Origin of the sequence: Bifidobacterium dolichotidis (assembly GCF_003951975.1) — a bacterium.
GTDB classification, from domain to species: Bacteria; Actinomycetota; Actinomycetes; order Actinomycetales; family Bifidobacteriaceae; genus Bifidobacterium; species Bifidobacterium dolichotidis.
On sequence record NZ_QXGM01000003.1, the window covers coordinates 57,672 to 109,646 of the forward strand.

A 51,975-nucleotide genomic window follows, 5' to 3' on the forward strand; every position below is an offset into this window, starting at 1 on the left:
ACCGAGCGTGATGTTCTCGCCAAACGATCAGCGACTCGTTTCTGGCGACCCAGCTGCTCGCCGTCGTTTCCTCGATCAGGCGGCGTCCCAGCTCATGCCTGGCTACTCGCGTGTACTGCAAGATTTCCAGCATGTAGGCCGTCAGCGTGCGGCCCTCTTGAAGTCACTGGGAAGTACTGAATTTATTGATAATTCGGCCCGTGACGCCGCTCTTGCAGGGCTTGAAGTATGGACTGGTCAGTTCATTCAGATCGGTTTGCAGCTCACGCAAGCCCGCCGCAAGCTCATTGAACGTCTGCATGATCCGTTTACGACGATTTATACGCAGCTCGCTGGCTCGAGTGAGCACGTTGAGCTTGTTTACGAGCCAAGTTTCGACGAGATTTTTGTTGAGAGCGACCCAGCTGCCGCTATTAGCCGCCATTTCCAGCGTTTGTACGCAGGGGAGACGGCCCGTGGCGTTAATTTAATCGGTCCGCAGCGCGACGACTTTGTGGTGCAGCTCAACGGTATGGATGCGCGTGAGTTCGCTTCCAACGGCGAGATGTGGACGATTTCTCTGGCACTGAAGATGGCATTAGTGAGCCTCTTGACTGAGTCCCACGGCTATAGCCCAATTGTGATTCTTGATGATGTGTTCGCACAGCTTGACGAGTCGCGTAGGAGCCAAATTCTGGCGTTCGCAGCGCAGCAGGAACAAGTCATTATGACTGTGGCAGCAGCGTCTGATGTGCCAGAAATTGGAGATCTTCCAGTCACGATTATTGATGTAGAAGCGCTTGCTCATAAGCAACTGGAAGCACAGCAGATGCTTGAGCAGCAGCTTGCGCAAGTCAAAACAGCAGTACAGCTATCGTCAAAGAACAGTACTGAGCAAGCTTCTGCAAAAGCACAAGATGCGACAGCACAAACTGCATCTGTGACAGTGCAAGAGACATCTGTAACAACGCAAGACGCATCTGCAACCGTGCACGATGCCGTTGAAGGTACTCAGGTTCCTCTTGGACCGCATAAAGGGGAGTAGCTATGGCCCAAGCTCCTGTTCATGTGACATTGCATTTAGATGAGCGCAAACTGCCAGCGCAGGTTTTTGAGCATTTGAGTCATCGTGCTGGCATTTTGGCTGATCGTCAGGCTCGTAATAAGCAGTCTGTTGAAGACTTTGGCAAGCCAGGTCGTGACCCTTCCTCATTCACTGGTGTGCTTGGTGCTATTGCTGAAGTAAATGGCTGGATTCCTTATATGAAGCAGGCCCAATTACGCATGGATTGGGCTTCTGTTGTTGGCGAACAGAATGCGCAGCATACGTGGGTTCAGGGCTACGCGGACGGCGTCCTTTATATAGGCGTCGAGTCACCTGTTTGGGCCACAACTATGCAGTTTTTGCTGCCGCAGCTGCGTCAAATCGTGCCTCAGAAGCTCGAAGGGCTTGAAATTCGCGATATTCGTATTTCTGGTAACCAGCAGCAAACACGACGCGGAAAAGCACATCCAAGGCGGTATCCAGGACGCCGCTATAACGCGCATGATCGTAAGCGTGCGTAGGGCTTAGGACGTCCCTAGAGACTAGTAGACTACCTGTCTTAGTAGAGCAACGCTATGAAGGCCTTTTACTCGTGTTCTAGAGGCTATGCCTCTTCAAAAAAGCTTTCTTAGCGAAGAAATCACAGAAAGGAATCTCTGTGGCAGATCTTGCATCCGATTCGCTCGGTGAATCGAACGAGACAGCCGATGCTGCGTCCCTGACGAGCGAAGTTTCCGCTGCTGAAACGACTGATGAGTCTATGCAGACAGCACAACTTGATGACACACTTGCTCCAGACCATTACGACGCCTCTGATTTGCGCGTGCTTGAGGGCCTGGAAGCAGTGCGTATTCGTCCTGGTATGTACATCGGTTCGACTGGCCCACGTGGTTTGCACCACTTGGTCTATGAGATCGTCGACAACTCTGTTGATGAGGCTCTGGCCGGTTACGCATCGCATATTGAAGTGACGATTCTTCCTGACAACGGCATTCGCGTTGTTGATGATGGTCGTGGTATTCCAGTCGACGAAGTGCCTGGCGAAGGTATTTCTGGCGTGGAAACCGTTATGACGAAGCTGCACGCAGGCGGTAAGTTCGGTGGCGGCGGTTACGCCGTTTCCGGTGGTCTGCACGGCGTCGGTATTTCGGTTGTGAACGCACTGTCTACGCGCGTTGACGTTGAAGTGCGTCGTCAGGGCTATGTGTGGACGCAGACCTACATTAACCAGCGTCCAACGGCTCCTCTGAAGCGTGGCCGTGCTATGGAGCCAGGTGAGTCCACGGGTACGTCCGTAACGTTCTGGCCAGACGGCAAGATCTTCGAGACGACTGTGTATGACTTCGAGACGCTGCGTAGCCGCTTCCAGCAGATGGCCTTCTTGAACAAGGGTCTGAAGATCTCGCTGACCGACGAACGTGAAGAAGACCGTGCAGGCGACGAAGTTGCAGGTGAGCAGGATTCCGATAAGCCGGAACACCGCACTGTGACCTACCAGTACATGAACGGCATTAAGGACTACGTCGAGTTCCTCGTCAAGTCTCGTAAGGCAACGCCTGTTGAGCCAGACGTTATTGATTTCGAGGCAGAAGATCTGAACCTCGGTATCTCCGCTGAAATTGCAATGCAGTGGACGACGTCGTACTCCGAGTCCGTGCACACGTTCGCTAACACGATTTCGACGACTGAAGGCGGTACGCACGAAGAAGGCTTCCGTACTGCTCTGACTTCGCTGATTAACAAGTACGCTCGCGAGAAGAACATCCTGAAGGATAAGGATGACAACCTCTCCGGTGATGACGTGCGTGAAGGCCTGACCGCAGTTATTTCGGTTAAGCTGACGAACCCTCAGTTCGAAGGCCAGACGAAGACGAAGCTCGGTAACTCCGAGGCTCGTGCCTTCGTGATCCGCGTGATGAACGACAAGCTCAACGATTGGGCTGACTCGCATCCTTCTGACATGAAGAACATCATTCAGAAGGCAATGGAAGCTTCGCGCGCTCGTTTGGCTGCAAAGAAGGCTCGTGAAAACACTCGTCGTAAGTCGATTTTCGAGTCCGCAGGCATGCCAGACAAGCTTAAGGATTGCCAGTCGAACGATCCAGCCGAGTGCGAGCTGTTCATCGTCGAGGGTGATTCTGCAGGTGGCTCCGCAATTCAGGGTCGTAACCCAATTACGCAGGCAATCCTGCCACTGCGAGGCAAGATTCTGAACACTGAGCGTGCAAGCCTTGACCGCATGATGAAGTCCGACACTATTGAGTCGCTGATCACTGCTGTTGGTGGCGGCTATGGTGAGAGCTTCGATCTCGACAAGGTGCGCTACCACAAGGTCATCATTATGGCTGATGCTGATGTGGATGGTGCTCACATTGCAACGCTGAACTTGACGCTGTTCTTCCGTTACATGCGTCCAATGATTACTGCTGGTTACGTGTACGTGGCAATGCCACCTCTGTACCGACTCAAGTGGACCAAGGGTCCTCACGACTTCGTGTATACCGATGCTGAGCGTGATCGCGTGCTCGCAGAAGGTAAGGCTAACGGCCGCCAGCTGCCAAAGGGCGAAGGCATCCAGCGTTACAAGGGTCTGGGTGAGATGAGCTATCAGGAACTGTGGGAGACCACTATGGATCCTGAGCACCGCATCCTCAAGCAGGTGCGTATTGAAGACGCTATGCAGGCTGATGAGACGTTCTCCATGCTTATGGGCGATGAAGTTGAGCCTCGTCGTCTGTTCATCCAGCGCAACGCACATAACGCTAAGTGGATTGACGCCTGATTGCATGTTGTTCTACGCATCGCGGTGATGACCTGCGGTACAACCGCGATGCGTGGTGTGCAGTAATTCATAAAACTTTTGAAATTCCGTCCCAATAACGGGACGGAGAATGAATGAAGGAAAACAAGTGGCAGACGAACCTCAGAACAATAACGGGCTCGATGATCAGAACCTGCCCGACGGCTCGATGGAGCCGCTGAGCCCTCAGGAAGCCGACAACACTGATTACGGTCTGATGACGGGCGAGCGTATTCAGCCTGTGGACCTGCAGGTGGAGATGCGTGAATCGTATCTGTCGTATGCACTGTCGGTCATCGTTGAGCGTGCATTGCCAGATGTGCGCGATGGTATGAAGCCAGTGCACCGTCGTGTGGTCTACGCAATGTACGACGGCGGCTACCGCCCAGATCGCGGTTACAACAAGTGCTCGCGCGTTGTTGGTGACGTTATGGGTAAGTACCACCCACACGGCGACTCGGCAATTTATGACACGCTCGTGCGTATGGCACAGTCGTGGTCGATGCGTTACCTGCTCGTGGATGGTCAGGGTAACTTCGGTTCCCCAGGTGATGATCCTGCAGCAGCAATGCGTTACACCGAATGCCGTATGGCTCCAATGGCCATGGAAATGGTGCGCGACATCGACAAGGACACGGTCGACTTCGTGCCTAACTACGACGGCAAGACGCAGGAGCCAACCGTGCTGCCTGCTCGCTTCCCGAACCTGCTCGTTAACGGTTCTTCGGGTATTGCAGTCGGTATGGCTACGAACATTCCTCCTCACAACCTGCGTGAGGTGGCTGACGGCGTGCACTGGGCTCTGGATCACCCAGATGCTAGCTGCGAGGAGCTGCTTGAGGCTCTGATCGAGCGCATTAAGGGACCTGATTTCCCAACTGGCGCAACGATTCTGGGCCACAAGGGTATTGAACAGGCTTACCGCACGGGCCGTGGTCTGATCACGATGCGTGCAGTTGTTAACACCGAAGAAATCAATGGCCGTATGTGCCTCGTCGTTACTGAGCTGCCTTACCAGGTCAACCCAGATCGCCTCGTTGTTTCGATTCGTGAGGCTGTGCGCGACGGCAAGATTCAGGGCATTGCTGATATGCGCGATGAGACGTCGGGCCGTACGGGCCAGCGCCTCGTGCTCGTGCTCAAGCGCGATGCTGTGCCGAAGGTTGTGCTCAACAACCTGTACAAGCACTCGCAGCTGCAGCAGACGTTCGGCGCTAACATGCTCGCCCTCGTTGACGGTGTTCCACGTACGCTGAGCCTCGATGCCTTTATCCGTCATTGGGTTGCACACCAGATTGACGTGGTGGCACGTCGTACGGCTTACCTGAAGCGTGAAGCTGAAGAGCGCGATCACATTCTGCAGGGCTACTTGAAGGCCCTCGACATGATCGACGAAGTTGTGGCTTTGATCCGTAGCTCCCGCGATGCTGATGCAGCACGTACGGGCTTGATGGATCTGCTCGGCGTAGACGAAGTGCAGGCAGACGCCATTCTGGCTATGCAGCTGCGTCGTCTGGCTGCTCTTGAACGCCAGAAGATTCTGGATGAGCACAACGAACTGATGCGTCGTATTGCCGATTACGAAGACATCCTGGCTCGCCCAGAACGCCAGCGTAAGATCGTCGGCGACGAAATGGACGAGATTGTGGCTCGTTACGGCGATGAGCGTCGTACGCGCATCCTGCCTTACTCGGGTGAGATGAACGTCGAAGACCTGATCGCTGAAGAGAACGTTGTTGTGACTGTGACGCACGCCGGTTACATTAAGCGCACGAAGGCTGACGAATACCGTGCTCAGCACCGCGGCGGCAAGGGCATTAAGGGCGCTAAGCTGCGCGAAGATGATGTCGTTGATCACTTCTTCCTGACGAGCACGCACAACTGGCTGCTGTTCTTCACTGATAAGGGTCGCGTCTACCGTCTGAAGGCTTATGAGCTGCCTGAGGGTTCGCGTGATTCGAAGGGCCAGCACGTTGCTAACCTGCTGCAGTTCGCACCAGATGAGCATATTCAGGCTGTGCTGTCGATTCCTAACTACGAAGTGGCTGATTATCTGGTGCTCGCTACGAAGTCGGGCAAGGTTAAGAAGACTCGTCTGAGCGAATACGATTCGCCACGTCAGGGCGGCCTGATTGCAGTGCGCCTGATGACCGACGAAGACGGCGAAACTGATGAGCTGATCGGTGCAAACCTGTGCAACGAGTCCGACGACATTGTGCTCGTCTCTCGCCAGGGCATGAGCCTGAAGTTCAAGGCTGATAACGATCAGCTGCGTCCTATGGGCCGCCAGACCGCAGGTGTGCAGGGCATGAAGTTCCGCGATGGCGATTCGCTGCTGTCGATGGACGTTGTGCCAGACGAGTCCGATAAGGACCTGCTCGTCGTGACGAACGAAGGCTTCGCAAAGCGTACGGCTATTAGCGAGTACCGTCTGCAGGGTCGTAACGGCTACGGTGTGAAGGCACTGCAGCTCGTTGAAGGCCGTGGCGAGCTCGTTGGCGCTGTGGTTGTTGATGAAGCTGACCAGGTGCTGGCCATTATGAAGTCCGGTAAGGTTATTCGTTCGAACGTCAACGAAGTCAACCGTACGGGTCGTACGACGCAGGGCGTCACGCTTGCTAAGCCAGATAAGGGCGATGAGATTATTTCTATCGCTCGTAACGCTGAGCAAGAAGAAGACGAAGACGAGAACACCGAAAACGGTACTGAGAACTCGGAAAACGGTGCAGCAGAGAACACTGCAGCAACCGCAGAAGAGACCGTAACCGTTGAGAACGGTGAAGGTGCTTCGTCCGAAAAGCCAGCTGAAGAGGCCTGATTACCACCAGTCACGTGAGCAGTAATTGTTTCACGTGACTGTGTATTTACGAATCACGTGAAACGCATGGGAAACCGTGTGTTTCACGTGTTTTCCTTATGTACTCCAATTCAGTACTCATATTTTTCCAAGCAAATTCAAGTACATTGCACTAATCCTGTGATCCATCTCACGGGCACCAAGGAGCAAAAGTGTTACTCGATTCGATTAATTCGCCTGCCGATCTGAAGAAGATCCCAGAAGAACAGCTCGATGCACTGGCAGAAGAGATTCGCCAGGTGCTCATTACGAAGCTCGCAGCCCACGGCGGCCACGTTGGTCCAAATCTGGGCACGGTTGAGCTTGAAATCGCTTTGCACTATGTGTTTGATTCGCCAACCGACCGCATTGTGTTTGATGTGAGCCACCAGAGCTACACGCACAAGATTCTGACGGGCCGTCGCGAAGCCTTCACCGATCCTTCGAAGTACAACGAGGATTCGGGCTTCACGAACCCAGACGAAAGCGTGCACGACTGGTTCAACATTGGCCACACGTCTACGTCGCTGTCGCTGGGCGCTGGTCTGGCTCGCGCTCGTGACATTGCAGGCGATCACTACAACGTTATTAACGTTATTGGTGATGGCTCGATGTCTGGCGGCGAAGCATATGAAGGCTTCGACGTTATTGGCGAAATGGGTACGAACTTCATCACGATTTTCAACGACAATGGCATGTCCATTGCAGAAAACCACGGTGGTATTTACAAGAATTTTGCTGCTCTTCGCGAGGGCAATGGCAAGGCTGATACGAACCTGTTCACGGCTATGGGCTTTGACTACCGCTTTGTGCGCGAAGGCAACAACGTGCACGAGCTCATTAAGGCCCTGCGCGAGCTCAAGGACATCGATCACCCAGTCGTGCTGCACATTGTGACCGAGAAGGGACTTGGCTACGCACCAGCCATGCTGCACAAGGAACACTGGCACTGGCAGAAGCCATTCGATGAGTCGACTGGTCTAACCATTCATCACCACGAGCTGCTGCCAGGTGAGAAGTTTGAAAGCTGGAGCTCAGTTACGGGCGATTGGCTTATGAACAAGATCAAGACGGATCCTCGTTTTGTGGCGCTGACGTCGGCAACGCCAGATGTGCTGCACTTCGATGAGCAGCGTCGCAAGGAAGCCGGCCTGCACTATGTAGACGTTGGCATTGCTGAAGAAACGGCAGTGGCTATGGCTTCTGGCCTCGCTAAGAACGGCGCTATTCCTGTCTACGCTTTCGAAGGCACGTTCGTTCAGCGCGCTTACGACCAGATCATTCAGGATCTGTGCATTAACAGCAACCCAGCTGTGCTGCTTGACTTCGAATCTGGTGCTTATGGCATGAACGATGTGACGCACCTGAGCTTCCACGACATCGTGATGATGGGCAACATTCCAAATCTCGTGTACTTGGCTCCAACCACGAAGCAAGAGTATTTGGCAATGCTTGAGTGGGCTACGACGCAGCGTGAACGTCCAGTGGCTATTCGCGTTCCTGCCACGCGCATTGTTGAAGGCGAAGAAGATACGACCGATTACAACGAGCTCAACAAGTTCGACATGGTCCGTAAGGGCAAGGACGTTGCCATTATTGGCGTTGGTGACTTCTACAAGCTTGGTGAGCAGGTTGCTGATCAGTTGCATGAGCAGTTCGGTCTCGACGCTACGTTGATCAACCCGAAGTTCATCTCTGATATTGATGAATCAATGCTTGAGCAACTTACCAACGATCATCGTCTTGTGGTTACACTTGAAGACGGCCAGTTGCAGGGTGGCTTTGGTGAGCACGTTGCACGCTTCCTCGGTCCAACCGATGTGCGTGTGCGCAGCTATGGTCTCGAGCGTCGTTTCGTAGACCGTTACAACCCAGCAGAACTGCTTGAAGCTAACCGCCTGACTGTGCCACAGATCACTGAGGATATTCAGGCGCTGCTTTCGCTGTGATATGCGCAAGTCAGCTAGCCGAGTGAACTTGTAGTACTAGGGGAGCGGCGCTGCTAGGCTCGTTCCCAGCAGTATGTTCCAAGGAGCCAGTATGAGCGACAATCTGAGCAATCCAATGCCAGGATCGGCTAATGCGCACGGTCCTCGCGTGGCACGTTCGGCAACGAACCAGCCTTTGATTGCGGACCACGACCGTCCAAACGAGAACAAGCCTGTGCGCCCTGTGCAGCGCTGGAAGAAGCCGCGCGCACGTCGTATGAACCTGTCGTTGACGCGCGTCGACGCTTGGTCTGTGGCCAAAGTAACGTTCCTGCTGGCTTTGGCTGGCGCTCTGATCAAGATCGTTGCAGTGCTGGTGCTCTGGACGATTCTGAAGATCGCAGGTGTGTTCGATCAGCTGACGACGATGGTTTCGTCCGCAGGCCTCGATGCTGGCGGCATTAACCTCGCTAACGTGCTGTCACTGCCTACCGTGCTTGGTGGCGTGACGCTGTTCTCGATCGTTGAGATGGTGCTGATCACCATTGTGGTGTCGATTTTCGCACTGCTGTACAACGTGGTGTGCGCTCTCGTTGGTGGCGTGCATATTACGCTCGGCGACGACTGATTCGTCCAACAAAGACTTCAAGAGCTCGGCTTCGTGCCGGGCTCTTTTTGTTTGGATTATTACTATTTCTGCTAATACGAATTAGGTTTCTTGTGCTACACCATGCTGAACCGTGCTGTAGAGCATGCTGTGTAACACGATTTGAGCTGTTCTGCCATAGCGATGATTCTTCCCATGACGATAGGCTGGTGCTGTGATCGCATATCTGGGGATGTTCAGCAGCTCATTCATTTTGGCCATTGTGTTATGGCCTGTTATGTCGTTGATTTTGACGCTGCCAATTTTGGCCATCAGTTATCATCGCAACCATACGTTGAGCTGGAGCGCCTCAATAACGGCTTATCTTTCAGTGTTATATCCCTTAGGTTTATTGGCATTCACGCTGTATCCAATGCCAGATGATCCAGTGCAATTCTGTGCAACGCATCACTTCGGTCCGCAGCTTGATCTGTGGCTGTTTATTCCGCAGATTCTGCATGGCGGCTTGTCTGATATTTTGCAGCTGCTGCTCAATGTGATCTTCTTTATGCCACTGGGCTTCATGCTGCAACGTTGGGCTAAATGGCCTTGGTGGATCTCGTTTATTTTTGCATTCGGATGCTCACTGTTTATTGAAACCTCGCAGCTCACGGGCTTCTGGGGCGTATACCCATGTGCCTATAGGCATTTTGACGTTGACGATATGCTGACGAATACCACGGGCGCCATTGTGGGCTATGGTATTGGCGCTATTTATACGCATTTTGTGCCACAGCATGCCAAGCGCGTAGTGGGCACAGTCAAGCTGCCAGGTATTGTGCATCGCGTCGTTAGCTTTGCCCTTGATTTGTTCTTGACATTGCTGATGTATTTCACGCTGTCTGTGGGCTGGATGTGGCTATTCGTACATACAGTGATGCCGCTTGAAGATGGCACGTTTATATTCCTGCATATGCATGTGGGCATTGACCTGATGCAGGCTGGCGTATGGGTGTGCGGCATTGTGCCATTTGTGCTGTTCGAGCTGCTGATTCCATTGGCAAATAAGGGCCAAACCTTAGGCGGCATGTATACGCATATGACGATTGAAACGCGAGTTCGCCATGGCTGGCAGCGTGCGCTGTTCTATGCCGTGCGCACGCTGGTTTTGGGCGTTATGTTCATGATGATTATCTCGTTTAACTCGCTGGTGTGGTGGTTCTTCGCCATCCTGCTCGTGTTCTGGATAATCGCTCACCGCATGCCTTGGGATCTGTTGCCAGCCACGCAGCCGAAACGGCCAGATATGACTGTGATCAGTGCATAGCGAGCACAGTCATAAATATTGCAATTAAGTGGCATACGTAACCACCCACGGTGCCGAGATGGAAGATCTCGTGATAGCCGAACCAACCTGGGAATGGGTTCGGCTTACGCAGTGCGAAGCAGACGGCGCCGGCAATATAGCAGCCGCCACCACAGATCAACAGAATCGTTGGAACTGGGCCGATAAATGGGCACGTCCAGAACATCCAGATGATCGTGAACGGTGCCAAGCCGAGCACGCAGTAAATAATCGTGAATAGCCAATCCAAGCCGTCTGGCCAAATCAGATGCGCAACCATACCCACAATGGCCATAAACCAGACCACACCAAGGTAAACCCAGCGCACCGCAACGTTTTGCAGAGCGAATAGGAACGGCGTATTCGTACCCGCAATAATTAAGAAAATATTCGTGTAATCGAGTCGCACCAAAATGTTGTCGACTTTCGGCACGAAATAGCCGTGGCCCAGATGCAGTGTGGCGCTGACGCCGAACAGCAGCATGGCTGTTGCGCCGTAAATGCTGACGGCAACCTTCATATCGCCATTAGGTGCCAAGCAAATCAGCACAATGGATGCAGCAACGCACAGTGGGAACGTCACGGCATGAATCCAACCGCGCAGCTTTGGCTTTTCATTGAGCATGCGCAGCATCGTGCGACGCAGCTTAATATCTTGCGTGCGCTTGTGTTGCACGCGCAGCTGGGATGCCGTCAACGTGTGCGGGCGACGATCCTGCTGAGAAATAGGACGCTTATGAAACTCTGACATGCCAATAAGCATAGAACTGCAGACTGGTGCGAAACTCAACGCATTCCCCGCCGCGAAAAAACAAACGCCCGGCCGCACAACCTGTGCAAACCGGGCGTTTATTAACGCTTATTGAGCAAGCTCAATATCTAAAGATTGAATACCTCAGATAATGCCCTGAGCAACCATAGCGTCAGCCACCTTGATGAAGCCAGCGATGTTAGCGCCCTGCATGAGGTCGCCTTCATGGCCGTACTTCTTAGCTGCTGCGAGCGAGTTAGCCACGATCGACTCCATAATGCCCTTGAGACGAGCATCAACTTCGTCGAACGTCCAGCCGAGGCGGATCGAGTTCTGGCTCATTTCGAGACCGGAAACAGCCACACCACCTGCGTTTGCAGCCTTTGCTGGGCCGTACAGCACGTTGTTCGACTTGTAGACCTCAATAGCTTCTGGCGTCGAAGGCATGTTCGAGCCTTCGCAGACCACGGTGCAGCCATTGTCGATCAGCATCTGAGCTTCGTTACCGTTGATCTCGTTCTGCGTAGCGCAAGGCAGAGCAATATCGCACTTGACGCTCCAGACGCCGCGGCAACCCTCGTGGTACGTAGCGCTTGGCACGCGCTCTGCGTACTCAGAAACACGACCACGCTTGTTGAGCTTGATGTCCTTGAGAACCTCGAGATCAATGCCGTTAGGATCAACGACGTAACCGTTCGAATCGGAAGCCGTGATGACCTTAGCACCGAGCTGCGTAGCCTTCTCAATGGCGAAAATAGCCACGTTACCCGAGCCGGACACAACAACAGTCTTGCCCTTGAACGAATCGTGACGCAGCACGCGCAGTGCTTCCTGCGTGTAGTAGCACAGGCCGTAACCCGTTGCCTCAGTACGCGTCAGCGAGCCACCGAACTCAAGGCCCTTGCCCGTGAGTACTCCGGAGAACTCGTTGCGCAGGCGCTTGTACTGGCCAAACAGGTAGCCGATTTCGCGTGCACCAACGTTAATATCGCCAGCAGGAACATCGGTGAACTGACCGATGTGACGCTGCAGCTCAGTCATGAACGACTGGCAGAAGCGCATGACTTCAGCATCCGAACGACCCTTAGGGTTGAAGTCAGAACCGCCCTTACCGCCGCCCATTGGCAGACCCGTCAGCGAGTTCTTGAAAATCTGTTCGAAGCCGAGGAACTTAATAACAGCCTCGGTAACGGTTGGGTGGAATCGCAGACCGCCCTTGTATGGGCCGATTGCCGAGTTGAACTGCACGCGGTAGCCGCGGTTGACCTGAACGTGGCCTTCATCATCAACCCATGGAACGCGGAACTTCACTACGCGTTCTGGCTCAACGAGACGCTCGAGCACGCCTGATGCCTCGTACTGTGGGTGATCCTTGAACACAGGTTCAATAGTTTCGAAGACTTCGCGCACGGCCTGCAGGAACTCTTCCTGGTCGCCGTCACGCTGTTCAACCTGAGCGTATACGCGCTTCACATACTCATCGGTGAGCATCTGCTTCCTTTCCGTGTTGAGTTGACACAAACACCGCTATTGTAAGGGGGTCTTCAGTCGGGCTGAAAGAACCTTCCTCTATTCGAACAACGGCTATGTCTGTTTTATTTCTGTTCAGCTTTGCCTGAACACTTCTGATTTACTGTTGCGAAACCGCGGCTTCCACTGATTTTGCAAGCATTTCTTGACGTGCCGCAGCCATGCGACGATGGCATGCTAAGAAGATAATCCATGCCAATGGCAGTGTCAGCAAGAACATTGGATATAGCCAACGCGTTGGCAGTGAACCAAACAGTACACCACCAAGCATTGGGCCTAAGCACATACTCAAATCAATGGCTGCATAATACGTCGTATTGGCCATGCCAGAGCGGCTTTTGCCAGCAATAACAACGGCTTCAGCCTGAGTAACCGAGCTCATAATGCCATAGGAGAAGGCCGTCATAATAGCGGCAACAATGAGCAGAATGTCGTTCTGCATAAACGTCAAAGCAAGCAGCATAGCGGCTGTGCCAAAGGTGCCAATAACTAAGAAGAAGCGGAACGACTTGGTATCGAACCAGTTGCGCATCACAATACGCAGAATGAATACCGCGAATGCATAGACCAAGAAGAACAAGCTTGGACTTGCATTCAAATGCAAAGCATTGCAGTAATTCACGAGGAATGACTGGTTAGCGAAGTAGCCCAAACCAAACAGCATAAAAATGCCGGCAATAGGAAGCACACGCACTTCAAACAGATGATTGAAGAGCTCCCTAAAGCTCTTATGTGAGGTAGTGGTTGCTGGCTGAGTAGTGCTGGTGTTGCTTGTGCGGGAATCAGAAGAAGCATCTGCTGGCGCAGCAATCTCAGCGTCCAGAACAGGATCCGGCACCTCTTGAGTGGCTAATACTGGCTCGGCACTGCGCTGTTTTTTGAGCGCGAGCGGAAGACCAGAATCTTTGACGAGCAGAACAGCAACAACCGTACCCAAGCACAACACAGCAGCCACGGCAAACGAAATGCGGTATCCGAAATATCGCGAGACCAGAATGCCTGTACCCGGGCCAACAGCTTGACTAATAGCGTTAACAGTGCCATACAAACCCATGCCGGCACCCATACGCGAAAGCGGCAGCAGCATACTGAGCCACGTAGCCATACAGACGGAAATACAAGCAAAACCAATGCCGTTCACAATGCGGGCGAGCAACAGGCTGACGTCGTTTGGCGCGAGAGCATACCAGGCGTCGGAAATCAGGAACAGCGCTGCGCCAGAGCAAGCCAGAATGCGCTTACTCGTGCGGTCGGCAAGATTGCCTGCAATTGGTCGGCAGAATAAGGCGACTGCACTCATAATGGCGGAAATCAGACCCATCATGACGCCGGAAGCGCCCATTGAGCCTGCGAAACTTGCAATAATCGGGTTGCCCACCATGGCAGCCGACATATAACAGAAGGTGGCCGTCAAAATGAGTAGAACGTCACGCGTGAGTAGACGTTCTTGCTTGGCAGTAGGGGTTTTGTGCTGTTGTTTCATCGTCTCAAAGTATAGGCAGAGCGCGAGTAATGGCCGTTCTCGATACGCATGAAGCACAGCGCAGTGTGGAAATGAAAACGAGACTCTATACGTCAAAAAGATGACGAAAAATCGCTTGTACGCTACCGATGGAGACACGGGTTTTGAGCGAGTTCGGTATCCTTATATGTATTGCGGACACGAACGTCTCAAGCGGTGAACCTGAGCGGATGTGAACGTGCAATGGCGTTGTTCCCACACGGTGCTCAACGGTGACATGTGCTGATGACGCAACGGCTTTGCAGACAATGCAAAGCAAGGGATTGAGGAGAACATTATGTTAGACGGGTTCAAGAAGTTTATTTCTCGCGGCAACATGGTTGATATGGCCGTCGGTATTGTTATGGGCGGTGCTGTCACTGCAATCGTGACCTCGATTGTTGATGGCGTTATTAACCCACTCGTGGCAGCTATTTTCGGCCAGCCAAACATGGATAACGTTGCTGCAATCAACCTTGGTCACGGCAATATTCTGTCGTTCGGCAAGGTGCTCACTGCAGTGATCAACTTCCTGCTGATCGCTATTGCAGTGTACTTCTGCATTCTGGTTCCAATTAACAAGCTGCGCGATCTGACTGAGAAGGCTATGGCCAAGGTCAAGGGTGGCGAAGAAGTGGCTGAAGAAGAGCCACAGCTGAGCCCAGAAGAGCAGACTGTTGTGCTGCTGCAGCAGATTCGCGATTCGCTCGCTAAGGAAGATGCAGCTGCGCCAACTGATCAGACGAAATGATTGAACAGTAGCTACTGAATACTGAGTATGGTTCGGTAGTTACTTGATATCGCGCTGTGTTATACAGCGTAAAGCCCCGCCACGTGCGGGGCTTTTTTATATGCCTTTGGAGTTTGTATGCCTTCGTGTTTGTATGCGCTGGCGTTCTGATATGCGTTGTAGCGGCCATGATCACATCGCAAGAAGAATATGACCAAATCATGTGGGAGTAGCCGTTTCTTTGTTAGAGTGGCAACAGTGATATACCCCCGTCATGTGACGGGATGGGTGAAATAACGGCTTTGCAGCTCTTTGCAAAAGCTGGTCAGAACAAAGTAGTTCTGCGAAGAAAACCCTAGCAATGATGATGGGGCAATTGTCACTTAAGAACAGAGAAAGAGAGATGGATCATGACTTCTGAGAACAATGGCATGCCTCCAGTGAATGAGCCTGATACGCCAACGGGCGTTCCACCAGCAGGAACTCCACCAGTAGAAACTCCTCCAATGGGTGATGCACCAACGGAGAAAGTGCCAACGGGTCCTGCACCAACAGGCCCAATGCCAACGGGACCAACATCAAGCGGACCAGCCTCAAATGGGCCAGCTCCTATGGGATCGTATCCAGGTGGTACAAGCGGACCAGGCGCTGCTCCTATGGGACCACCGCCAACGGTATATGGCGGACCAGGTGCCGTACCACCAAATACGCCTAATCCAGCGCCTCCTCAGCAGAAGTCTGCTCTTGCTCTGGCCGGTTTGATTATTGGCGCTGTGGCGCTCGCCCTCTGCTGGATTCCAGTAGTGAATGTTTTTGCCATTATTCTGGCGTTGGTCGGCTTAGCTCTAGCAATTGTTGGCATTGTGGTAACGGTTAAGGGCAAGCGCGCAGGCAAGGTATTAGCTATTGTTGGTGCCTCACTTTCGGCTGCAGCACTGATTGCCTCGATTGTTGTGGATGTACTTGTTGTGAGTACAGCAAGCAAGGTCGTTACCGATCTTGAAAGCGCAGATACGTCTGATGTCATCGATGGTCTGAAGCAACTTGATGATGAGGTGAAAGGTGATGACAAATCATCTGGTCACAAGTTCAACGGTGAGGGACAGCTTGCCAAAGCATACGTCAATATAACGAAAGCGGAAACAGGTTATAAGGATTATGACGATAAGCCAGTAATCATTGTGACCTACGAGTGGAAGAACACGTCTGATGACGACATGGTGTTCTCTACTGCAGTTACAGCAAAAGCATTCCAGAATGGAACAGAGCTGAGTACTGCAGTTCTTGGAGACAAGAAGCCAGAAGGTTATGATGCCATGGCTTCCCTTAAAGAGCTGAAGCCAGGTGCTACAAGCACGGTTATGGAAGCTTATGAGCTCGATGACACCACATCAGATGTTGTTGTGGAATGTGAGAGCTGGCTCTCTTGGAACAACCATGACACGGTAGAGCAGGTGTTCTCGATTAAGTAATACAACAATGCATTCTTAAATCCTTTGTACATACACAAAAGCCCAGTTTCTTCGATATGAAGAGCTGGGCTTTTGCTTGTATGAAGACAAATATTGAGGTGGCTGAAGCACCGAATAAACGTCGCAATTTTTCTCAATTGGTTCCAATTACAGGGCAGTGAGCACAATATCAATTGAGAAAGAAGGATATTTATGACTTTTCCTAACGGAAGTATGCCTCTAGGTGACGGTCCAGATTCAGAGAAGAGCGCTCCAGTCCAGACTCCAATGCCACAAACGTCACAGCAGAACTCAACTCCTCAGCAGGCTGCAGCTCCGCAGCAGGAATCTGCTACGCAATCCGTTAAGAAATCGAAGTCAGCGCTCGCTATTGTTGGACTCATACTTGGTGCGGTTGGACTGGCTCTGAGCTGGATTCCAGTAATTAATCTGATCGGTGTCGCCTAAGCTTTAGCTGGTCTCACGCTGTCCATCATCGGACTCGTCGTAGTAGTAAGAGGCACTAAGACTGGTAAAGCGCTAGCAATTGTAGGCGCATCCCTTTCTGTCGCAGCATTAGTAATTGCCATTGTTGCAGAAGCTACAGCAGTTATCGCAAGTAATGAGAAGCTCGGTAATGGTCCTAGCTTCCAGTTGGAAAACACATTGCACATTAACGACGATGGTGCACACTTAGGCGAATTCGAACTCGGAAAAGCCTATGTGTATTTCGAAGAAGTGACCGTCGACCCAAGTAGTCTTCTTGATCCAGAGCATCCTCAGCCGAATGATGAAGTGTATTTCAATATGATCTGGCAAAACAATGCGACGACAAAAGCATCGTTTGACGACATGGTAGAAACAAGAGTTCTGCAGGATGGTCAACAACTTACGTTAATTGACGATGTTCATTCCGGGCCTGCAGATTACGAAGTAGAGCCAGGTAAGGTTGGCGGAATTGTGGAGCTGTATCCATTAGTGAATAACGAGTCTGATGTGACATTGCAATTTATTAGTAAGCAACCTAGCTCAATGGGCCGTATGGTCGAGCAGGTTATTTCTATTAAGCACTGACGCTTAAGTAATACATCAGCAGAAAGTATCACGCTAGATTACGTAACAGCCTGTATTAGGCAAGGAAGTAACGCAGTTATATGACGTCCGCCAATCAAACTTCAGTACAACAACCAGTACAACAGTCAAAGCGAGCAAAAGTACTCGCAATTATTGGATGCATTGCCAGTATCCTGTGCCTCGCAATATGTTGGATTCGCATTCCAGTAATTAATGGTATTGCCATTATTGTGGCGCTTATTAGTTTGATAGTGTCATTCCTCGCTATTGCCTCAATGGCACGAGTAGCACAAGGGATTCATGTATTTGCGATTGTAGGAGCTGCATTCTCCGCTGTAGCATTGCTAATTTCTTTATCAGTTGATGCAGTGGCGGTACTGAATAACAGGAGTATCTACGAGAAACAACAGCAGCTTGCTAACACCTATAAGGATGAAGCACAGCTCAAATATGCGTATATCAAGCTTGATGGAATTACCATTACCAAGCAAGATGGCCAGAAGCCCACACTTCATGTAGAGGTGACGTGGAAGAACACTTCAGAGGGCGATGGAAGCATAGATAAGGTCACAAAAATCAATGCTTTCCAGAATGGAAAAGTACTGTATGGCGGTACATACCAGCATTACGGAACCTTTAAAGAAGTAAAAACAGGTCAATGGCGTACTGATGATGTGACCTATGTGCTTGACGACACATCCTCGGACGTCACCGTTATCTGTGCGGACACTCCTGAACCAATACCTCACCAGCACAGGCTCATGCGTAAATTCTCCGTACAAACTGGCAAACCATTAGATTGATCCTTCATTCCATTGCTCATGCCCAGCTTCTTAGCAAGAGGAGCTGGGCTGTGCTTTATAAAAATAAGAAGTTCGTTTTTGCAATATTATTGCGACATTTATGAATTCTTGGCTATTTACAGGGGGTCTTGCACAATAAAATGTGAGAAAGAAGGATGTATATGACTTTTCCTGATGGTGGTATGCCTCCAAGTAATAGGCAGCATCTCGAAAATACTGTTCCGCAGCAGAACCAAGTGCCTCAGCAGAATCCAATGATGGGTTATGCTCAACCGAACGTGCAGTTCAATCCTCAGGCAGCAGGTTCTTATTCGGTAATGAATCAGCAGACAATGTATGCTGCCCAGCCAGCAAAGAAACCAAAATCAGCGCTCGCGATTACTGGCCTTATTCTTGCTTCAATTGGACTGGCATTGAGCTGGATCCCCGTCGTCAATATTCTTGGTGCTGTTTTTGCAATAGCCGGACTGGCTTTGACCCTTATTGGTTTGATTGTAACTATTCGTGGTACAAAAACAGGTAAAGCCTGTGCAGTCGTAGGAGCATCGCTTTCTGTGGCTGCCCTAGTAGTGTCACTTGTTGCTAGCGATACAGCAGTTATTTTGAGTAATAAAGATCTGGGATATGGTTCGGTATTTCAATTTGATCGCAATTCACCCGTCAAGCTCGATAAAGATCTGAAAGCTGTATATCAGGGAGAACATCAAATTACCAGTAGCAAGTATAAAGTCAACAATATTGCAATCAGTATTGAAAATGTTGACCCGATCTCTAGGGATAAAGAAGAGGAACTGGGCGGCCCATCATTTTTGATGCGCATCGAGTGGAAGAATATTTCAGATAAACCGCAAAAAGTATTGAACGTACTGAACTTTCTCATGCATAACATGAAGGTTCTTCAAAAAGGTAAAGAAGCTACAATGCAGACAGCCGAGGTCCGATCTGGACCGGTTGAGGTTGCACCAGATAAGGGTGATTCCTTCTTGTTGTACTACAAGCTTCCTGAGGGTAACAAAGATGATTCTGATGTTACAGTCCAGATTATTAGTCCTAAGTCTGAGACAGATAGTTCAACAATTCAACAAGTGTTTTCTATTCATATATGAGATCCAGCAGAGTGTTCCAAAGCTTGCATCGAAACATGTGTAAGGAAGCTGAATAATACGACTCAGAGAGTGTGAACGAAAAAATGACAGTTTCTCATCAACCACAGGTAAGAAAAAAGCAGCCTCTTCAATTAGTACTATCTATTGTTTGCCTTGTTATTGGAGTAATGAGCCTAGCTGTTAGCTGGATCAAAGTTCCAATGATTAACCTTATGGCAGGCACTTTAGCGCTTGTTGGATTAGTTCTATCCATTATTTCTCTCGTGAAAATGGCTCGCGATACACGAGGAATTCACATTTTTACAATTGCAGGAGCTGTCTTTTCAGTAATTGCATTACTCGTCACAATTGTTGTGAGCTCTACAACTGCTGCAGCTAATCAGAAGCTGGTTAAGGCGCCATATTTCCAAACTCCATACAGTTCGGGAAAAATGTATAAGAGTGAGGGACAGCTTGATAATGCATATCTGAAAATTGAAGATATTTCGGTGACTCCTGGAGATAAATACTTTAGTCCGACAATAAGTGTCAGGGTTAAATGGAAGAACACTTCAGATGATGAAAAAACCTTTTTCGATGCAATAAGCATCAAGGTATTGCAAAATGGTAAAAGACTTACGGATCGTGATTTTCACGATGCATATGTTGCAGCGCCAAATAGTTGGAGAACTGAAGAGCTTATTTTTAATCTTGATAACGGATCGTCAGATATCACAGTTATTGGTGCAGATAATGTTCCTTCACCCAATCAGGATAAAGTCGTCCAGAAGTTTTCTGTTCGAGCAGGAAAAGCGCTAGAACAATAAGACATTTGCGTGGGGCCTAGCTTCTTGGTAAAAGCAGCTAGGCCTTTTCATTAAAATAACCGGTCTCTTCTACAATAATGTCTTATCTTTTATAGTTTGTGGCTTATTTACAGGGGTTTGAGCAAAATAAAAGGTGAGAAAGAAGGGCAAGTATGACTTTTCCTGACAATAATATGCCACCGAGTAATAGGCCAAATATGAATAACGAAGTTCCTACACAAAATGTGATGCAGGGGTATTCGCAGATAAATGCTCAGGCTACAGGGGTTTATGCTTTAGGAACTCAGCCGACTATGCCGATTCCTGTTCCTGTAAAGAAGCCAAAATCAAAGCTTGCTCTTATTGGTCTTATTATTAGCTCTCTTGGTCTAGCTGTTAGTTGGATCCCTGTTATTAATTTGCTTGGTGTGGTCTTGGCTTTGGCTGGCCTCGCTCTCTGCATCGTTGGTCTTGTCTCGACGAGGCGCGGAAAAACAGCTGGTAAATCGCTTGCTATTGTGGGAGCTTCGATTGCTGCAGCTGCTTTGGTAATTGCACCAGTTATAGGATCAATCGCCGTTATTGAGAGCAATAAGGACTTAGATAATGGCGCCGTGTATCAATTTGATAGTGGGCTGACTAGCAGTACTCCTGGTACGAAATATCAAGGTTCTGGTCGACTTGCTACGACTTATGTAAATATTGAATCTATTAAGACTGCTCCTACGGAGTATGGTCCTCGGGCTCTTGTTCGAATTGCTTGGCAGAATGCTGCAAGTAAGGCGCAGAATTTATCGGATGTTGTAGATATCCGAGTATCCCAAAATGGGAAAAATCTTCAGCTAATCAAGAATAAATCTGAGCAACAGGCGAATGATGAGCTCGCTCCAACGCAGAATGATGTGCAAGATTACTTATTCGAACTTGAAGATATCCATTCGGATGTAACTGTTGAATGCGATGCTATTGATCCTGCCTTTAGCCACGACACCGTCACACAGACCTTCTCACTAGATGAGGATGGACCTAAGAAGCATGTTGAAGATGAGATTGACCGAATGTTCCGTAAGGTTGCTCTGGAATCACTGCTGAAGAATCTTCCATCTCTTCTGTTCTAGTAAAAGCCAGATTAGGCACTTCCAGTTAATACCTCTTTATGCAGAGTGAAAAAGAGTGAATTATGACATCTTCAAACGGTGATTTTCCTTCAACGAATGATATGAACAATATGAATCAGGCTCCTGTGGCAGGAGCTCCTAGTGGTATGCCTCAACAGGTTTCAACAGCAGCATCGCCTAATGCTGCCAAGCCAACACAGAACGGCTTCGCTCCTACTACAAACGTATATCAGCAGCCTATGTATGCGTCTAATGGCTATGCGCCCGTAGCTCCTGAATCTCCAATGAATACGATGCCGTCGAACCCTGCAGTTGCAGCCATACAAAAGCAGAAGAAGCTTCAACTTTTCCAGAAGCTGTTTGCAATTATTGGTCTCGTTGTGGGTGCTCTGGGCCTCTGCCTGAGCTGGGTTCAAGTTCCAGGAATCAACATAGCTGCAGAAATTGCCGCTGTTGTCGGTCTCGCCTTAACGGTGGTGAGCCTGATTGCTTTTGCCAATATCGCAGGTGCTAATAAAGTGCTTGCAATTATTGGCGCATCAGTGTCAGCTGTTGCCTTATTGGTCTCAATGGCGGTTAGTGCTGCTGCTGTGATTTCTATGCAGCAGATTGTAGATCAAACGTCTATGTCTCTCAGGGAAACTGAAACAACGTACAAAAATGAGGGACAGCTTAATGACGCTTATGTGAAGATTGAAGGTACGAATCTTATTAAGATCCAGACGGATCGCCCAGTTTATGCCGTACATCTTCGTGTCGAGAACACTTCGGATAAAACGGCCGACGTAAGCGATATGGTCAATGTCAAGTTAATCCAGAACGGTAAGCAGTTAACGGGAGAACCTCTCGAGCCAACGACAGTGGAGCCGGGAGATCAGAACACTGCTGACTACCTCTTCTCGCTTGATGATCAGACTTCTAATGTGACCGTGGAGTGCACAAGTTATCAGCCATACCCAGAGCAGGTCAAAGTTATGCAGACGTTTGCTGTTTCATCAGGCCAGCCAATCGACGAATAATCCCCGCATAAACACAAGGCTCAGCTCCTCACCAAAAGGAAGCTGAGCCTTTGTTGTTCTACGTAGCTTTGTGTGTATTGGCTTGTCAGCTCAGTGCTGGCCATACACGTTTTGATAGCGATCGTTGAGGCTATCGATATCTTCCTGCGGAATCGGAATAACCTCGCCAAGCTGCCGTGCAGCCCACATCGTATGAGCAACTTCTTCAGTCATTGCAGCGATTTTCACGGCTGCCTCAGCATCTTTGCCAATCGTAAATGGGCCATGGTTTTGCATCAGCACAGCAGGGGATTTCGGATACTTCTTCAGCGTCTCGACGACGCCCTCACCAATGGCCTCGGAACCGATTAAACGGAACGGTCCAACTGGCACAGGACCGCCAAAAACATCGGCCATCATCGTCAATCCGCAAGGAATGTTCTGACCCGTAGCTGCCCAAGCAGTTGCGTACGTCGAATGCGTATGTGCAACGCCATATACGTCTGGCATATGGCGATAGATATAGGCATGAGAATCCGTGTCAGAACTTGGGCTCGCAGCACCATCAACGACGTTGCCATCCAAGTCGCACACGACCATGCTCGAAGGCGTCAGGTATTCGTATCGCAGACCCGAAGGTTTAATGACCATCAGATCTGCCGTGTGCAGACGCTGCGAAACATTGCCAGCCGTCCACACCACAAGATTCCACTTAATGAGCTGATCATGCAGCGTCGCAACCGCCTCACGTACGTGCTTGATTTCCGCTTGAACTTCAGGACCGTAGTCTGCCAACGTTGCCATATTGCGCTCCTTCCAGCGCCAAGTTTACGTGCAAATTAGTAAGAAGTACGGTCTCTTTTATTAGTTTTACAATTCTTTTTAATTTCTGCTACAGCGCCATGGCAATTCTGAGCCCAATGTGTGATCCGGGCATATAACAGTATGGTTTGCCTATGTTGAGTCAGTGAACATATTGATATGTTGAACAGAAATAAAAATAAAAAAGGCGGAACAATTCTAGGGGTAACGAATTGTTCCGCCAGTGCTTGTCAGAGACAAGAGAATGGAATACAGGGAGGTTAGAAGGTTGGCAGATTTGTCCTAAAAGGGGATCCGGCCGCGCAGTAATCGCGGTACGCGGCCGGACCGTGATACTCAGTGCTGGTTGTTCAGACGATGGAAGATTTCAGCGATTTCGAGATCGCGTTCGAAACCTGCTGGAGTGGTGTTCTCATCAATCGTTGCAAGCTCAACACCGGCAATACGAGCGAAGTCTTCCCAAGCTTCGCGGCCGACGGACGTCGTCATGCAGGTGTGGTGGGAAGCGCCAGAACGCAGCCAGCACTCAGCCGAAACCTTGAGGTTTGGCTTTGGTGCCCACAGAGCACGAGCGCAAGGCAGTTCCTTGAGCTCGCCGTCAGGCTCAACCACATCAACAACGTTCATCGTCAGACGGAAGCGCTCACGAACGTCAGCCATTGAAACAACAACAGCATCCTTCTTAGGAGCGCCAGTGAAAACGAGGCGAACTGGATCAGCCTTGCCACCAATGCCCAGAGGATGAATCTCAAGACGTGGCTTAGCAATCGTGCCAATGGAAGGGGAGACCTCGAGCATGTGCGAGCCCATGATCTTCTCACGGCCTTCCACGAAGTTGTAGGAGTAGTCCTCCATCAGTGAGGCACCGCCTTCAAGGCCGTAGCCCATCACAGCACCGATGCGCACGAGCACGGAGGTCTTCCAATCGCCTTCTGCGGAGAAGCCGTAGCCGTACTCCGATGGTAGACGCTGTGCGCCCACGCCTGGCAGCTGAGGCAGCGTGCCCAGATCTTCGAAGTTATCGACAGCAGCCGTGCAGCCGTTCTCCTTCATCATGTTGACCATTGCAGCCTCTTCCTTGGCGGCAATGAACAGTGAATCGTAACGGTCGTCGAGCAGAGCAGGATCGATGTCGTACTTAGCCTTGTAGTCTTCGATAATTTCCTTGACCTGCTCGTCCTTGACTGCGTCGTAAGCAGCGCACAGCTCGTTCACGGACCACGTGTTGATAGCAGCGCCGAAGACGCGCTCGGCCTCGGTCTTATCGCCTTCAGTGACGGCCACGTTGCGCATGTTATCGCCCCAACGCATGACCTTCATGTTGTTCGAAGCATCCCAGCCAGCGCATGCACGAGCCCAAGTGCCAATCTTCTCAGCAACTTCTGGATCGGTGTAGTGGCCCACAACAACCTTGCGTGGAATGCCCAGACGCGAAAGGATATAGCCGAATTCACGATCACCATGAGCCGACTGGTTCAGGTTCATGAAGTCCATATCGATGGTCTCCCATGGGATCTCGAAGTGATGCTGCGTATTGAGCTGCAGCAGAGGCTTCGTCAGCACTTCGAGGCCACGGATCCACATCTTGGCTGGAGAGAACGTGTGGCACCATGCAATAACGCCAATGACGTTTGGATTTGCAGAAGCTTCAATCATGAACTGCTTGATGCCATCGGAAGACTTCAACGTTGGCTTGAGCACAATATTGACAGGAATCGAATCGGACTTGTTGAGCGTCTCAACGATTTCTGCAGTCTGCTCAGCAACCTGGCGCAGGGCTTCTTCGCCATACAGATCCTGGGATCCAACGCCGAACCAGATTTCCTTACCCTCGAATGGGTTTTCCATTGCCATAATGGCTCCTTTACTTTCTTCTTTGAAAATAGTGTTGATAAAAATTGGTGTGCTCAGTGCTGGCCGTATACGTTCTGGTAACGGTCGTTGAGCTTGTCGATGTCTGCTTGCGGAATAGGAATGATGTCACCGAGTTGGCGGGCAGCCCACATCGTATGAGCAACCTCTTCGGTCATTGCGGCGGCCTTTACAGCAGCCTCAGCGTCCTTGCCAATCGTGAATGGGCCGTGGTTCTGCATGAGCACAGCTGGAGACTTCGGATACTGCTTAAGCGTCTCAACCACGCCTTCGCCAATTGCCTCGGAACCAATCAGACGGAATGGTCCAACTGGTACTGGTCCGCCGAACTCGTCACCCATCATCGTTAATCCGCATGGAATGTTTTGACCTGTGGCAGCCCAAGCAGTGGCATACGTGGAATGCGTGTGCACTACACCGTACACATCAGGCATATGGCGGTAGATATAAGCGTGCGAAGCTGTATCAGAGCTTGGTGCTTCAGCACCATCCACCACGTTGCCATCCAAGTCGCAAACGACCATGCTCGATGGCGTCAGATACTCATAGCGCAGGCCTGAAGGCTTAATGACCATCAGATCTGCTGTGTGCAGGCGCTGCGATACGTTGCCAGCCGTCCACACCACGAGGTTCCACTTGATGAGCTGCTCGTGGAGCGTTGCCACGACTTCGCGCACCTGCTTTACCTCGGCCTGAACTTCAGGACCGTAATCTGCCAGGGTTGCCATGCATATACTCCTTTTCTTTTACTTGCTTTCGAGGTCGATGCAACGAATTGCCTCGAGCTCAATGCCAAGTCCGTTTTGGAATCGTGAGAAGAATTCTTCGAAGCCAGCTACATCGCTTGGATCCGGATTCTCCGTTGTTGAAGCGGAGTCTTTGAACACGCGTTGGTCGAGATAATCAGCCAGATCCCAAGGTGCGTGCCACAAGTAATCTGCCAGCACTGCCATGCCCCAAGCGCCACCTTCGGCGGCTGTTGCCATGACCTTAATTGGCGTATTAAATGCAGCTGCAAGAATCTTTTGTGCGACCTTTGGCGTCGTGAAAATGCCGCCATGGCCAATTAACGAGTCAATTTGCACTTCCTCGTCTTTGGTCATGATGTCCATGCCGATTTTGACTGGGCTGAATGCACTAAACAGTTGCGCGCGCATGAAGTTTGCGAGGTTCATATTGGCCTCAGGGCTTCTTGCAAACACAGGGCGACCTTCTTCAATGCCAGCGAGGAACTCACCAGAACGGAATGGGTAATTAATGAGTCCGCCGCAGTTCGCATCTGCCTCATCGGAAATTGCTGCGTTGAACAACGTTCCGTACAGCTCGCCAGGGCTGACTGGATTGCCAATGGCCTTAGCAAACTCAGAGAACAGATGCACCCATGCGTTCAAGTCGGAAGTGAAGTTGTTGGCATGGCTCATACCAGCAAGATCGCCACTTGGTGTGGTAACCAGATCAACCTGTGGGTGCAGGCGAGCGAGCTTATGCTCAAGCACAACGGTTGCGAAGATTGACGTTCCTGCTGAAACATTGCCCGTACGCTTGCGCACAGAATTTGTAGCGACCATGCCCGTTCCAGCATCGCCTTCAGGAGGTGCCAGAATAATGCCTGGTTGCAGCGTTCCCGAAGGATCAAGCAGCAGTGCACCAGCCTCAGTCAGCACACCAGCTGGAGTGCCAGCAACGAGTGGCTTTGGCAGCAGATCCTCAATATTCCAAGGCTGCTCAACGATTTCTGGCAGTGCATCAAACTGCTTAATGAAGGCTGTTTCATAGGTCTTGGTTTCTGGATCAATAGGGAACATGCCCGAGGCGTCGCCAATACCGAGCACCTTGTTATCGGTGAGCTTCCAGTGCACATAACCAGCCAATGTGGTGATGTAATCAATATGAGCCACATGTGGTTCGTTATTGAGCACAGCCTGATACAGATGAGCCACAGACCAGCGCTCAGGAATGTTGTACTGGAACAGGTCTGAGAGCTTCAAATGAGCATCATGCGTATTGGTGTTCTGCCAGGTACGGAATGGCACCAGCAGTTCTTGGTTGGCATCGAATGCCATGTAGCCATGCATCATGGCCGAGAAACCAATATGACCAATTTTCGTAAGCTTCTCGCCATATGCGGTGCTTACATCGTTAGCCATGCTTGCATATGCAGTTTGCAAACCCTTCCAAATTTCTTCGGTTGAGTAGCTCCACAAACCATGCTCAAGGTGGCTGGCCCATTCATAAGCACCAGCAGCAATTGTGTGGTACTCATCGTCGATCAGCACAGCCTTGATTCGCGTAGATCCGAATTCGATGCCGAGCGATGTGCGGCCTCCGCGAATCTTTTCAGCGATCAGTTCTACGGTCGAAACGGTCATAATAACGGTGCTCCTTCGCACAGCCTTATAAGGTTTCGTTTTTCCCGTTTTGCAAGCTTTCTCAGAGAGTGAGCGCTAACATTTTAGGGAAAAAGAAAGGTATGGAATCAAACAGTTCGGTGGGTGCCTCAGGGAAGGGGTACGGAACCTTAGTGAATTGGTTCCTCTGGTTCCGTACCGTTCGTTACATCCTTAGGCAGAGATTTTTCTTTTTTACTTCTCCCAGAACGACTGGATCTCTTCGAGCGAGCGACCCTTAGTCTCAGGAACGAGGAACTTCACACCCAGGAAGGCAATGAAGTCCATAACGGCCCAGAAGATAAACGTGCCGCCGCCCATGGAGTGGAACATAATTGGCGTGAACTCAGCAACGAGGAAGTTTGCACCCCAGAGGAACACGGTGCAGATGCCCGATGCGCGACCACGCATATAGGTTGGGAACAGCTCCGAGATCATAACCCACGTCACAGGGCCCATCGAGTAGGCGAAGAATGCAATGACGAGGCAAGCGAAGATCAGTGTGGAGATGCCAGGCCAGTTGAACATCATCGAAAGACCCATGAGCAGGTAGAACACAGCCATGCCGAGAGCACCCGAGAGCATCAGTGGCTTGCGGCCAATGCGATCGATGAAGTACATACCAACGAACGTGAAGACGAGCTCAACAAGACCAATCACGGTGGAGCACAGGAATGCCGTGTTACCGCCAGGGAAGATATCAGCGAAGATTGTTGGACCGTAGTAGGAGATGGCGTTCTGGCCAACCCACTGGTTGAACAGTGCAAGGAAAATACCGATGATCAGAGCATGAGCCAGTGGCTTGCGGAACAGGTCCTTCAACGAACCCTTAGCGTTTTCCTTAATCGAAGCATCAATTTCGATGAGCTCCTGGTTAGCGGAATCAGTGCCGCCAATGCGCTCAAGAATGGCATAACCCTTAACGCGATTGCCCTTCTGCAGCAGGAAGCGAGGGGATTCTGGCATGACGATCAGTGCAATGAACAGTACAAGAGCAGGAATTGCACCAATGCCGAGCATCCAGCGCCAAGCGCTATCAGCGAAGGAGGAGTGGATGCCGCCAATGCCAGCGATCCAGAAGTTAATCAAGTTAGTCAGGAAGATGCCGAGAATCGTCAGCAGCTGATACATCGAAGACAACGTGCCACGGTACTTTGCTGGAGCGCATTCTGTGATGTACGTAATCGAAAGCGACGATGTAAGGCCAATGCCAAGACCGCCAATAATGCGGGCCCAAACCAAGGACGTTGGATCGTTGACGACGGCGCTCCACAGTGCTGCAACGAAGAAGCAGATTGCGCCAATCATCAGCACTGGGCGACGACCAATACGGTCAGAAATGAAGCCGGAAACGCCAACACCAACAACGCCGCCGATCATAATCGAAGAAATGATCAGGCCCTGCATTGATGCAGACAGGTTCCATACGGCGGTCAGATACGTAATTGCACCGGAGATGCTCACGGTATCGTAGCCATACAGCAGACCGGCAAGACCAGCACTGAATGCAAGAATTGCCACGTATTTCATTGAGCCTTTTATTTTGACGGGCTTTTCTTTAATTTCGACCGTCTCAGCCATGGAAGTCATGGATTCTCCCTCGAATATAACTTTCTTTCCCTCACGACCTGAACAGCCATTGTTCAGGCGTAAACGCCATTCGTTGAAGAGGATCAGCGCCATAGATGATCACATCTTCATTGTTTGGTTGTTATGATGTTAGCGCTCTCATTTTGTTCACGCAATTTTACTTTTGGTAAAAATATTTAACGATGCTGAATCGTTTTGGCGCTAGAAATTGCTTGGTATTTAAGGGATCTCTGTAGTGTTCTCTTGAGAAAATGAATGATTATCGATAAAAGAATATTGGAAATTCAACGATTGCTGATATTTCAATATCTGCAAGTGTTCTCAGGGGGTGTCTAAAAAATTAGATAATTTTCTTAATGAACAATCTCAAAAATCGGCGTGTTTGTATTCGCATGTCTAATAATGTTTGCTGTTGTTACTGCTGTTATATGAACATCAGTGAGGCGTACAGAGATCTCAGTGCAGAGATCCTATTCATCTAGGTGTCAGAAGCTCGATATGGTCCCAGGATCTCAATGTTGCTTCGAGATTTCGCTATTGATCTAAGACTTCAACGCCGTTTCAAGATGATGAGTTAGACGATGAGCTAGGAGAGTGACGCGAACACTGCGGTTCCATGATGTAGAAGCAAAACAAAGTCTGTAGAAAACAAAAAACCTGAACCGCTTTCGCGATCCAGGTTTCTATCTGTGGAGCTAGCCGGGTTCGAACCGGCGACCCTCTGCTTGCAAAGCAGATGCGCTACCAGCTGCGCCATAGCCCCATTTCGGTATTCATCATACCAGTGGGCCCGGAAGGACTTGAACCTTCGACCTCATCCTTATCAGGGATGCGCTCTAACCACCTGAGCTACGGGCCCATCGTTCACGCTTCCGCGCAACGAAAAGAAACAATACCAGCGTGTGCCGATTTTGACAAAACGAACCGCGTTTCGGCGTGTCGCGACCGATTCTTGAACCCTTGAAGAGGGGTCTGAAGAAGAGGTTTTGTCCGCTAAATGGCGACAATAAACGCTATGCCTTTCCATTCATTTCCGCAGATTCCCGCCAATTCCTTGGCATCAGCTCGTCGTACCTCGCGTCGTCGCCGCAGTGCTTCGCCAGTTTCTCATTCGGTTGTCTCGCGTGAAACGAAGCAAATTGATGGATTACAGGTAACAATTCTCCGCAAGCATAATCGCAATATGTATGTGCGCGTCAAACCGCCTTATGGGCTCGTGGAAATTACGGCTCCTGTGCGCGTTTCTATGAAAGAGATTGAGCAATGCGTGCGTGAACGCCATGATTGGATCCTCCAGGCGCAGCAGCAAATTGCGCAAGCCCGTAGTCGCACGTTGCAAGGCTATGAGCGTCAGAACGCTACTGAGGGTGCCACAGCAATCAATACTGATGACACGAAACTGCAGAACACCGAAACGGATGATACTGAGCCGAGCCATGTGCCGGCGCTCAAAACTCCAGAAGATTTCCGCTGGAACGAAACGTTGATGGCACAAGCGAGGCAGCAGCTGGAGCAGAAGTTACCGGCGCTTGTGGAGCAGTGGAGCGCGGCTGTGGGACGTAAGCCGACGTCGATTACGTTGCGCACTATGACGTCGCGCTGGGGCTCGTGCACGCCGAGAACGGGCCGTATTCGCCTGAACCTGCAGCTGGGACTCATGGAGCCGCAGTTCCTTGAGTATGTGCTTGTGCACGAGCTTGTGCATCTGTGGGAGTCGGGCCACGGTGCGGGCTTCCAGCGTCGTATGAGTGCTGTGCTGCCCAACTGGCGTCAGCTGCGTCGCGAACTCAATAGACGAGCGGTGCTGGAACCCGCGCGGAAGAACTGAAGAAGCTCAGTGCGGAAGAACTGAAGAAGCCTAACGCAGCCGTAAAACGGCCACATAAACAAAAAACAGTTTTGGGCGCACGCTAGAAGACACCCAAAACTGTTTTCTGATGAACTGAAAGCTACTGAGCTTTCGTGAGATGCTGAAATCTCAGGACTGATTGATCTAACTCGTGAGTCTGAATCAGATCAAGTGCGAACGCATGAACCACTGGAACTGCTCAAGCTTCTGAACGTGGTCCTGCATGATGTTGGAGCTGACAACGTCGAGCTCATCGAGCTCCTTGATGGCCTGACGATCAGCCTTAATCCAAGCATCGTAATACTTGTCGAGCGCACGCAGGTAGTCAAGAGCATCCTGACGACCCGTCAGCTCGAACTTTGGCCAAGTGCGGAAGCGCAGCACGTCATCAGGACGGCCCTGTGGCGAGCCACCCATAGCAGCGATGCGCTCTGCAGTTTCGTCAGCCATATCCAGCACGTCGTCGACCTGAGGATCGATCATCTCGTGCACGGCGATGAAGTTTGGACCAGCCACGTTCCAGTGGCAGTGCTTCAGCACGAGAGCGCCAGCCTGCTCCTGGCTCAGGCGCTCCTGAAGAATGCCAATAGCCTTTTCAGATGTCGCTTCATCAAGACCTGGAATCGTGAAGTTAAGAGACATAATCGGTCCTTTCGTCTTTCGCCGTGCGTTCTCGCCGGCTTCTGATTTCAAATTACGGTCCGATTCAGAACGTTGTCTGAACGTTTTATGAAGAGTTCCCTTAATCTTCTGAGATTTTGCTGAAACGGCTGCGCTGAGTGCAGTTTTTGTTATTCAGTTTTGATTTCTGTGGTTGCAGCTGGATCTTGAGTCCTTTGGACTTCAACCGTTTCTATACGACGACCATCCACTTCGGTAATCGTCATCGTGCAGCCATCCTGCGGCAGCTCGAGTTTGTCACCAACTTCACCCATCTTGCCCGTGTGAGCAAGGAAGTAACCGGCAACGGTCTCGTATGGGCCATCTTCGAGCTCAATACCAGTCAAATCGTCGAAGTCTTCAATGGACATGCCACCAGCGATGCTGGCTACACCATTGACGAAGACCTGCTGTTCATCGGCTTCTGGGCTGGATTCTTCTGGAAGATCGTATTCATCGCGAATATCGCCAATAAGCTCTTCCATAAGATCTTCAAGCGTCACAATGCCGTCAGTGCCGCCGTATTCATCAATAACCACAGCCAAGTGGATACCGCGCTTACGCAGCAGCGACAGGCTTGGCAGCAGCTTTGACGTGCCTGGCAGCGAGATGCCATCGCGCGTTACATCGGCAACGGTGCGAGCTTCAGGGTTGCGAACATCAAGCAGATCGCGCACGTGCACGAAGCCTAAAATGTCATCGAAATCGCGACCCGAAACAGGGTAACGGGAGTATGGCTGCTCGCGCACGAATTCAGCAGCCTCTTCGATTGGCATGCTGCCTTCAAGGAAGACGACGTCTGCACGAGGACGCATAACCTCAGCAACAATCGTTTCGGAAGCGTCGAACACGTCGTCAAGAATCGTGCGCTCGTCCTTGGTCAGGTTCGTATTTGAGCTCACGAGCACGCGCAGCTCTTCGTCAGAAACTTCGCTTTCGGTTTCGTTTGGATCAAAGCCGAGCAAGCGAACCAGTCCATTCGTATTCTTAGCGATCAACCAAATAATTGGCTTGCAGACCGTTGCGAACACAGAAATTGCAGGTACCACAGCGCGAGCAATTTGCTCGTTCTTCTGCATAGCAATGCGCTTTGGTACCATCTCGGAAATAACGATCGAGCAGTACGAAATAATCAGCGTCAGCACAATCGTCGTCAGCGGGGCAGCAAGCGACTCTGGAACGCCCCAGCTTGCCACAACTGGCACCACATAAGGGGAAATTGACGATTCACCGAACGATGCAGACAGGAAGCCAGACAGCGTTACACCAATCTGCACTGTAGAAAGAAATGTATTTGGATCTCGCGCAATTTGTGCCACGCGAGCACCACGTGCATCCTCCTGCTCCATCTGATCAACTTGCGAACCTCGCAAAGAAACCAAGGCGAGTTCCGTACCGGCAAAAATAGAGCCGAGTAAAAGGAAGACGAAAATCAGAAGAATGTTTAAACCAAGAGACATAGCTTTAATTTAGCGGAAAATAATGGGAAATTGTTAATTATGCCAACAAATCTCTCTGCCAAAATGTTCCGCCAGCATGTTGGGTTGTGGCACAAAGATATTGTGGCGTTGAGGCGCATGGGAACGTCTATGGAATGCATGTGAGGCATCTGCGAAACGTTAGCTCGACATCTGCGAAACATCACCTAGATGCCTGTGGAACGTGCGTAGACGTCCTAGAAACGTGTGCCCAGCGTCGCAACTGAATTGAGATTTGTTGTATTGAGAGAAATACAGAAAAAGCTGCAGAGCAGGGGAGCTGAAAACGTGAGGATTTGAGTTGTTGAAGCGTATTTCCTCAACGTCCTCAAGAATTCAGCTCCGATGTTGCACAAGCTCAGCTCTGAATTTTCAGAAGTGCAGAACTTGCTCAGAAGTTCCGAATCTTTCAGAAGCTCAGTACTTCAACCAAGCCGTTGCTCATCTTGTAGCGGGCGCCCACAATCATGAGCTTCTCCTCGGCCAGAGCCTTACGAATTACTTCCGAACGCGTGACGAGCTGCTCAATAATGCGAGCGATATGCACCTGCTCGTACTCCTCATTCGTCGTTAGCTCAGCCATACGAGCTTGCCATACTGACATACCAACTTCGCGCAAAATAGACGATGACGAGGCCTCGATAATGCCGTCGAGATCATCCATAAATGTTTCGGCATGCTTGCCGGACTCGGTTTCGGTACGCTCAACAAGCTCGTCGAGCTCCTCGCAAGCCGCTTCAATAGCGGCGCAGTGCTCGTGACCCATAACTACGAGCAGCTTGACGTGCAGCTGCGTAATAGCGAGCTCAAGCGTTGAAATAACGGCGTCGTCGAGCATTGGGCCGGCCGTGCGAGTGACAAATAGATCACCAAGACCCGTATCAAAAACCAGCTCTGGAGCCACTCGCGAATCTGCGCACGTCAGCACTGCAGCGGCAGGATTCTGCGCTTCAACGAGTGTTTCACGGGAAACAGTGTCTTGATTTGGATGCTCCATCTTGCCTTCGCTGAAGCGACGGTTACCTGAGAGCAGGCGGTTCCAAATGCCGCTTGCTGTGGATTCGTCGTCCTCAAAGCTGGCAATTTCGCTGGCCTGCTCTTCAGCTGCAAGCGCTTGCGTTGCGTCGCGAGCTTGTGTGGCGTCAATAGAATCGTCGTCCAAGTCCTTCAGTTCATCATTGACTGATTGCTCGTCTGTCATGCTGTGGCCTCCGTTCCTTCGCATAGGTGACGCTCACTGTTCTGTGCGACCCACATTACGGGCAAAAACTGCTTAAAAACTGGAATCTTGCGTAAAGACGAGAAATATTTCCTATACCCCCTAAAAAAGTTTAAGCTGGTATTGCGGGAACCTTTACGAGGTTCCCAGCTGAGTTGCTAATAGTGAACGACTGACGACAAAGACCACGAAAGTGGCTTCGACTGAATTCACGATTGGAAGACACATGAAGCAATCGCGCAAGAATGTGATGCTTGGCGTTGTGCTGACAGCAACCCTGGTTGGATCTATAGGCACAGTAGTGGCGATGCAGTTTCCGCATGGGGGAGCGACTTCATCGCAGCATGGTGCCATGGGTCCGCAAGACATGAGTGGTCCGGAAGACCAGATGAATTCTGGTGGTCCGGGAGATTTAGCACGGGTTCCCGATGCTCAAGGCGCCACCACAATAACGGCTAACTCAACGAGCAAAGACATAACTCAGGCAACGTTGAACTCAACGACCGCCAACGAGAACGTCGTGCTCGTAACCGGTGATGTACGTGCTGTGCTTGACGGCGATGTACTGACCAAAACTGGTGATGCTGACGGTGATGATTCATCGAGCTTCTATGGGCGCAACTCAGCAATTTTGGTACAAAACGGTGCGCAAGCATCAATGAAGAACCTCATCGTTACCACTGATGCGGTAGGCGCTAATGGCGTCTTTAGCTACGGCGGCTCTAGTGGAATGAAGGGTTCTCCAAATTCTGGGGGTAATTATGTTCATGAAGGTCAACGTGGCTCTGGTGGTCAAGGTGGCACCAGCGCTCAGGATGGTAGTAAGGACGCCGATTCTTCATCGAGTTCTGGCGCGCTTCTAGAAATTGCAGACTCAACAATTACGACTAAGCAAGATGCCTCAGGCGGCATCATGGTTACTGGCGGTGGCGCCTTAAAGGCCACGAATCTTACGGTTTCAACTTCGGGTATGAGTAGTGCTGCTATTCGCTCTGATCGCGGTGGCGGCACACTCGAAGCCGAAGGTGGAACTTATTCGACGAGTGGCCAGGGTTCGCCAGCAATTTATTCGACTGCGGATATTACTGTGCGAAAAGCTCAGTTGACTTCTACAGCAAGTGAAGGCGCCATTATTGAGGGTAAGAATTCCATTACGCTCGATGCCGTCACGCTTGACGATGCGAATACAAAGCTGCACGGCCAGTCAACTACGCATAAGAACATCTTCTTATATCAATCGATGTCTGGTGACGCCGAAGAAGGCGTTGCTCGTTTTACTGCAAAGAACTCTTCGATCACTACGCATAACGGTGATGTGCTCTATGTGACGAATACACATGCGGCTATTGATCTAGAGAACAATACGTTTATTACGCACGACCAATCGGGCAACTTCTTACGAGTGCAACAAGACTCGTGGGGTAATAAGGGCTCGAACGGTGGCACTGTTGAAATGACACTGACGAATCAGCAAGCAGAAGGCAACATAGTTGTTGACAATATTTCAACGCTTGATCTTTCGCTGAAGAAAGGTAGCACGCTGAAGAGCGCGATTAATAGCAAGAATCAGGCTAAGAACATCGCGCTCAAGCTCTCTGCTGACTCGAAGCTCGTGCTCACAGGAGATACCTATGTACATTCGCTTTCTAATGAGGATGCATCGAATACCAATATTGCCTGCAATGGTCATTCGCTCTATGTCAACGGTAAGAAAGTCAAGTAAATCAAGGGATAAGAGGTTATAAATACCACGTGAAACATGGATGAGTGCTAGATAAGATTGTATATTTCACGTGAAACAAAAGAGAGTTGTGAGACGATATAAACGTCGTCACGTGAAACAATTTGACTTATCTTGCACCGTACAGAGGTATCTTGTGAAACATAAATAGAGCTCAGTTGTGGCCTATGTTGTCACGTGAAATATTGGTTGGCGTATGACCTGAAATCACGGCGGATATGTCACGTGAAATATGGCCGAGTATGCCACGTGGAACAAGTGCACTGCTGAGTAGGAGACTGGCTTCATCATGTGAAACTTACTCATATGATGAAGCCGGTTTTTGTGTTCTGGCTCATACGTTTTGTGTTTCTCTCTGTATCCTCTGTCTAGTGTGTTCTAGATCGGGCATTTCATCTTGTGAATTCAGTCTCGCGTATCCTAGTTTGTGCGTTCTATCACGTGTATTCCGTCTCGTACTCGACGTCCTGTTCGTTCTAGTTTCCTTGCCGTTATGCTTGGCGCTGTTTTGTTTTGCACTTCGGTTTGCTTATCCTGGTTGCTGTAATCACGCGACGAAGGATGAGTAATGCAGCAGAGCGAAGCACAGCAGGAGAGCCGACCAACGAAGTTCATTGATGTAGTTGGTGCTGCGATTGTGCGCGACGGTCTGGTGCTGTGCGGCCAGCGTGGTCCGGGTAAGTCATTGGCTGGTTTCTGGGAGTTCCCAGGCGGCAAAATTGAGGCGGGAGAGACGCCTCGAGAAGCCCTGCAACGCGAAATCGAAGAAGAATTGCGTTGCGAGATTCACGTGGATCAACTCGTGTGCTCGAGTGAGTACGACTACGATTTCGGCCACGTTCGCCTCACTACCTTCATCTGCCACCTGATTGACGGCACCCCTCATCTCACCGAGCACAAGGAAATTCGTTGGGTGCAACCGTCGCGTATGCCGGAGCTCAACTGGGCTCCCGTTGATGCTCGCGCTGTTGAGCTCATTTCAGCAATGAAATTCTGATTATCGATTACTGTGCAGCACACAAAGGCGGTTAAGCATGGTAGATGCAGTGGATGCGTACTGGCAGGACCCGTTACGAGTCTCAGAAGAATTCGATGGTGTTTCATCGAGTACTGGCCAAAATAGTGTTCGCCGTGCAATGCTTGCTGATGTTACTGCAGGATTCTTTGATCGTAATACTGAATCCACTGGAGCGTATGCACCAGTACTTATTGCTAATAGGCCCACCGGTGAGTCCATGGCTGACGCATTGAGCGAAGAGCTCAGGCAAAGTAAGTCGTTTGATATGTCTGTTGCGTTCGTTTCACCTGGTGCTATTCAGTCATTGCTGCAAGATTTCTACGATCACGCGAATAATCGAGAAACTAGACCAAGTCACATCATTACGTCGACGAAGAATTACTTTAACGATCCAAAGGCGTTCTGGCAGCTCTTTCATTTGCAGGAAGAAACCGGTATTGAAGTGCGTATTTGGAACGATACTTCTGCAGAGACTGCATCTGGTGCTGGATCACGAGGAGCTGCATTCCATCCAAAAGGTTATGTATTTTCACGACGAACAGTGCATGGCGAACCATATATCAATTTGTATGTTGGCAGCTCGAATCTCACTTCAATGGCATTACAGAAGCAGCGTGAATGGAATTTGCGCGTATCGTCGTTAGCCAATGGTGATCTTGTTCGTCAAGTACAAGCAGAAATTAAATCTCAGCTCAGCGATTCTGTACCACTGACGGACGAATGGATTGAGCAATACGAGCGCGAATTCGAGCAGTATAGGCCTCCAAGAAGGGAGCTGCTGGATCAGCAGAATAACCAGCCGATAGAGCCGAATAAAATGCAGCGAGAGGCTTTGGCGCGCCTAGCTGAGTTACGTGCGGATGGTGAGCATAAAGCAATTATTGTGTCGGCAACGGGCACGGGTAAAACCTATCTTTCGGCATTTGACGTGAAGGCTTATTTTGCTCAGCAGCAGGCCGAAAACGAAGATTTGGATTCTGCTGTACGTGCAGGATCCCACGTGGAACCAGTGGAACATGCAGATCAACACGTGGAACACGAGAACCGTCACGTGGAACAAGAGCCGCATCACGTGAAGCATACGGGTCGCATGCTGTATGTGGCACAGCAACAGCAAATTCTGCAATCTGCACGTAAGTCATATCAAAAAGTACTGGGCTGTGATGCCGATGAGCTTGGTCTGTTAAGTGGCACTAGTAAGCAATCAGATCGACGCATTGTATTTGCAACTGTGCAGACGCTATCCCAGCCTGAGGTATTGCAACAATTCGCATCAGATGAATTCGACTACATTCTGTTTGATGAAGTGCACCATGCGGCTGCGCCGACCTATCAACGAGTGATGGAGCACTTCTCTGGTGCTGATTTCATGCTCGGTATGACAGCAACGCCAGAGCGTACTGATGGTCTCAATATTTTTGAGTTGTTCGATTACAACATTGCGTTCGAGATCCGCCTGCAAAAGGCTTTGGATGAGGATATGTTGTGCCCGTTCCATTACTACGGTATTGCAGAATATTTGGGTGATGAAGACGAGGCTGGACAGCAGCATAGTATTGCTGTTTCTGAGTCCACGAGTAAGTCGCAGCATGCGCAGTTAACTTATGAAATTGAGCAATTAGCAAGTCCAGATCGTGTGGATTACATCATTGCTCAGTTGCGTAAATATGGCGAATTCCATACACCAGTGACTGGCTTAGTATTTTGCAGCTCTGTTGAAGAAGCGCATAAGCTTTCTGATCTGTTTAATGAACGATTTAATGAACAAGCAGAACGCAATTATCGTACTGCAGCCGTGACTGGGCGTAATTCTGATACTGAGCGTGCTGAGTTCATTCAACGATTAACCAATGGCGAGCTGGACTATTTGTTTACAGTGGATCTGTTCAACGAGGGCATTGATATTCCTCCTGTGAACCAGATCGTGATGTTGCGCAATACGCAATCAAGCATTGTGTTTACGCAGCAGTTAGGTCGTGGTCTGCGTAAGTTCCCGCAGAAGAGCAGCTGTACAGTTATTGATTTCATTGGTAACTACGCCAATAATTATCAGATCCCAATTGCGTTATATGGCAACAGCGGTAGCCAAGATGTGATTAAGGGGCATCTTCGCAGAAGAACTATTGGATTGTCTTCAATTAGCTTCGATCATATTGCGCGTGAACGCGTGCTTAAAGCAATTGATAAGGCCAATTTGTCGGCAGTACGATCGCTGCGTGAGCATTACCTCAATGTGCGATATGAATTAGGTCGCATCCCGATGTTGGTAGATATGTATCGTTATGACGATTCGTTGCCATATACGCTTGCATCGTGGAAAGACAGCTATTACACCTTCGTGTGTGCTGCTGAGAAATATTTAGAACATAAAAAGGGTGAGACGTCGTTCATTACGCAGCTGAAGCCGCTGAACAATCGTGAACAAGCCGTACTGAAGATGGCGACGGAAATTCTGTTGCAAGGCCTGCGACCGCAAGAGCTGGTAATTCTTGATGAACTGTGCGGAATTACGGGCGATAAGAAGGCATCACGATACATCACACGAGACGCAATTCAGGACCGCATTCAGCGAGAATACGCTTATTTGAATCTGACCGAAGAGCAGGCTGAGCTGCAGCTGAACTCGGCTCTTCGCGTGCTTTCTGGCGCGTATTTTGTTCAGGCAAACCGTAAACGTTTCGGCAATATGCCACTGGTTGTGAGCGCTGGAAATGGACGATACGAACTGAGCCCTGATTTTGCAGCAATGCTGGGGCAGAATGCAACGTTCCGTAAGTTCTTTGTGGACAATGTTCGCGTTGGATTACTGAAGTGCGAGGATCTGATTCAGCAGGCTTCGGCAATGCAACGGCAATTTGATGGGCTGTTCTTGTACGGGCATATGTATTCCGTCTGGGATGTGATGAGGCTATGCGGTTGGCAAGATGAGCATATTCCGCAGAATGTAGTCGGATACGAACTCAATACGCAGACCGGAAGCTTGCCGATTTTTGTGAAATATGATTCAAGTCCGTACGAGGATCGTTTTATTAATCGTCAAGAACTCCGCTGGTTTAGTCGTCCTGGCAGAAGTCTGGCATCGCCAGAATTCCAGTGGCTGCGGAGCGGAACGAATGCTGCTGAGAATGAGCTAGGACCTGACGGCAGTGAGATGGGTTATAGCGGCGTCGGAATGAGCTCGGGCGGCACTGGAATTCCTTCTAGCGAGTGGGAAGAAAAGCATTTCATCCCGCTATTTGTTGCGCGTGCAGCAACGGCCGAGAAAGAGAAGCGATATTACTACGTGGGGCGAGTAGATGCAGTTACTGATTCACGTGAAGTGGTGAAGGCTACAATGACTCCTGGTTTAACTACGCCAGAGAAGGCTGCAAATCTGCCGAAATCGGATGAGCAGAAGCTGCCGCGCTTTGTGCTTTCAACGTTGCATTTGGAGCGTCCGCTTGATCCGGAACTATTCCAGCACCTTATCGACGTCTGATGTATGAAAACAGTTCTCATGTTTCATAGTGATTTGTGGCGGAATTTTACGGGGTTACTGCTGAGCCATGGAAATCGTGAGAAGTTGAAGAATTATCGATAATCAGAATCATATAGATTGTTGAAATATCGCCAATTCTGATCGGTACTTTCCATGAGAATTGTGATTCAACTGCTCGATGTTGGTGCCCATTTAACACCCCCTAAATATCAAAATGCGAGAGTATGAATCTCAAAATATAAAAGAAAACGGTTCTGAACTGAAGCCCTTAAGGTCTGTTTCTGACGTCAATAACGTGGAAAATAGTTAGGACTTGCAGTGACGTAATTTAATGAAAAAGTGCGATGCTGAGAACGTTGGCAGGTTGAATCACTGTACAGTTGATATCAGCAAAGGGTTGTGAACTTTCTAGAGAAGAGGGACATGGAGACCAGCTCGCTGGCTCTGGACTACCGGATTCTCTGAAAAGTTTTTACCGTACAACTGACGGTAAGGCCGTTGCAAACCTATCCAAAACACTCACAGGCGTTCGATTAGAACAGCCGAGGACGACATCCTAGGGGGATCGCGTTCATGGAATATCTCAATCGCATGATTGGACTGTATGGATTTGTTCGGTGAAGACATAGCTAAGCAAAACAAAGCTGATATGTGCGGAGATGTTCTTTTTTCTCAACTAACCGCTGAGTTCAAAGAAAGCATTGAGCGGTTATCGTGCTTGACCTAAGCAAGGCAAGCGACTTAGTAATTTGCAGGAAACCCTATTGGGGGGAGGTTCCTGCGCCACTGTAAGGAATTAGATGAAGCAGTCAAATCTCTATACAGCAACGAAAACTCGCGCTCTAGCTGCATCTGCAGCCGCAGTTTCATTGGCGATGGTTACAGGTAGTTTGGCACTTTCTACAGGTGCGTTTGCGGCAACGGTGACGAATAATGACCATCCACATGGTATCGATCAGAATTTGATCCCAGCTTACGAGACCATGCCTCCTGTGGATGCGCAGAGGACAATTGATATTACGCAAGGACTCCGTGATTGGAGTCCAGATCTTTTGCTTGCTAAGGGTCTTGCTAACGATGATATGCATGCGTATACGGCCGATGATTATGCGCGGTGGAATTCCATCCCAGTAGACATGATTGCGCTCTATGGTGCATACGATGGAGAGTATCTGTATCTGATGTGGGAGATGTCGAATCCTACCGATGTTGTTGAACCAAACAATATCTGGGCATTGAATAATGGCAAGCTCAATGAGAGCACGACGCGTGATTACCCATTCTTTATTGTGATCAGTACGGATAACCAAAATAAGGATGCTCCGCCAACTGATAAGACTATTGAAAATAACGCTAAGACTGCTGACGGTAAGACTATTTGGGATTCAGGCAACGAATTTACGCAAGGTGCGACCAGCATTGTTGCTATTCACTCCAGCTTAGGTAATAAAGAGACCAAGATTTTCTATGGTGGTAAGTCTGGTTTGAACCCGGTGGGTGAAGATGCCGAGGCTACTGTGAATGCTGGTAGTGGTATTCTCCATGATTCTTCAGTGAATGGCCTTCTTGGATTCGGAAAATCTCGCAAGTCAACAGAAGTCCAGGATCCAAGTACGCAGAACAAGGTGATTGACCTCTCTACGGTGCATCACGATATTTCGAAGTACGACTTCCACTATCAGGTTCAGATTCCTTTGTCGAAGCTCGATACAACTGTCGATGACATTAAGGTGCATGGTCTTGGTGTTCAGGTTGTATCGACGTGCAGTGCGTTTAATGCAATAGGTACGGATTCTTTGCCATACGATATGGCGACGAAGACTGGTCTTGAAAAAGGTCATGGCAATGCAAAGTTCTCTGCGCCATTTGCCATACTGCAATAATTAAATTTGTAATTGCATATATAAAAGAGCCTTTCAGATAAGCAGAATACTTTATAACTTATAGAACTCATTGAGTCTAAAAAGTTATAGAGGAATGCTATCCGAAGGCTCTTTTCCATTTGTGGTTGTTGTTAATTACTTGATGTGAGCATCTATCTATATAGATGCTCTTTTTGTTATATGAATATTGATTTCGGTTTAGGCATTTTGGTGGGTGATGAAAGGGAGGTCTATTAATGAGCTTTATGTGTTGTGGCTGTGTCATGGTGACAATTTAGGGCTTAATGGAGAGGTTTTAGTATGAGCGAGATTTTGAAAAGTGCGCAAAAGAAAGTGTTTTCTGAGAAGACGAAAAAACAGTAATATACGGAAAACGTTTTGCAATATGGACATAAAAACACCCATAATCTGAGATTCTATTTACTGTGAGAATGGTAAAAACTATTGGAAATACTTATTTTTCGAATATGCGCAAAACCAGTTAACTTTATGTTCACTTACGATATGAATATATATCTTCACTTTCAGAATTATTCCTGTAATGTAGGGGGGTGCAAACAACGAAAGATTGGAACTCAGATAATCAGCGGTTAAGGGTGACTTTGGCCGAGATATCGAGAGCGAAAATACTTCATGATAAATCTCATGAAATCGTTGATTTACAAAGAATGAGTACTGCTGCGATATGTATGCGATGTCGAAACTTTGGGGGTTTCGAGATACGCAAGTATGTATCAGCAGTTTTAGGGGGATTGGCAAGCTAAAACAGCAATCAAAGGGAATTCTTCCCACCTTGCCCTTCCTCAGTGCCGATTTTTGCGGCAACAAGAGAGAAAGGAACTGTTGTGAGCAACACAACAAAGACCAATATCAAGAAAATTACTGCTCTGTCTCTTTCAGCGGCAACGCTTTTGGGTGCAGCCTTTGCTTCTTCATCTGCAATGGCAGGCAGCAGTAATGCAACATACAACCACTACTACGAAACGAAGCGCTCGACTGGTAGGGCTCCTGCTTCTTTCGAGTTCTCTAATCCTGGTACTTGGTCTAAAGACATGTTGATTGCCAAGGGTGTAGCAAATAATGATCCTCGCGTATACCTTGATGGTTCAAATTCAGTAGATGGAGACTCGCTGAATGAAAAGCCTACTGACATGTACGATCTGTACGGTACATATGACTCAAACTATCTGTATCTGCTGTGGGAAATGGTCAATGTGACCGATGAGCTTAGGCCGGAGGATGCAAGCAGGCAGAAGGCTTGTGATGATCCAAAGTATGACAATCCTATCTTTATTGCCTTCGACAATCATGTGGGAACCCATATTGGTAATAATGCAAAGTTGAAGAAGGGTGGCACTCTTTGGGATTCCCAGAATACTTGGGATACGAGCAAGGTTAACATTACTCACATTCTTGGTATGTCAAACCAAACGTCAAAGCTCAGTCATGAGCATATGTTCATTTACACGGGCGATCAGGGCGGTGTTTACGACTGGACGCCACCATGTGATGAGCGTACAGAAGCTCGTAGGATCGACGGCAACATTGCTGACGAAATCATTGGCATCAACGGTTTCAACACCACAGATTCGATAACGCGTAATACGGACGAGTGCTTCAAGGAAGAAGGCAATTATGTCAACTTCAAGAACACTAAGCACAGCTCGAACACCTATGACTACATGTATGCTGTGAAGATTCCTCTGGCATCTCTTGGCACCAATGCTCAGAATATGGACTCTGTGGGTATGGACGTCCAGGTTGTTTCTAGTGCACGTAATTTCACATCCCCAGGTGTGCAGTCGCTGCCATTTGATCGAACCACGATTGATGGTGCAGAGAAGTATGCAGATAACTTGGATAGGACGCGTTCTATGGCAGAGATCTCCATGAAGACGTTCTCTGTTCCATTTGCTTCGGTCGGCGGCCATAACTAAATCATTTCAGCACGCAGTGCCACTGCGTAGATGAATTGATAGCACTCGATTTGGGCTGTTGACTGTTGTGTTATCTCATATAGGCAATGGCCCATATAACTAGGCTCCTCTGAATACCTGATAATGGCGGTGTTCGGAGGAGCTTTTTACGTATATGCGATATGTTGCAATACTGCGACAAGATCATGCATTGCTATTGGAACTTGACTTCAGTTATGGAGTTTCATGGTGAGTTCGGTGTGATATGCTATCGCAAAACTGCAAACGTTTACTATTTGGACACATAAATGCAGAATTCCTTATATTTTGAGCACATTTATGATGCCCCCTAAACCGTTGGAATTACTATATTTACGATTCCTGCACAAACGTGAATTAACTTTCCATTAACCGTAGTTTTAGTTAGTTCACTTTTACAAATGATCTTGATCCTGTAATGTTATTTATGTCATCAACGCGGGGTTGAAGTTCGGACACTTGAAGAGATAGGGAATATCTTATCGAGATGTTAAGAACGAAACCATTCCAATGGTTTTCCCTATAGAAAGCGTTGAAAACATCAATTAAAACAGCGATTCCTATGTATGAGCGATCTCAAGTTCCGCGTGAACTGAATACGCAATATGCATGGAGTTATTAATTAGGGGTTGGCAAGTATTTTTCCTAATTTCTATTTGGGGGATAATTTCACTTTGCCATCTTTTGTGCCGATATTACGGCAACATGAGAGAAAGGAACGTTGTGTCCAACGCAACCAAAAATCTTAAGAAGGCCGCTGCTCTGTCTCTTTCTGTAGCAACTCTTCTTGGCACTGCATTCACTGCTTCTACTGCAATGGCAGGCGGTGGAACTCCGCAAAACCTTAATAACATTTATGAAACGAGGCGAACTGGCTACGTCGTTGGCGACGGCTTCGATTACAAAAATCCTTCAAACTGGAATCAGAATATGAAGATCTCTAGCGCTGTAGCAAACGACGACCCACGCGTTTATCTCAGTGGCTGGACCCCAAATAATGGTTGGCTCAACCCACTTTGGGAGAAGCCAATCGATATGTACGATCTGTATGGTGCTTACGATCATAACAACCTGTACCTGATGTGGGAAATGGTCGATGTGACCGATAAGCTCGATGCTTCGTATGCGTCTGATACAAAGCCTTGCGACGATGGTAGGTATGACGCTCCTATGTTTATTGCCGTCGATAACCATGGTGGCAAGAGCGGCGTGAAGAAGTATATTGGCAACCAAGCTAGGATGAAGGAAGATGGTTCTACTATCTGGAAGTCCCAGAATACTTGGGATACGAACCAGCTCGGCATTACTTCAATCATTGCTATGTCTAATCAGCGAAGCAAGATGAATGATAGAGAAGTCTGGAACTATGACGGTGACCAGGGTGGTCTGAATAAGACTGCATTCAACAAGCAGGGTATCGAGCCTCACATTATGGATACCAATATCGCTAACGATATTTACGGTTTTGCTGGTTACAAGGCCGATAAGCAGACTAATCGCTATCCAGATGAGTGCTACAACAAGAACAACTACTATGTTGACTACAAGTACAATGGCCATAATTGGGGCCAGCGTGATTACATGTACGCCATCAAGATTCCTCTGTGGACGCTGGATATGGACTTTAACAACATGAAGTCAAAGGGCGTTGATGTTCAGGTTGTCGCAGGCGCACTCCCTGGAAATGCTGCTGGCATTCAGTCTCTGCCATTCGATCACACCACGTTGCGTGATGCACAGCAGTACGCAAACAACATTGATACGAGGCGTTCGATGGCTGAAATTTCGCTGAAGAAGTTCACGGTTCCGTTCGCATCGGTTGGCGGCTGCTGAGTAAGTGGTTCATCATTGATACCACTGATTTAGGTGAGCTGACCTAACTACACAGACGTGGGCCGTTAAGACGTCCCCCTAAGTGTTAGCGGTCCATCTACTTAATCCCTTGAATACTTTGCAACAAGTATTCAAGGGATTTTTTGTTGTTTGAATACAAGAATTTGTATGTAGAGATTGTACAAGCTTTGTTGCTTAGCCTCTGATGCACACTCTTTCACAAATGCGCAATGAGTTGAGTGTGTTCAGCGGCATACAGACTGCCAGAACATACAGCTGTGCCCCGGTATTGGATTGCGGTGTGACATCCAACGCCGGGGTACAGGTTGTATTACTGAAGGCCGGCTATAACCGGGCCAGCTACGGCCGACCAGCTACAGCAGATCAGCAATGCGGCAATGCAGCTATAGCGAAGCAGCAATGCCGCAATGCAGCAAAGCAGCTATAGGATCAGCCCGTGTTCTGCAGGCCGGCTGCGACACCTGAAACGGTGCACAGAATCAGATATATGAATCCTGCCTGCTGGCTTTCGGATAGATCTTCCTTATCGACCCTCTTACGCAGCGAACGCAAAGCGAGCACCTGCGTCAGCGAGAGAGCATCCACATAAGGCGAGCGAATACGAATTGCCTGGCCAAGCACATGACGGTGCTGCAAAGGCCATTCATCGCCAACAATCTTGAGTACCCACTTACGCGTGAGCTCCATTTCGTTGAGGACCTTATCGCGCAGATCGTCGCGATCACCCAAAGCCAAGTACATCTTGGCAATGCGTTCATCGGTCTTCGTCAGCGACATTTCAATGTTGTCGATGAACGTAGAGAACAGAGGCCATTCCTTGTACGCACGCTGCAGCAGCTTGAGGTCGCCAACGGCCTCGCAAGCCGAACCAAGGCCATACCAAGCGGCCAGGTTAATGCGAGCCTGTGCCCAAGAGAAGATCCATGGAATTGTACGCAAATCGTCAAGCGACTTAGCACCAAGACCACGCTTTGCAGGGCGCGAACCGATTGGCAGCAGACCAATTTCGGTTAGAGGCGTCACGGTGGAGAACCATGGAGCGAAGCCATCGGTGTTCAGCAGATCCAGATAGCGAGCGTGCGAAGCAACATCGAGCTTTTCAGACAGCTCAGCGAACTCAGCCGTCATATCGGTGTTACGCTTCTCAACGCTTGGTGCCGACTGCAGCAGAGTTGCAGCAGCAACTGACTCCACGTGGCGAATTGCCAGCACAGGGTTACCGTAACGAGCGAAAATAACCTCGCCCTGCTCAGTGAGCTTGAAGCGGCACTTCACCGAACCAGCTGGCTGAGCCAGCACAGCACGGTTTGCAGGACCGCCACCGCGGCCCACAGCGCCACCACGGCCGTGGAACAGCGTCAGATCAATGTCGTTCCTCTCAGCCCACTCAGCAATGCGCTTCTGTGCAGCATGCAAAGCCAGTGTGGCTGAAGTTGGACCAGCGTCCTTCGACGAATCTGAGTAGCCCAACATAACTTCCATCTTGCGGCCAGTCTGCTTCAAGCGAGCCTGAACCTCTGGAATCTTGAGCATTTCGTCGAGCACAGTTACCGAATTCTCAAGATCCTCAAGCTGCTCGAACAGTGGGATCACATCAATAACTGGGCAGTCGGCTGGGTTTGCGAACGACATACGATTGAGCTCGTACACATCGCGCACGTTCTGTGCACTCTTCGTGAACGAAATAATGTAACGGCGAGCAGCCTTTACACCATTGCGCTTCTGAATAGCACCCAGAGCACGGAAGGTATCAAGCACTTCGTGCGTCATTGGCTGCAGTTCACCACGTTCGCCATGCAGACCATGCTCGCGAATATCGGCAAGAGCACGAGCATGCACAACAGAGTGCTGACGGAACTCCATTTCGACCATGTGGAAGCCGAAGGTTTCGGCCTGCCAAATCAGGTCCTGCAGAGGACCATACGCAGCGCGGCGAGCACCAGCTTCAGCCAGCGAACGCTGCACAATGCGCAGATCGGCAATGAAGTCATCGCACGAGTGATACATCAGATCGGTATCGCGCTTAATCGTGTAATGCAGACGATCAGCCATAACGAGCAGCACTGCACGATGCAGTTCCTTCGTAGAAATCAGGCTTGCCTTGCTTGTAAGGCGCTCACTGACTTCCTTCTGCTGATTCCACATTTGACGCAGTTCTGCGCTAGGTGGCGTCGTTTCCGACTCCACAGTCATATTGCGACCAATTGTGCGCGTCGACTCTTCAAGAGCGGCAATCACATGATCGCTGAACTTGCGTGCAACCTGGCGGCTGACCTTAGCGGTGACGTTAGGGTTACCATCGCGGTCAGAACCAATCCACGATCCTGCATGGAAGAATGCAGGGCATTCAGGTGGAACAAGACCAGCTTCGTCACCAAGCACCCAGTCATCGAAACGGCGGTACACCATTGGAATCGTGCGGAACAACGTGTTGTCGAAGATGTCCAAAATAGTGTCGGCCTCTTCAACTGGCGTTGGCTTCTTGAGTGCAATTGGTGAGGTGCGGAACAGTGCATCGATCTCGTTGTACAAGCGACGCATGTTCTCTTTGCGGTCCGATCCACCAAGCTGATTGTTGGCTTCAAGCAGCACAGCAATGCGGCGAATCTTACCTTCCACTGCCTTACGACGAGCTTCAGTTGGATGTGCCGTGAACACAGGACGGAACTCAAGCCTGTTGAGCAGCTCCTTGGACTTCGCAGGACCAACTTCAGCCAGCAACTGATGGTAGGCCTTCGTCATGGCGTTGACAGGATCAACAGCCATCGAATCGTCTACCTCAGATTCGCGCTTGTGCAGAACGGAAACTCGATAGTTTTCCTCGCACAAGTTGGCAAGGTGGAAATAGGTGGTGAAAGCACGTGCGAGCAGCTGAGCATCATGCAAATTCATGACGTCAATCGTGCGCACAGCATTTTCTAGATCATCTTGATCTGGATTCGTGTCCGTAAGAATGCCAGTGAATCGTTCAGCACTGGCGTCCACTGCGTAACCACGTACCGTATCGAATTGCGACAATAAATTCTCGTCAAATTCTTTGAGTACCTGACGCAAAATATCGAGACACAGATCCATGTCTGATTTGAGTGAAACCGGCAGCTCCTGTTCCTCTACAGCAACAGGCGCGGTCGCGGATCTTGACTCGGATCGAGTCATATTGTTGACCTCCTCCTAACCAAACATCAGGTTGCTCGGTCTTCAGACGCTCCGCGGCTCCTCCGCGGTTGTTGCGTTCTGACGTTGCGAGCCCACAGCCCTAGTTCAGTTTCAGTGCAACGTACGTTTCGCTCGGACGATGTTTTTGTTGTAATTTTTTATTTATTTTTCGATTACAACAGTCGCACGTTCGTGCAAACGCATGTGCGGCCATTGTAAGCCCCTTCATGTTTCTTCAGTCTCATTACGATCGCTCAGGGTCGAACTTTGAGACGTCCACAGAAAATGTTCACTATGTGAGACTCAATGGGTTAATCATTGAAGCCCACAGTGAGGTATTGCATTTGACGTACGGCAAGCGATGACGTACTGACAAAAATCCTTTAATAATGAAATCAAAAGCCAGATTGTTAGGCAAGAGAATTACAACTGAGTTGTACATAGTGAGAACAGCAACGCAACTTGAGCTGAACTCAGGAGAGACAAAACTCAGATGAATAAAGCGCATTTTAACGGGCAGCGAGGGGCGGCGGCCGTCCATAAATATCACACGCATTCGGTGCCGCTCGACATTGACGACATTACGGCAGACTGGGATAAACCGCTGAATGAAGCGGGAATTGCGGCGAAAACGAGCGTGATTGTGCGCGTGGGCATGCTGGATCTTTCGGCAGGCACGGGATCGTTCCGCGTGCGCGAAATGATGCATCGTATTGCGTATCCGCTGGGCATGCATGTGAGCGCCGACGTGAGTTTGACGGATTTGCAGGCTACGTGTTCCGATAAATCGTCGCGTATTACTGAAGTGATTAATTTGCCAACAACGGGCGTTAATACTGAGCGCATCTGGCTGCTCGAGCATTTTGCGGATTGGTTTAGCGTCAACCTTGGCTCGGGCGCTATGTATCACTCGCAAACCAAGGTGTCGGACGGCTTAATGCAGCATCTTGATCAGCCTGATGCCTCGCAGGTTTCGGCAAAACTTTCGAAGCAGCTGCGCGAAACTGGCGAGATTACAGGGGAGTCTGCTGAGGCTACGGGAACAGATGTGGAGTCTTCGGAAGCAGTTGCAGGGGCTGTAGAGACGGCTGCGGGTGCTGTAGAAGCAGCCGTAGATTCTGCAGAAGCAGCAGAGACTCCTAATGTTGCTCAGGGTGCTAACGCTGCAAGCGATGTTGCGCCAGTGAATTCGTATGTGCTTGATGCTTTGGAAGAAGCAAATAAGCAATACGACGAAGAGGGTACGCGTGCTAAGCATTTGCATGAGCGCGAGGGCGCTGAGGCAAGGCAAGAGCGTTTGAAGGCTTTGCAGCAGGCACGTGCCAATGGCAAGGCTGCTGCGGCTAAAGCTAAGGCGAAAGGTGCAGCAGGTATGACCTCGGCTGCAGCTTCGAATCCGACTGTGTCTTCTACCGAGGTGCCTGCGAAGCCAGTAAAGGCGCCAATTACGGTTCGTCAGGCTCATGAACGACTCGATATGATTGAGCGTCGTAAACCGTTGTATTCGCCTTGGTTTTCTGGTTTTGCTGCGGCTGTTGCTTGCGCATCCTTCGTGTTCTTGCTCGGCGGCAATTATCTTGACATGATTGGCGCTTTTGTTGGCGCTGGTTTGGGCCAGTGGTTGCGTCGTAAGCTGTTCGCACATCGTTTGAATCAGTTCTTTGTCACGTTCATTGTGGTGGCTGTGGCTGCTATTGCTTGTGAGGCAACGCTTAAGGGCATAGGCATATTTGTGCCAAGCGCCTTGCATAGAGATACGGCTTATATTGGCGCCATGCTGTTTGTGATTCCAGGCTTCCCACTGATTACTGGCGGCTTGGATATGGCCAAAATTGATTTCCCATCAGGCGTGCAACGCATTGCTTATGTGTGCTGCATTATTTTGATGGCAACATTGGCTGGCTGGATTGTGGCTTCGGCTGTGCATTTGAGCCCAAGCGGATTTGATCGTATGGAGCTCAATCCTTGGCTTGTGGCTGCATTGCGAGCAGTGTTCTCGTTCCTTGGAGTCTGGGGCTTCTCGGTGCTGTTCAATTCACCGCAGCGTATGTGCTTGGTCGCCGCAACCATTGGCATGATCGCGAACACGATTCGCCTCGAAAGCATTACCTATGGCATGTCTCCAGAGCTGGCTGCTCTGATCTGCGCAACGCTTGCTGGTCTGCTGGCAACGGTTTGGCGCAGCTCGGTTCGTAAGGGATTGCTGGCACCACATTTGGGATATCCACGTATTTGCTTAACCGTGCCATCGATTGTGATCATGGTTCCTGGCTTGTATATGTATCAGGCCATGTACGAGCTTGGTCAATTCAATACCTTGCCAGCTCTGAACTGGTGCTTCCGCGCATTTATGGTCATTATCTGTTTGCCAATTGGCTTGGCTATGGCCCGCGTTATCACCGATCGTTCGTGGCGATACGACGAGTAATTCAGTGCGAAATATATTTCGAGGGCTCCTTCGTGTGCCTCTCTGCCGATTATCTGGTGGAGTTGCACGGGAAGGGGCCTTTTACGTGCGATTCCACCAGGTACGTGGTAGTTCTGCATGCAAAGAGGCGAAAATAGCAAGAATTATGCATTGATGTGCAAACCCACCAGTTACGTGGTGGGTTTGCACTTTTAGATAGTCTTCGCGTGCAAGTGCACC

35 protein-coding genes, 2 tRNA genes and 2 pseudogenes (1 of these 39 cut by a window edge) are annotated in these 51,975 nt (G+C 49.7%); 24 read left to right on the plus strand and 15 right to left on the minus strand.

Annotated elements, in window-relative coordinates; genetic code table 11:
- The 6 genes and pseudogenes from recF to D2E26_RS06880 all read left to right on the plus strand — a co-directional run.
- Window positions 1-1,024 carry the 3' portion of a DNA replication/repair protein RecF gene (gene recF, locus D2E26_RS06855; RefSeq protein WP_125963981.1) on the plus strand. Its footprint begins 335 nt before the window's first position, so the window shows 1,024 of its 1,359 coding nt (coding positions 336-1,359); the start codon falls outside the window, past its left edge; it ends in the stop codon at window positions 1,022-1,024.
- A 2-nt stretch (window positions 1,025-1,026) separates the two neighbouring features.
- Entirely contained in the window at window positions 1,027-1,545 is a 519-nt protein-coding gene (locus D2E26_RS06860) for a DciA family protein (RefSeq protein WP_125963982.1), read from the plus strand.
- Between the two features lie 254 nt (window positions 1,546-1,799).
- Window positions 1,800-3,806 (plus strand): annotated as a pseudogene (gene gyrB, locus D2E26_RS06865) (DNA topoisomerase (ATP-hydrolyzing) subunit B); the annotation flags it as partial.
- 127 nt (window positions 3,807-3,933) lie between these two features.
- Window positions 3,934-6,642, plus strand: a complete 2,709-nt coding sequence (gene gyrA, locus D2E26_RS06870; RefSeq protein ID WP_125963984.1) for a DNA gyrase subunit A — start codon at window positions 3,934-3,936, stop codon at window positions 6,640-6,642.
- Window positions 6,643-6,833: 191 nt separating this feature from the next.
- Entirely contained in the window at window positions 6,834-8,609 is a 1,776-nt protein-coding gene (locus D2E26_RS06875; protein WP_125963985.1) for a 1-deoxy-D-xylulose-5-phosphate synthase, read from the plus strand.
- Window positions 8,610-8,700: 91 nt separating this feature from the next.
- On the plus strand, window positions 8,701-9,216 hold the full coding sequence (locus tag D2E26_RS06880) for a DUF3566 domain-containing protein (protein ID WP_125963986.1): 516 nt from the start codon (window positions 8,701-8,703) through the stop codon (window positions 9,214-9,216).
- An 81-nt stretch (window positions 9,217-9,297) separates the two neighbouring features.
- On the opposite strand, the gene D2E26_RS07490 is transcribed toward D2E26_RS06880, so the two are convergent.
- The gene (locus tag D2E26_RS07490; RefSeq protein WP_164515905.1) at window positions 9,298-9,507 is read right to left on the minus strand and encodes a hypothetical protein; all 210 of its coding nucleotides are present in this window, start codon (window positions 9,505-9,507) and stop codon (window positions 9,298-9,300) included.
- Here D2E26_RS07490 and D2E26_RS06885 point away from each other — a divergent pair.
- Window positions 9,500-10,501 carry a VanZ family protein gene (locus D2E26_RS06885; RefSeq protein WP_241218911.1) on the plus strand — a complete coding sequence of 334 codons (1,002 nt, stop codon included), beginning with the start codon at window positions 9,500-9,502 and terminating at the stop codon, window positions 10,499-10,501. The two genes, D2E26_RS07490 and D2E26_RS06885, sit on opposite strands and share 8 nt — an antisense overlap.
- On the opposite strand, the gene trhA is transcribed toward D2E26_RS06885, so the two are convergent.
- From trhA to D2E26_RS06900, 3 genes are all read right to left on the minus strand, one after another.
- Window positions 10,491-11,270, minus strand: a complete 780-nt coding sequence (gene trhA / locus D2E26_RS06890; RefSeq protein ID WP_125963987.1) for a PAQR family membrane homeostasis protein TrhA — start codon at window positions 11,268-11,270, stop codon at window positions 10,491-10,493. The two genes, D2E26_RS06885 and trhA, sit on opposite strands and share 11 nt — an antisense overlap.
- A 144-nt stretch (window positions 11,271-11,414) precedes the next feature.
- Entirely contained in the window at window positions 11,415-12,761 is a 1,347-nt protein-coding gene (gene gdhA, locus D2E26_RS06895) for an NADP-specific glutamate dehydrogenase (protein WP_125964051.1), read from the minus strand.
- 139 nt (window positions 12,762-12,900) lie between these two features.
- Window positions 12,901-14,283 (minus strand): MFS transporter, encoded by a 1,383-nt coding sequence (locus D2E26_RS06900; RefSeq protein ID WP_125963988.1) that lies wholly within the window; start codon window positions 14,281-14,283, stop codon window positions 12,901-12,903.
- Window positions 14,284-14,599: 316 nt separating this feature from the next.
- Between D2E26_RS06900 and mscL the strand changes: the two genes are divergently transcribed.
- The 9 genes from mscL (at window position 14,600) to D2E26_RS06945 (ending at window position 22,387) form a co-directional block, all read left to right on the plus strand.
- Complete coding sequence (gene mscL / locus D2E26_RS06905; protein ID WP_125963989.1) at window positions 14,600-15,052, plus strand: large conductance mechanosensitive channel protein MscL; 453 nt, start codon at window positions 14,600-14,602, stop codon at window positions 15,050-15,052.
- A gap of 389 nt (window positions 15,053-15,441) precedes the next feature.
- Entirely contained in the window at window positions 15,442-16,503 is a 1,062-nt protein-coding gene (locus tag D2E26_RS06910; protein ID WP_125963990.1) for a DUF5067 domain-containing protein, read from the plus strand.
- 192 nt (window positions 16,504-16,695) lie between these two features.
- The gene (locus D2E26_RS06915) at window positions 16,696-16,950 is read left to right on the plus strand and encodes a hypothetical protein (protein ID WP_125963991.1); all 255 of its coding nucleotides are present in this window, start codon (window positions 16,696-16,698) and stop codon (window positions 16,948-16,950) included.
- Between the two features lie 186 nt (window positions 16,951-17,136).
- Window positions 17,137-17,556 (plus strand): DUF4352 domain-containing protein, encoded by a 420-nt coding sequence (locus D2E26_RS06920; protein ID WP_164515908.1) that lies wholly within the window; start codon window positions 17,137-17,139, stop codon window positions 17,554-17,556.
- Window positions 17,557-17,636: 80 nt separating this feature from the next.
- Complete coding sequence (locus D2E26_RS06925; protein ID WP_125963994.1) at window positions 17,637-18,359, plus strand: DUF5067 domain-containing protein; 723 nt, start codon at window positions 17,637-17,639, stop codon at window positions 18,357-18,359.
- A gap of 161 nt (window positions 18,360-18,520) precedes the next feature.
- Window positions 18,521-19,465 carry a hypothetical protein gene (locus D2E26_RS06930; RefSeq protein ID WP_125963996.1) on the plus strand — a complete coding sequence of 315 codons (945 nt, stop codon included), beginning with the start codon at window positions 18,521-18,523 and terminating at the stop codon, window positions 19,463-19,465.
- 71 nt (window positions 19,466-19,536) lie between these two features.
- Window positions 19,537-20,271 (plus strand): DUF4352 domain-containing protein, encoded by a 735-nt coding sequence (locus D2E26_RS06935; RefSeq protein ID WP_125963998.1) that lies wholly within the window; start codon window positions 19,537-19,539, stop codon window positions 20,269-20,271.
- Between the two features lie 152 nt (window positions 20,272-20,423).
- The gene (locus tag D2E26_RS06940; protein ID WP_125964000.1) at window positions 20,424-21,368 is read left to right on the plus strand and encodes an MFS transporter; all 945 of its coding nucleotides are present in this window, start codon (window positions 20,424-20,426) and stop codon (window positions 21,366-21,368) included.
- 62 nt (window positions 21,369-21,430) lie between these two features.
- Window positions 21,431-22,387 carry a DUF5067 domain-containing protein gene (locus D2E26_RS06945; RefSeq protein ID WP_125964002.1) on the plus strand — a complete coding sequence of 319 codons (957 nt, stop codon included), beginning with the start codon at window positions 21,431-21,433 and terminating at the stop codon, window positions 22,385-22,387.
- Between the two features lie 90 nt (window positions 22,388-22,477).
- On the opposite strand, the gene D2E26_RS06950 is transcribed toward D2E26_RS06945, so the two are convergent.
- The 7 genes from D2E26_RS06950 to D2E26_RS06980 all read right to left on the minus strand — a co-directional run bounded on the left by D2E26_RS06950 (window position 22,478) and on the right by D2E26_RS06980 (window position 29,896).
- On the minus strand, window positions 22,478-23,170 hold the full coding sequence (locus D2E26_RS06950; protein ID WP_125964003.1) for an L-ribulose-5-phosphate 4-epimerase: 693 nt from the start codon (window positions 23,168-23,170) through the stop codon (window positions 22,478-22,480).
- A 354-nt stretch (window positions 23,171-23,524) separates the two neighbouring features.
- The gene (gene araA, locus D2E26_RS06955; protein WP_125964005.1) at window positions 23,525-25,042 is read right to left on the minus strand and encodes an L-arabinose isomerase; all 1,518 of its coding nucleotides are present in this window, start codon (window positions 25,040-25,042) and stop codon (window positions 23,525-23,527) included.
- 53 nt (window positions 25,043-25,095) lie between these two features.
- Window positions 25,096-25,788, minus strand: coding sequence for an L-ribulose-5-phosphate 4-epimerase (locus D2E26_RS06960; protein WP_125964007.1), 693 nt, complete (start codon window positions 25,786-25,788; stop codon window positions 25,096-25,098).
- A gap of 18 nt (window positions 25,789-25,806) precedes the next feature.
- On the minus strand, window positions 25,807-27,429 hold the full coding sequence (locus tag D2E26_RS06965; RefSeq protein ID WP_125964009.1) for a xylulokinase: 1,623 nt from the start codon (window positions 27,427-27,429) through the stop codon (window positions 25,807-25,809).
- Between the two features lie 213 nt (window positions 27,430-27,642).
- Window positions 27,643-29,037: a sugar porter family MFS transporter gene (locus tag D2E26_RS06970; RefSeq protein ID WP_241218913.1), complete on the minus strand. Its 1,395-nt coding sequence runs from the start codon at window positions 29,035-29,037 to the stop codon at window positions 27,643-27,645.
- Between the two features lie 690 nt (window positions 29,038-29,727).
- Window positions 29,728-29,800 (minus strand) — tRNA-Ala (locus D2E26_RS06975).
- A gap of 22 nt (window positions 29,801-29,822) precedes the next feature.
- Window positions 29,823-29,896, minus strand: a tRNA-Ile gene (locus D2E26_RS06980).
- A gap of 156 nt (window positions 29,897-30,052) precedes the next feature.
- On the opposite strand from D2E26_RS06980, the gene D2E26_RS06985 reads away from it, so the two are divergent.
- Entirely contained in the window at window positions 30,053-30,865 is an 813-nt protein-coding gene (locus D2E26_RS06985) for a YgjP family zinc-dependent metalloprotease (RefSeq protein WP_125964011.1), read from the plus strand.
- Between the two features lie 183 nt (window positions 30,866-31,048).
- On the opposite strand, the gene D2E26_RS06990 is transcribed toward D2E26_RS06985, so the two are convergent.
- The 3 genes from D2E26_RS06990 to D2E26_RS07000 all read right to left on the minus strand — a co-directional run bounded on the left by D2E26_RS06990 (window position 31,049) and on the right by D2E26_RS07000 (window position 34,057).
- The gene (locus D2E26_RS06990; RefSeq protein ID WP_125964013.1) at window positions 31,049-31,528 is read right to left on the minus strand and encodes a Dps family protein; all 480 of its coding nucleotides are present in this window, start codon (window positions 31,526-31,528) and stop codon (window positions 31,049-31,051) included.
- Window positions 31,529-31,677: 149 nt separating this feature from the next.
- The gene (locus D2E26_RS06995) at window positions 31,678-33,006 is read right to left on the minus strand and encodes a hemolysin family protein (RefSeq protein WP_125964014.1); all 1,329 of its coding nucleotides are present in this window, start codon (window positions 33,004-33,006) and stop codon (window positions 31,678-31,680) included.
- Between the two features lie 427 nt (window positions 33,007-33,433).
- Window positions 33,434-34,057 (minus strand): carbonic anhydrase, encoded by a 624-nt coding sequence (locus D2E26_RS07000; protein WP_338142129.1) that lies wholly within the window; start codon window positions 34,055-34,057, stop codon window positions 33,434-33,436.
- A gap of 412 nt (window positions 34,058-34,469) precedes the next feature.
- Here D2E26_RS07000 and D2E26_RS07005 point away from each other — a divergent pair, with 412 nt between their 5' ends.
- The 6 genes from D2E26_RS07005 to D2E26_RS07030 all read left to right on the plus strand — a co-directional run bounded on the left by D2E26_RS07005 (window position 34,470) and on the right by D2E26_RS07030 (window position 46,151).
- Window positions 34,470-35,966 carry a hypothetical protein gene (locus D2E26_RS07005; RefSeq protein ID WP_125964018.1) on the plus strand — a complete coding sequence of 499 codons (1,497 nt, stop codon included), beginning with the start codon at window positions 34,470-34,472 and terminating at the stop codon, window positions 35,964-35,966.
- Between the two features lie 586 nt (window positions 35,967-36,552).
- Entirely contained in the window at window positions 36,553-36,981 is a 429-nt protein-coding gene (locus D2E26_RS07010; RefSeq protein ID WP_125964020.1) for a (deoxy)nucleoside triphosphate pyrophosphohydrolase, read from the plus strand.
- Between the two features lie 37 nt (window positions 36,982-37,018).
- Window positions 37,019-40,480: a DUF3427 domain-containing protein gene (locus tag D2E26_RS07015; protein WP_125964022.1), complete on the plus strand. Its 3,462-nt coding sequence runs from the start codon at window positions 37,019-37,021 to the stop codon at window positions 40,478-40,480.
- 800 nt (window positions 40,481-41,280) lie between these two features.
- Window positions 41,281-42,363, plus strand: a complete 1,083-nt coding sequence (locus D2E26_RS07020; protein ID WP_125964024.1) for a hypothetical protein — start codon at window positions 41,281-41,283, stop codon at window positions 42,361-42,363.
- 845 nt (window positions 42,364-43,208) lie between these two features.
- Window positions 43,209-44,300 carry a hypothetical protein gene (locus tag D2E26_RS07025; protein WP_125964026.1) on the plus strand — a complete coding sequence of 364 codons (1,092 nt, stop codon included), beginning with the start codon at window positions 43,209-43,211 and terminating at the stop codon, window positions 44,298-44,300.
- Between the two features lie 741 nt (window positions 44,301-45,041).
- Window positions 45,042-46,151 carry a DUF4179 domain-containing protein gene (locus D2E26_RS07030; RefSeq protein ID WP_125964027.1) on the plus strand — a complete coding sequence of 370 codons (1,110 nt, stop codon included), beginning with the start codon at window positions 45,042-45,044 and terminating at the stop codon, window positions 46,149-46,151.
- 450 nt (window positions 46,152-46,601) lie between these two features.
- Here D2E26_RS07030 and D2E26_RS07035 read toward each other — a convergent pair.
- Window positions 46,602-49,283: pseudogene (locus D2E26_RS07035) on the minus strand (phosphoenolpyruvate carboxylase); the annotation flags it as partial.
- Between the two features lie 538 nt (window positions 49,284-49,821).
- Here D2E26_RS07035 and D2E26_RS07040 point away from each other — a divergent pair.
- Complete coding sequence (locus D2E26_RS07040) at window positions 49,822-51,756, plus strand: threonine/serine exporter family protein (protein WP_125964031.1); 1,935 nt, start codon at window positions 49,822-49,824, stop codon at window positions 51,754-51,756.
- The last annotated feature ends 219 nt before the right edge of the window (window positions 51,757-51,975 follow it).

What these genes read in the sequence shown, in the direction of transcription:
- D2E26_RS07020 (WP_125964024.1), top strand. Translation starts at nt 41,281, where the DNA reads ATGAAGCAGTCAAATCTCTATACAGCAACGAAAACTCGCGCTCTAGCT.
- D2E26_RS06930 (WP_125963996.1), top strand. Translation starts at nt 18,521, where the DNA reads ATGACTTTTCCTGATGGTGGTATGCCTCCAAGTAATAGGCAGCATCTC.
- D2E26_RS06990 (WP_125964013.1), bottom strand. Translation starts at nt 31,528, where the DNA reads ATGTCTCTTAACTTCACGATTCCAGGTCTTGATGAAGCGACATCTGAA.
- D2E26_RS06915 (WP_125963991.1), top strand. Translation starts at nt 16,696, where the DNA reads ATGACTTTTCCTAACGGAAGTATGCCTCTAGGTGACGGTCCAGATTCA.
- D2E26_RS06925 (WP_125963994.1), top strand. Translation starts at nt 17,637, where the DNA reads ATGACGTCCGCCAATCAAACTTCAGTACAACAACCAGTACAACAGTCA.
- D2E26_RS06985 (WP_125964011.1), top strand. Translation starts at nt 30,053, where the DNA reads ATGCCTTTCCATTCATTTCCGCAGATTCCCGCCAATTCCTTGGCATCA.
- mscL (WP_125963989.1), top strand. Translation starts at nt 14,600, where the DNA reads ATGTTAGACGGGTTCAAGAAGTTTATTTCTCGCGGCAACATGGTTGAT.
- D2E26_RS06950 (WP_125964003.1), bottom strand. Translation starts at nt 23,170, where the DNA reads ATGGCAACGTTGGCAGACTACGGTCCTGAAGTTCAAGCGGAAATCAAG.
- D2E26_RS06965 (WP_125964009.1), bottom strand. Translation starts at nt 27,429, where the DNA reads ATGACCGTTTCGACCGTAGAACTGATCGCTGAAAAGATTCGCGGAGGC.
- trhA (WP_125963987.1), bottom strand. Translation starts at nt 11,270, where the DNA reads ATGTCAGAGTTTCATAAGCGTCCTATTTCTCAGCAGGATCGTCGCCCG.
- D2E26_RS06880 (WP_125963986.1), top strand. Translation starts at nt 8,701, where the DNA reads ATGAGCGACAATCTGAGCAATCCAATGCCAGGATCGGCTAATGCGCAC.
- D2E26_RS06970 (WP_241218913.1), bottom strand. Translation starts at nt 29,037, where the DNA reads ATGACTTCCATGGCTGAGACGGTCGAAATTAAAGAAAAGCCCGTCAAA.
- D2E26_RS06960 (WP_125964007.1), bottom strand. Translation starts at nt 25,788, where the DNA reads ATGGCAACCCTGGCAGATTACGGTCCTGAAGTTCAGGCCGAGGTAAAG.
- D2E26_RS07490 (WP_164515905.1), bottom strand. Translation starts at nt 9,507, where the DNA reads ATGGCCAAAATTGGCAGCGTCAAAATCAACGACATAACAGGCCATAAC.
- D2E26_RS07010 (WP_125964020.1), top strand. Translation starts at nt 36,553, where the DNA reads ATGCAGCAGAGCGAAGCACAGCAGGAGAGCCGACCAACGAAGTTCATT.
- D2E26_RS07015 (WP_125964022.1), top strand. Translation starts at nt 37,019, where the DNA reads ATGGTAGATGCAGTGGATGCGTACTGGCAGGACCCGTTACGAGTCTCA.
- D2E26_RS06940 (WP_125964000.1), top strand. Translation starts at nt 20,424, where the DNA reads ATGACTTTTCCTGACAATAATATGCCACCGAGTAATAGGCCAAATATG.
- D2E26_RS06900 (WP_125963988.1), bottom strand. Translation starts at nt 14,283, where the DNA reads ATGAAACAACAGCACAAAACCCCTACTGCCAAGCAAGAACGTCTACTC.
- D2E26_RS07040 (WP_125964031.1), top strand. Translation starts at nt 49,822, where the DNA reads ATGAATAAAGCGCATTTTAACGGGCAGCGAGGGGCGGCGGCCGTCCAT.
- D2E26_RS06945 (WP_125964002.1), top strand. Translation starts at nt 21,431, where the DNA reads ATGACATCTTCAAACGGTGATTTTCCTTCAACGAATGATATGAACAAT.
- D2E26_RS07005 (WP_125964018.1), top strand. Translation starts at nt 34,470, where the DNA reads ATGAAGCAATCGCGCAAGAATGTGATGCTTGGCGTTGTGCTGACAGCA.
- araA (WP_125964005.1), bottom strand. Translation starts at nt 25,042, where the DNA reads ATGGCAATGGAAAACCCATTCGAGGGTAAGGAAATCTGGTTCGGCGTT.
- D2E26_RS06995 (WP_125964014.1), bottom strand. Translation starts at nt 33,006, where the DNA reads ATGTCTCTTGGTTTAAACATTCTTCTGATTTTCGTCTTCCTTTTACTC.
- gdhA (WP_125964051.1), bottom strand. Translation starts at nt 12,761, where the DNA reads ATGCTCACCGATGAGTATGTGAAGCGCGTATACGCTCAGGTTGAACAG.
- D2E26_RS06860 (WP_125963982.1), top strand. Translation starts at nt 1,027, where the DNA reads ATGGCCCAAGCTCCTGTTCATGTGACATTGCATTTAGATGAGCGCAAA.
- D2E26_RS06910 (WP_125963990.1), top strand. Translation starts at nt 15,442, where the DNA reads ATGACTTCTGAGAACAATGGCATGCCTCCAGTGAATGAGCCTGATACG.